Annotated in this window: 54 protein-coding genes and 2 tRNA genes (1 of these 56 only partly in view); 40 read left to right on the top strand and 16 right to left on the bottom strand. The window is 62.4% G+C overall.

Annotated elements, in window-relative coordinates; genetic code table 11:
- The 3 genes from ACVOMC_RS13480 to ACVOMC_RS13470 all read left to right on the top strand — a co-directional run.
- Nucleotides 1-232, top strand: partial view of an ABC transporter permease subunit gene (locus tag ACVOMC_RS13480; protein ID WP_481524351.1) — the final stretch only. The gene continues 695 nt to the left of window position 1, outside the view; only the last 232 of its 927 coding nucleotides appear in the window; its start codon lies beyond the left edge, outside the window; it ends in the stop codon at nt 230-232.
- Nucleotides 229-1,074, top strand: coding sequence for an ABC transporter permease subunit (locus ACVOMC_RS13475; protein ID WP_481524350.1), 846 nt, complete (start codon nt 229-231; stop codon nt 1,072-1,074). Before ACVOMC_RS13480 ends, ACVOMC_RS13475 begins: the two co-directional genes overlap by 4 nt.
- A gap of 116 nt (nt 1,075-1,190) precedes the next feature.
- Nucleotides 1,191-2,558 (top strand): NAD-dependent succinate-semialdehyde dehydrogenase, encoded by a 1,368-nt coding sequence (locus tag ACVOMC_RS13470; protein WP_481524349.1) that lies wholly within the window; start codon nt 1,191-1,193, stop codon nt 2,556-2,558.
- 64 nt (nt 2,559-2,622) lie between these two features.
- Here ACVOMC_RS13470 and ACVOMC_RS13465 read toward each other — a convergent pair whose 3' ends face one another.
- The 6 genes from ACVOMC_RS13465 to ACVOMC_RS13440 all read right to left on the bottom strand — a co-directional run bounded on the left by ACVOMC_RS13465 (nt 2,623) and on the right by ACVOMC_RS13440 (nt 7,865).
- The gene (locus tag ACVOMC_RS13465; protein WP_054657129.1) at nt 2,623-3,639 is read right to left on the bottom strand and encodes a magnesium and cobalt transport protein CorA; all 1,017 of its coding nucleotides are present in this window, start codon (nt 3,637-3,639) and stop codon (nt 2,623-2,625) included.
- A gap of 5 nt (nt 3,640-3,644) precedes the next feature.
- On the bottom strand, nt 3,645-4,877 hold the full coding sequence (locus tag ACVOMC_RS13460; RefSeq protein WP_481524348.1) for a lipoprotein N-acyltransferase Lnb domain-containing protein: 1,233 nt from the start codon (nt 4,875-4,877) through the stop codon (nt 3,645-3,647).
- Nucleotides 4,874-5,752 (bottom strand): HlyC/CorC family transporter, encoded by an 879-nt coding sequence (locus tag ACVOMC_RS13455; RefSeq protein ID WP_054657131.1) that lies wholly within the window; start codon nt 5,750-5,752, stop codon nt 4,874-4,876. The genes ACVOMC_RS13460 and ACVOMC_RS13455 overlap by 4 nt, the downstream gene beginning before the upstream one ends.
- 71 nt (nt 5,753-5,823) lie before the next feature.
- A complete protein-coding gene (locus ACVOMC_RS13450; RefSeq protein ID WP_481524347.1) occupies nt 5,824-6,390 on the bottom strand; it encodes a hypothetical protein in 567 nt (188 codons plus the stop codon).
- Nucleotides 6,391-6,396: 6 nt separating this feature from the next.
- On the bottom strand, nt 6,397-6,882 hold the full coding sequence (ybeY, locus tag ACVOMC_RS13445) for an rRNA maturation RNase YbeY (RefSeq protein WP_481524346.1): 486 nt from the start codon (nt 6,880-6,882) through the stop codon (nt 6,397-6,399).
- Nucleotides 6,879-7,865, bottom strand: a complete 987-nt coding sequence (locus ACVOMC_RS13440) for a PhoH family protein (RefSeq protein WP_057506224.1) — start codon at nt 7,863-7,865, stop codon at nt 6,879-6,881. Before ACVOMC_RS13440 ends, ybeY begins: the two co-directional genes overlap by 4 nt.
- 557 nt (nt 7,866-8,422) lie before the next feature.
- Between ACVOMC_RS13440 and ACVOMC_RS13435 the strand changes: the two genes are divergently transcribed.
- Genes ACVOMC_RS13435 through ACVOMC_RS13425 form a run of 3 tightly spaced genes read left to right on the top strand, consistent with a single transcriptional unit; the run spans nt 8,423 to nt 11,501 of the window.
- The gene (locus tag ACVOMC_RS13435; RefSeq protein ID WP_481524345.1) at nt 8,423-9,397 is read left to right on the top strand and encodes an HlyD family secretion protein; all 975 of its coding nucleotides are present in this window, start codon (nt 8,423-8,425) and stop codon (nt 9,395-9,397) included.
- A 50-nt stretch (nt 9,398-9,447) separates the two neighbouring features.
- Nucleotides 9,448-10,389 carry an ABC transporter ATP-binding protein gene (locus ACVOMC_RS13430; RefSeq protein ID WP_481524416.1) on the top strand — a complete coding sequence of 314 codons (942 nt, stop codon included), beginning with the start codon at nt 9,448-9,450 and terminating at the stop codon, nt 10,387-10,389.
- Entirely contained in the window at nt 10,386-11,501 is a 1,116-nt protein-coding gene (locus ACVOMC_RS13425; RefSeq protein WP_481524344.1) for an ABC transporter permease, read from the top strand. Before ACVOMC_RS13430 ends, ACVOMC_RS13425 begins: the two co-directional genes overlap by 4 nt.
- A gap of 150 nt (nt 11,502-11,651) precedes the next feature.
- On the opposite strand, the gene miaB is transcribed toward ACVOMC_RS13425, so the two are convergent.
- Complete coding sequence (gene miaB / locus ACVOMC_RS13420) at nt 11,652-13,100, bottom strand: tRNA (N6-isopentenyl adenosine(37)-C2)-methylthiotransferase MiaB (RefSeq protein WP_481524343.1); 1,449 nt, start codon at nt 13,098-13,100, stop codon at nt 11,652-11,654.
- 144 nt (nt 13,101-13,244) lie between these two features.
- Between miaB and ACVOMC_RS13415 the strand changes: the two genes are divergently transcribed.
- From ACVOMC_RS13415 to ACVOMC_RS13390, 6 genes are all read left to right on the top strand, one after another.
- Nucleotides 13,245-14,165 carry a lytic transglycosylase domain-containing protein gene (locus ACVOMC_RS13415; protein WP_481524342.1) on the top strand — a complete coding sequence of 307 codons (921 nt, stop codon included), beginning with the start codon at nt 13,245-13,247 and terminating at the stop codon, nt 14,163-14,165.
- Nucleotides 14,166-14,337: 172 nt separating this feature from the next.
- Nucleotides 14,338-14,958 (top strand): ubiquinol-cytochrome c reductase iron-sulfur subunit, encoded by a 621-nt coding sequence (gene petA / locus ACVOMC_RS13410; RefSeq protein ID WP_054656760.1) that lies wholly within the window; start codon nt 14,338-14,340, stop codon nt 14,956-14,958.
- A 2-nt stretch (nt 14,959-14,960) separates the two neighbouring features.
- Complete coding sequence (locus tag ACVOMC_RS13405; RefSeq protein WP_481524341.1) at nt 14,961-16,223, top strand: cytochrome b; 1,263 nt, start codon at nt 14,961-14,963, stop codon at nt 16,221-16,223.
- On the top strand, nt 16,216-16,959 hold the full coding sequence (locus ACVOMC_RS13400; RefSeq protein WP_481524340.1) for a cytochrome c1: 744 nt from the start codon (nt 16,216-16,218) through the stop codon (nt 16,957-16,959). Before ACVOMC_RS13405 ends, ACVOMC_RS13400 begins: the two co-directional genes overlap by 8 nt.
- Before the next feature lie 154 nt (nt 16,960-17,113).
- Nucleotides 17,114-17,749 (top strand): glutathione S-transferase N-terminal domain-containing protein, encoded by a 636-nt coding sequence (locus ACVOMC_RS13395; RefSeq protein WP_054656762.1) that lies wholly within the window; start codon nt 17,114-17,116, stop codon nt 17,747-17,749.
- An 80-nt stretch (nt 17,750-17,829) separates the two neighbouring features.
- Complete coding sequence (locus ACVOMC_RS13390) at nt 17,830-18,258, top strand: ClpXP protease specificity-enhancing factor (protein ID WP_481524339.1); 429 nt, start codon at nt 17,830-17,832, stop codon at nt 18,256-18,258.
- Between the two features lie 186 nt (nt 18,259-18,444).
- Here ACVOMC_RS13390 and ACVOMC_RS13385 read toward each other — a convergent pair whose 3' ends face one another.
- From ACVOMC_RS13385 to ACVOMC_RS13370, 4 genes are all read right to left on the bottom strand, one after another.
- Entirely contained in the window at nt 18,445-18,795 is a 351-nt protein-coding gene (locus ACVOMC_RS13385; protein ID WP_481524338.1) for a DUF3301 domain-containing protein, read from the bottom strand.
- Between the two features lie 52 nt (nt 18,796-18,847).
- A complete protein-coding gene (locus ACVOMC_RS13380) occupies nt 18,848-19,777 on the bottom strand; it encodes a DUF2272 domain-containing protein (protein ID WP_481524337.1) in 930 nt (309 codons plus the stop codon).
- Between the two features lie 101 nt (nt 19,778-19,878).
- Entirely contained in the window at nt 19,879-20,736 is an 858-nt protein-coding gene (gene nadC / locus ACVOMC_RS13375) for a carboxylating nicotinate-nucleotide diphosphorylase (RefSeq protein ID WP_481524336.1), read from the bottom strand.
- Entirely contained in the window at nt 20,736-21,005 is a 270-nt protein-coding gene (locus ACVOMC_RS13370) for a Trm112 family protein (RefSeq protein ID WP_054656766.1), read from the bottom strand. Before ACVOMC_RS13370 ends, nadC begins: the two co-directional genes overlap by 1 nt.
- A 59-nt stretch (nt 21,006-21,064) precedes the next feature.
- On the opposite strand from ACVOMC_RS13370, the gene purE reads away from it, so the two are divergent.
- On the top strand, nt 21,065-21,568 hold the full coding sequence (gene purE, locus ACVOMC_RS13365; RefSeq protein ID WP_481524335.1) for a 5-(carboxyamino)imidazole ribonucleotide mutase: 504 nt from the start codon (nt 21,065-21,067) through the stop codon (nt 21,566-21,568).
- Nucleotides 21,565-22,707, top strand: coding sequence for a 5-(carboxyamino)imidazole ribonucleotide synthase (locus ACVOMC_RS13360; protein WP_481524334.1), 1,143 nt, complete (start codon nt 21,565-21,567; stop codon nt 22,705-22,707). The genes purE and ACVOMC_RS13360 overlap by 4 nt, the downstream gene beginning before the upstream one ends.
- Nucleotides 22,708-22,984: 277 nt before the next feature.
- On the opposite strand, the gene ACVOMC_RS13355 is transcribed toward ACVOMC_RS13360, so the two are convergent.
- Nucleotides 22,985-23,563 (bottom strand): superoxide dismutase, encoded by a 579-nt coding sequence (locus ACVOMC_RS13355; protein ID WP_481524333.1) that lies wholly within the window; start codon nt 23,561-23,563, stop codon nt 22,985-22,987.
- Between the two features lie 122 nt (nt 23,564-23,685).
- Here ACVOMC_RS13355 and grxD point away from each other — a divergent pair, with 122 nt between their 5' ends.
- From grxD to ppnN, 5 genes are all read left to right on the top strand, one after another.
- On the top strand, nt 23,686-24,006 hold the full coding sequence (gene grxD, locus ACVOMC_RS13350) for a Grx4 family monothiol glutaredoxin (RefSeq protein ID WP_481524332.1): 321 nt from the start codon (nt 23,686-23,688) through the stop codon (nt 24,004-24,006).
- Between the two features lie 11 nt (nt 24,007-24,017).
- Nucleotides 24,018-24,746 carry an SDR family NAD(P)-dependent oxidoreductase gene (locus ACVOMC_RS13345; protein ID WP_481524331.1) on the top strand — a complete coding sequence of 243 codons (729 nt, stop codon included), beginning with the start codon at nt 24,018-24,020 and terminating at the stop codon, nt 24,744-24,746.
- Entirely contained in the window at nt 24,743-25,336 is a 594-nt protein-coding gene (locus ACVOMC_RS13340; RefSeq protein WP_054656772.1) for a YhgN family NAAT transporter, read from the top strand. The genes ACVOMC_RS13345 and ACVOMC_RS13340 overlap by 4 nt, the downstream gene beginning before the upstream one ends.
- Nucleotides 25,337-25,558: 222 nt before the next feature.
- Entirely contained in the window at nt 25,559-28,813 is a 3,255-nt protein-coding gene (locus ACVOMC_RS13335; protein ID WP_083468343.1) for a TonB-dependent receptor, read from the top strand.
- A 111-nt stretch (nt 28,814-28,924) separates the two neighbouring features.
- On the top strand, nt 28,925-30,313 hold the full coding sequence (ppnN, locus tag ACVOMC_RS13330) for a nucleotide 5'-monophosphate nucleosidase PpnN (protein ID WP_481524330.1): 1,389 nt from the start codon (nt 28,925-28,927) through the stop codon (nt 30,311-30,313).
- A gap of 3 nt (nt 30,314-30,316) precedes the next feature.
- Here ppnN and ACVOMC_RS13325 read toward each other — a convergent pair whose 3' ends face one another.
- Nucleotides 30,317-31,342, bottom strand: coding sequence for a sensor histidine kinase (locus ACVOMC_RS13325; RefSeq protein ID WP_481524329.1), 1,026 nt, complete (start codon nt 31,340-31,342; stop codon nt 30,317-30,319).
- 109 nt (nt 31,343-31,451) lie between these two features.
- Here ACVOMC_RS13325 and ACVOMC_RS13320 point away from each other — a divergent pair, with 109 nt between their 5' ends.
- From ACVOMC_RS13320 to ACVOMC_RS13295, 6 genes are read left to right on the top strand one after another with little or no spacing between them, the layout of a single operon-like run.
- A complete protein-coding gene (locus ACVOMC_RS13320; RefSeq protein WP_481524415.1) occupies nt 31,452-32,042 on the top strand; it encodes a GspH/FimT family pseudopilin in 591 nt (196 codons plus the stop codon).
- 3 nt (nt 32,043-32,045) lie between these two features.
- A complete protein-coding gene (pilV, locus tag ACVOMC_RS13315; protein WP_481524328.1) occupies nt 32,046-32,498 on the top strand; it encodes a type IV pilus modification protein PilV in 453 nt (150 codons plus the stop codon).
- On the top strand, nt 32,495-33,514 hold the full coding sequence (locus ACVOMC_RS13310) for a PilW family protein (RefSeq protein ID WP_481524327.1): 1,020 nt from the start codon (nt 32,495-32,497) through the stop codon (nt 33,512-33,514). Before pilV ends, ACVOMC_RS13310 begins: the two co-directional genes overlap by 4 nt.
- 20 nt (nt 33,515-33,534) lie before the next feature.
- A complete protein-coding gene (locus ACVOMC_RS13305) occupies nt 33,535-34,062 on the top strand; it encodes a pilus assembly PilX family protein (RefSeq protein ID WP_481524326.1) in 528 nt (175 codons plus the stop codon).
- A 12-nt stretch (nt 34,063-34,074) separates the two neighbouring features.
- Entirely contained in the window at nt 34,075-37,632 is a 3,558-nt protein-coding gene (locus tag ACVOMC_RS13300; protein ID WP_481524325.1) for a pilus assembly protein, read from the top strand.
- A 14-nt stretch (nt 37,633-37,646) separates the two neighbouring features.
- Nucleotides 37,647-38,054, top strand: a complete 408-nt coding sequence (locus ACVOMC_RS13295) for a type IV pilin protein (RefSeq protein WP_481524414.1) — start codon at nt 37,647-37,649, stop codon at nt 38,052-38,054.
- A gap of 94 nt (nt 38,055-38,148) precedes the next feature.
- Here the strand turns inward: ACVOMC_RS13295 and ACVOMC_RS13290 are convergent.
- Both ACVOMC_RS13290 and ACVOMC_RS13285 read right to left on the bottom strand, forming a co-directional pair.
- Nucleotides 38,149-38,225: transfer RNA gene (locus tag ACVOMC_RS13290), tRNA-Asn, on the bottom strand.
- A 66-nt stretch (nt 38,226-38,291) separates the two neighbouring features.
- Entirely contained in the window at nt 38,292-38,849 is a 558-nt protein-coding gene (locus ACVOMC_RS13285; RefSeq protein WP_481524324.1) for a GspH/FimT family pseudopilin, read from the bottom strand.
- 162 nt (nt 38,850-39,011) lie between these two features.
- Here ACVOMC_RS13285 and uvrB point away from each other — a divergent pair, with 162 nt between their 5' ends.
- A complete protein-coding gene (uvrB, locus tag ACVOMC_RS13280; RefSeq protein ID WP_481524323.1) occupies nt 39,012-41,027 on the top strand; it encodes an excinuclease ABC subunit UvrB in 2,016 nt (671 codons plus the stop codon).
- A 97-nt stretch (nt 41,028-41,124) separates the two neighbouring features.
- A tRNA-Val gene (locus ACVOMC_RS13275) sits at nt 41,125-41,199 on the top strand.
- On the opposite strand, the gene ACVOMC_RS13270 is transcribed toward ACVOMC_RS13275, so the two are convergent.
- Nucleotides 41,200-41,562, bottom strand: a complete 363-nt coding sequence (locus ACVOMC_RS13270) for a hypothetical protein (protein ID WP_481524322.1) — start codon at nt 41,560-41,562, stop codon at nt 41,200-41,202.
- A gap of 301 nt (nt 41,563-41,863) precedes the next feature.
- Between ACVOMC_RS13270 and ACVOMC_RS13265 the strand changes: the two genes are divergently transcribed.
- The 13 genes from ACVOMC_RS13265 (at nt 41,864) to ACVOMC_RS13205 (ending at nt 55,532) form a co-directional block, all read left to right on the top strand.
- Nucleotides 41,864-43,537 (top strand): type IV secretory system conjugative DNA transfer family protein, encoded by a 1,674-nt coding sequence (locus ACVOMC_RS13265; RefSeq protein ID WP_481524321.1) that lies wholly within the window; start codon nt 41,864-41,866, stop codon nt 43,535-43,537.
- A 454-nt stretch (nt 43,538-43,991) separates the two neighbouring features.
- The gene (locus ACVOMC_RS13260; RefSeq protein ID WP_481524413.1) at nt 43,992-44,393 is read left to right on the top strand and encodes a TcpQ domain-containing protein; all 402 of its coding nucleotides are present in this window, start codon (nt 43,992-43,994) and stop codon (nt 44,391-44,393) included.
- A gap of 86 nt (nt 44,394-44,479) precedes the next feature.
- The gene (locus tag ACVOMC_RS13255) at nt 44,480-45,499 is read left to right on the top strand and encodes a VirB8 family type IV secretion system protein (RefSeq protein ID WP_054656782.1); all 1,020 of its coding nucleotides are present in this window, start codon (nt 44,480-44,482) and stop codon (nt 45,497-45,499) included.
- Complete coding sequence (locus ACVOMC_RS13250) at nt 45,496-46,272, top strand: TrbG/VirB9 family P-type conjugative transfer protein (protein ID WP_481524320.1); 777 nt, start codon at nt 45,496-45,498, stop codon at nt 46,270-46,272. Before ACVOMC_RS13255 ends, ACVOMC_RS13250 begins: the two co-directional genes overlap by 4 nt.
- On the top strand, nt 46,269-47,519 hold the full coding sequence (locus ACVOMC_RS13245) for a TrbI/VirB10 family protein (protein WP_054656784.1): 1,251 nt from the start codon (nt 46,269-46,271) through the stop codon (nt 47,517-47,519). The genes ACVOMC_RS13250 and ACVOMC_RS13245 overlap by 4 nt, the downstream gene beginning before the upstream one ends.
- Before the next feature lie 15 nt (nt 47,520-47,534).
- Entirely contained in the window at nt 47,535-48,593 is a 1,059-nt protein-coding gene (gene virB11 / locus ACVOMC_RS13240; RefSeq protein WP_054656785.1) for a P-type DNA transfer ATPase VirB11, read from the top strand.
- 88 nt (nt 48,594-48,681) lie between these two features.
- Nucleotides 48,682-49,620 (top strand): lytic transglycosylase domain-containing protein, encoded by a 939-nt coding sequence (locus tag ACVOMC_RS13235; RefSeq protein WP_054656786.1) that lies wholly within the window; start codon nt 48,682-48,684, stop codon nt 49,618-49,620.
- Nucleotides 49,621-49,693: 73 nt separating this feature from the next.
- On the top strand, nt 49,694-50,086 hold the full coding sequence (locus tag ACVOMC_RS13230) for a TrbC/VirB2 family protein (RefSeq protein ID WP_054656787.1): 393 nt from the start codon (nt 49,694-49,696) through the stop codon (nt 50,084-50,086).
- Nucleotides 50,079-50,399 carry a VirB3 family type IV secretion system protein gene (locus ACVOMC_RS13225; protein WP_083468347.1) on the top strand — a complete coding sequence of 107 codons (321 nt, stop codon included), beginning with the start codon at nt 50,079-50,081 and terminating at the stop codon, nt 50,397-50,399. Before ACVOMC_RS13230 ends, ACVOMC_RS13225 begins: the two co-directional genes overlap by 8 nt.
- 81 nt (nt 50,400-50,480) lie before the next feature.
- The gene (locus tag ACVOMC_RS13220; RefSeq protein WP_481524319.1) at nt 50,481-52,928 is read left to right on the top strand and encodes a VirB4 family type IV secretion/conjugal transfer ATPase; all 2,448 of its coding nucleotides are present in this window, start codon (nt 50,481-50,483) and stop codon (nt 52,926-52,928) included.
- Nucleotides 52,929-52,999: 71 nt separating this feature from the next.
- Nucleotides 53,000-53,779, top strand: coding sequence for a hypothetical protein (locus tag ACVOMC_RS13215; RefSeq protein WP_481524318.1), 780 nt, complete (start codon nt 53,000-53,002; stop codon nt 53,777-53,779).
- A 79-nt stretch (nt 53,780-53,858) separates the two neighbouring features.
- The gene (locus ACVOMC_RS13210) at nt 53,859-55,016 is read left to right on the top strand and encodes a TrbL/VirB6 family protein (RefSeq protein WP_481524317.1); all 1,158 of its coding nucleotides are present in this window, start codon (nt 53,859-53,861) and stop codon (nt 55,014-55,016) included.
- A 12-nt stretch (nt 55,017-55,028) separates the two neighbouring features.
- Nucleotides 55,029-55,532: a DUF4189 domain-containing protein gene (locus tag ACVOMC_RS13205; RefSeq protein ID WP_089153116.1), complete on the top strand. Its 504-nt coding sequence runs from the start codon at nt 55,029-55,031 to the stop codon at nt 55,530-55,532.
- Nucleotides 55,533-56,181: the final 649 nt, after the last annotated feature.

Genomic DNA, 56,181 nt, shown 5'->3' with positions numbered 1-56,181 from the left:
CGCCGGCTGCATGCTGGTGATGATCCCGGCGGTGGGCGAGTTCGTGATCCCGGAGATGCTTGGCGGCCCGGATACGCTGATGATCGGCCGTGTGCTGTGGGGCGAGTTCTTCAACAACCGCGACTGGCCGCTGGCTTCGGCGGTGGCGATCGTGATGCTGATCCTGCTGCTGATTCCGATCCTGATCTTCAACCGTGCGCAACAGCGCGAGCTGGAGGGGCGACTGGTATGAGCACGACCCGGCGTAATTCCTGGCTGGGCTGGAGCGTACTGCTGCTCGGCTTTGCGTTCCTGTACCTGCCGATCCTGCTGTTGATGCTGTATTCGTTCAATTCATCCAAGCTGGCGACGGTGTGGGCGGGTTTTTCCACCAAGTGGTACGGCGAACTGTTCCGCGACCGCCAGCTGCTGCAGGCGGCATGGGTGAGTCTGAAGATCGCATTCTGGACGGCTACGGCCTCGATGGTGATCGGCACGATGGCGGCGATGGCGATGACGCGTTTCAAGCGTTTTCCCAGCAAGACGCTGTTCGGGGCGCTGATGACTGCGCCGCTGGTGATGCCGGAAGTGATCATCGGCCTGTCGATCCTGCTGATGCTGGTGTCGATGGGGGGGCTGTTCGGGCTGCCCTCCAAGGGCGTGGTGGCGATCTGGATAGCGCATGTGACCTTCACCATTTCCTTCGTCACGGTGGTGGTCTCCTCGCGTCTGCAGGAGCTGGACCGTTCGCTGGAAGAGGCGGCGATGGACCTGGGCGCCAACCGGCTGAAGGTGTTCTTCCTGATCACCTTGCCGATCATCGCTCCGGCGCTGATGTCGGGCTGGCTGCTCGCGTTCACGTTGTCGCTGGATGACGTGGTGATCGCCAGCTTCGTCGCCGGCCCCAGTTCGACCACGCTGCCGATGAAGATCTTCGCCTCGGTGCGCATGGGCGTGAGCCCGAAGATCAATGCGCTGGCGACGTTGCTGGTGCTGGCGGTATCGGCGGTGGCGGTGATCGGCTGGTGGATTTCCGCACGTGCCGACAAGCTGCGCCAGCGCGACATGCAGCTGGCCCTGCAGGACAACGGCTGATCCGTCGCGCCTGCGGTATGCGCGCCGCGGCGCGGCGGCCTGCCACGCGATGTACTGACGCCGGCTTTCCAGTGCCGGCGTTACCATGACCGCCTCGTTGAATGCAGGTGTGTGCCATGGCGTCGTATCAGACAGTGAATCCTTTCAGCGGGCAGGTCGTAGGCACGATCGCGCTGATGGGCGCGGCCGAGATCGAGCAGCGGCTTGCCGCCGCCGAGTCGGTGTTCCCGGCATGGTCGTCACTGGCGTTGGCGCAACGGGGACAGTTCCTGCACAAGATCGCTGCCGGCTTGCGCGCGCGACGCGATGAGCTTCAGCGCACGATGACCGCCGAGATGGGCAAGTTGCGCCGCGAGGCGCTGGCCGAGATCGAGAAAAGTGCCGCCGCCTGCGAGTATTACGCCGATCACGCCGGCGACTATCTCGCGCCGCAGCCGGTGCCCACCGAAGCCCAGCGCAGCTACGTGGTCTATCAGCCCATCGGCTGTGTGATGGCGGTGATGCCGTGGAATTTTCCCGTCTGGCAGGTGATCCGCTTCCTTGCACCGGGCTTGATGGCCGGCAACGTGGCGCTGCTCAAGCACGCCAGCAATGTGCCCGGATGCGCCGATCTGTTGCGCGAGGTGGTGGCTGCCGCCGGTGTGCCGCAGGGCGTGTTCGACGTGCTGCATATCGACAATGAGCAGGCCGCCGCGGTGTTGCGCGACCGCCGTATCAAGGCGGTCACGCTGACCGGTAGCGAGCGGGCAGGGCGTTCGATCGCGGCCAACGCCGGTGATCAGCTGAAAAAGTGCGTGATGGAGCTAGGCGGAAGTGACGCGTTCGTGGTGCTGGCGGATGCCGATATCGATACGGCGGTCGCGGCCGCGGTGAAGTCGCGCTTCGACAATGCCGGCCAGACCTGCATCGCGGCAAAACGCTTCATCGTGGTGGAGCCCATCGCCGACACCTTCGTGAAGCGCTTTGTCGAAGCCGCCAAGGCGCGCATCCACGGTGATCCGCAGGACGAGGCGACCACGTTGGCGCCGCTGGCGCGTGGGGACCTGCGCGACGAGTTGCACCGGCAGGTGCGTGAGAGCATCGACAAGGGGGCAACGCTGCTGCTGGGCGGTGAGCCGGTGGCCGGCAGCCATGCCGGCTACCAGGCCTCCATCCTCGACCAAGTCGGCCCCGGCATGCCGGCCTACGAGCAGGAGCTGTTCGGGCCGGTGGCGGCGATCCTGCGGGTGAAGGACGATGCAGAGGCGGTGCGTGTGGCCAACGATACGACGTTTGGTCTGGGCGGCAGCGTGTGGACCGCCGATGCAGCAAGGGGCGAAACGCTGGCGCTGCAGCTGCAGTGCGGCGCGGCGTTCGTGAACTCGGTGGTCAAAAGCGATGCGCGTCTGCCATTTGGCGGGACCAAGCGTTCCGGCTTCGGTCGCGAACTGGCCGGGCATGGCATCCACGAGTTCATGAACATCAAGACCGTCTACGTGGCTTGAGCGGGAGTCGTGAGCCGGTATCGCCAAGTGGTGCGCGCCGGCGGTAGGAGCCGCGCCGCGGCGGTTACAGCCAGCGCGCCCGTTTGAACAGGCGGTACAGCACGACGCAGGTGACCGCCACACTGGTGATCAACAGCGGATAGGCGAAGCGTCCCTCCAGCTCCGGCATGAACTTGAAGTTCATGCCGTACCAGCTGGTGATCAGGGTGGGCGCGGCCAGCAGTGCGGCCCAGGCGCCGAGGCGCTTGACCGTCTCGCCCTGGGTCAGCGTCACCAGTGACAGGTTCACGCTCAACGCGGTGCCCAGCATTTCGCGCAGGGTATCGATGGCATCGTTGACCCGCGCGGCATGGTCCTGCACATCGCGCAGGTACAGGCGGACTTCTTCGTTGATCAGCTGCGCCTGGTTGCGTTGCAGCTGCGCCAGCGCATCCTGCAGCGGGGCGACGGCCAGGCGCATCTTGTTGAGCTCGCGCCGCAGTTCGTACAGGCGGATCACCGTGCGGCGCTTGTAGCTCTCGGCGAAGATGTCTTTTTCCAGCAGATCCAGCGTTTCGCTGAAGCTGTCGGTGATCGGCAGGTAGTTGTCGACCACCGCATCGAGTACCGAGTACAGGCAGAACGAGGGACCCATCGCCAGCTGCTCGGCCTCGCGCTCCAGTCGCGCCCGCACCGGCGCATAGGACAGCGAAGCGCCATGGCGCACCGTCACCAGATAGCGTGGGCCCAGGAAGGCATGGGTTTCGCCGTAACGGATACGCTCGTCAACCACCTGCGCGGTATGCACCACCACGAACAGCGAGTTGCCATAGGTCTCGATCTTGGGCCGCTGGTGCGCCTTGCGGGTGTCTTCGACGGCCAGGTCATGCAGATCGAACTCCTCCTGCACCTTGTCCAGCACCGCGTCGTCGGGCTCATACAGGCCGACCCAGACAAAACCCTTGGCATCGTCGGCCAGTACGTCGCTGATGCTGTCCAGGTCCAGTGCGCGCAGCGTGCCGTCCTCGCCGTACCAGGTGCAGTTGATCACGCACGCCGGGTTCACTGGCGGCGAAACGGATGCGGGCAGGGTCGGTTCCATGCGGCCTATTCTGCCTTGGAAACGGTCGCTGCCGGGTTGCCGAGCAGGGTCGCCAGAGTCAGGTGGATCGGCAGCAGCAGCACGATCCACTGCACATTGAACTGCGGCTGCAGCGACAGCCAGTGCAGCGGCAGCGCGACCAGTGCGATCACGGCCAGCAGCCCCACTGCGATACGGAAACCGCGGCTGGGGCGACGGCCACGCAGCAGGCTGACCGCGCCGGGAATCAGCAGCAGGGCCAGTGGATTGAGCAGCAACAGATTGCGATTGGCCCAGGCGGCTTGATGCTCGCTGAAGCCCCACAGATAGGTCAGCAGCGCACCGGCGATACCGCAGAACAGCCAGAACGGCAGTGCGAACGCGGCCATCGCCCGGGATTTGCGACGTGCCGCAAACAGGGACGCGGACACTGCCAGCCCCACCAGCAGCCATGGCCACCAGTGACGGCGCTGCTCCTGGGGTTCGGCGGCCAGGCGCTGCGGCAACAGCTGCTGCTCGGCCTGCACCAGGGGGCGCCCCTCACTGTTGCGGGCTTCGCGCAGGCTGTCGGCCAGGCGCATCGGCACGAAGGCTTCCTGCCAGCGCGACAGTGGCCGGTCGGCGAACGGCCCCAGTCCCAGGTCGAATCCCAGCCACATCCACAGTGAGGGCGAGGCAAGGCGAACCGATTCGCTGCGATAGGTATTGCCGCGCGAGCGCCCGGCCAGCTGCGATTGCAGGCCGCCGCCCATGGCCTGATCCAGACTGTCACGCACCATCGTGGCGCAGTTGGCGGTGAAGTAGTCGTAGCGGTAGCGTGCATTTTCCGGTTTGGCACGCTCGGCCAGGGCGTCGGCCAGATTCCGCGCCTGCTGTGGCGGAAGATCCAGCCACTGCAGGTTGGCCCCGCGGCCGGCGTCGCGGTACTGGGCCAGGTCTTCTTCCAGGGGCAGCGCCACCAGGTAATACATCATCCGGCCGCGCACGAAGTTGCCGATGAAATCCGGTTCGGACGGATCGAAGAAGCCGAAGTTGTAGGACGTGGCCTGGTCGCGGGCCGGGTCGAGCACCACCAGCGCATCGTGGCCGAAGCGCTCGAAGAAGACCTCGCCCGGCAGCATGGTCACCACGCCGATACGTGGCGTGGTGGCGTCAGTGGGCTGGACCGCGGCCGGCTGGGCGCTGCCGGTCGTGCAGACCAGCAGCAGGCACAGCAGCAGGAACGCGGACAGCAGCCGCGGCAGATGCCGGCGGATCAATCGTCGTCCCGGGTTTCGGGGGGCAGCACCGTGACGTGGAATGCCTGCACGCGACGGGCATCGGCACGGGCCACGCGGAACACGAAACGGTCCAGGGTCAGCTCGTCCCCGGTCTCCGGCAGGTGGCCGATGGCCTCGGTGACCAGACCGCCAATGGTGTCGTAGTCATCGTCGGGGAAATCGGCGCCGAAACGCTCGTTGAAATCCTCGATGGCGGTCAGTGCGTCCACCACATAGCGGCCGTCGGCCTGGATGGCGATCTGCGCGGTGTGGTCCTCGGTCTCGTCATGCTCGTCGTCGATCTGGCCGACGATCTGCTCCAGCACGTCCTCGATGGTGACCAGCCCGGCGACACCGCCGTATTCGTCCACCACGATCGCCATGTGGTTGCGCGAGAGCCGGAACTCCTTGAGCAGCACATTGAGCTTTTTCGATTCGGGGATCAGCACCGCCGGACGCAGCAACTCGCGCACGCTGGCGTGGGTGTTGTCGGCGACCACGCCGCGCAGCAGGTCCTTGGCCAGCAGGATGCCGAGAATGTCATCCTTGTTCTCGCCGTGGACCGGGAAGCGCGAGTGGCCCGATTCCACCACCTGCTTCATCAGTTCCAGGAACGGCGAGTCGACCGGCAGCGACACCATGTGCGAGCGCGAGATCATCACGTCGCCGACAGTCAGTTCGGCCACCGAGATGGCGCCTTCCATCATGCGCAGGGTGTCCGCGGCGATCAGCCCGTCCTGTTGTGCCGTGTGCAGCACGGCAAGCAGTTCGTCGCGGGTGTGGGGTTCGCCGGAGAAGGCCGCAGTCAGGCGCTCAAGCCAGCTGCGCTTCTTCTCGCCTTGCTCCGGGGAGGTACTACTGTCGTCTTCAGACATCTCTTCAATTGACTGCACCCGCTAAACCGGGCGTTGGGCGCAAGTCTAACAGGATGTCCGCTCCGGTCAGCTCATGCCGGTGACGGTGCCGCCGGGGCCTTTTCCGGGGCCTCCGGCGCTTCATCCTCGGCGGGGATGTCCAGGCTGTAGGTGCAGCCGGCCAGGGTCTTGCCGGGGTGGGATTTGACGTTGGACACGCTCAGGATCACCGATTCGATCAGGGCTTCGCCAGTCCTGGCATCGATCACGTCGCGGCTGACCAGTTCGCGGCCGAACATGGCTTTGTCCGGGGTATCCACTGCCGATTCCAGGTCCAGTTCGCGGGCCAGTTCACGGGGATCGGGCAGGTCGAGGATCGCCACGATGGTGGCGCCGGCCATGGCGATATGGTCGGCACGGCGGCCGAACACGGTGATCGGGGTGTTGAGCCGGTATTCGGCCATGAACAGGTTGCCCTGCGGCAGCGGCCGCCAGCCCAGCGCCACGGCTTTGAGCGGGTCGTTGGCGATCGGCGCCAGCGCGGTGAAATCACTCACGCTCTGGCGACATTCGATCAACGCCGGCAGGTCGATGGCGGTGGCGGCGGCGCTGTTGCCGCTGACCAGGCACAGCAGAATGCACAGGGAAAGACGCTTCATCGGAATTCAGCGTTCGCCGGCGTAGGGATCGGTGATGCCGAGGTCGGCCAGGATTTCGCGTTCCAGCTGCTCCATCGCCTCGGCTTCCTTGTCGTCCTCGTGGTCCCAGCCCAGCAGATGCAGCACGCCGTGCACTGTCAGGTGGGCGTAGTGGGCATTGAGGGCCTTGCCCTGTTCGGCGGCCTCGCGGGCCACCACCGGCGCGCAGATCACCAGGTCGCCCAGCAGCGGGAACTTCACGCCCTTGGGCAGGCCCTCGGGCAGCTCGGCCGGGAAGCTGAGCACATTGGTGGCGTAATCCTTGCCACGGTAGTGGTGGTTCAGCGACTGGCCTTCCTTGGTATCGACCAGACGGATGGCCAGGTCGGCTTCGCGGATACGCCCCTTCAACGCGGCAGCGGCCCATTTGCGGAAGCTCACCGCCGCCGGCAGGCCGGCACGGGGCAGGGCGTAGCTGACGGCTACATCAAGGCGGGTGGGGCCCCTGGTCATAGGTCTGCTCCGGGTTTGACCTGCTGCAGGTCGCGGCGGTCATAGGCGTTGACGATGCGCGCCACCAGCGGGTGACGCACCACGTCGCGCGATTCGAAGAACGTGAAGCTCACGCCTTCCACGCCACGCAACACCTCGATGGCGTCGCGCAGGCCGGATTTGACGTGTTTGGGCAGGTCGTTCTGTGTCAGGTCGCCGGTGACCACCGCGGTGGAGCCGAAGCCCAGCCGGGTCAGGAACATCTTCATCTGTTCGATGGTGGTGTTCTGCGCCTCGTCCAGGATCACGAACGCGTCGTTGAGGGTGCGTCCGCGCATGTAGGCCAGCGGCGCGATCTCGATGACGTTCTTCTCCAGCAGCTTGGCCACTTTCTCCACGCCCAGCATCTCGTACAGCGCGTCGTACAGCGGACGCAGGTACGGGTCGACCTTCTGCGACAGGTCGCCGGGCAGGAAGCCCAGTTTTTCGCCGGCCTCCACCGCCGGACGCACCAGGATCAGGCGCTGCACGCGCGCTTCGTTCAGTGCATCCACCGCCATCGCCACGGCCAGGAAGGTCTTGCCGGTACCGGCCGGGCCGATGCCGAAGTTGATGTCGTGGGTGGCGATCTGGTGCAGGTATTTGGACTGGTTGGCGCCGCGGCCACGCACGGTGCCGCGCTTGACCTTGATCGCCACTTCCTGCGCCTCGTAGGCCTGCCCGGCGACGTGCTCGACGTTGGCCCGGTTCAGTCGCAGGTGGATGGCGTGGCTGTCGAACACCGTCTCGGCGGCCTCGGCATATAGCGCCTTGATCAGTTTTTCGGCCTCGGCCGGGGTTTTGCCCGGGCCGCTGATGCGGAAGATCGGGCCGCGGTTGGCGATTTCCACGCCGAGTTTGAGCTCGATCTGGCGCAGGTGTTCGTCGAATGGGCCGGCAAGGTTGGCCAGCCGTTCGTTGTCTGCCGGTTCCAGGGTGAAATCGCGTTGGGAATGGGTCGTCATTTCAGAAAAACGCTCGCGCCGGGGCGGCGCGGAGGAAAGAGGGACAAGGAAGGGTAGCGCGCGCGGCAGGGGACCACCAGCAACCCGGACCTAGGAGCGGTGGCCGGCTGCGGCTTACGCGCGGTCGTGGAGCGGGATACCGTTTGTCGGCACCGTTGACCTGCGTGCCGGAGGCGTATGGGGCCGGCCGTCGCGTGCCTGCTGGAGCGACCGGTGCCGGGGCAGGTCCCGCCTGCCGCGAGAGCCGCCGGGTTCTCCACAGGCGCTGTGCAGTGCTGCTGCAGCAACCTGTGGACAAGGCCTGCCAGCCGTTGCCGCACAAGGCGTTATGCGGGGTGGTGAAAATTCCGCCAGTCCAGCTGGCGTCATCCACAGCGATTGTGGGCGGTTGTCGGAGAAAGATGTGGATAAGCCTGCAAGACGCCACGCTGGCAAGGGTTTTCGGGTGCTGGTCAAATAATCGCCAATGGCTGCTGATGCGGATTTAACGCCGGCGTGGCCAAGGTGAGGGTGTTGTCCGCTGCCGCCTGCTGCACGCCACTGCGAGGGTTCTGCCGATGCCAGCGTTTTTGCCTGCACCGCGATTGCCGCTGCTGCCGGTGGTACTGGCATTGCTGCTGGCGGCCTGTGGCAAGACGCCACCGCAGGTGCTGGGCACGCTGGAATGGGACCGGATCGTGGTGCCGGCGCCGGCGGCCGAGACCATCGTCGGCATTGAAGTCACGGAGGGGCAGCGGGTCGAGGCCGGTGCGGCGCTGCTGCAGCTGGAAACCACCCGTGCCGCGGCGCAGCTGGCCGCCCTGCAGGCGCAATCCCTGCGCGCGCAGGCCGCCTGGGCCGAGTTGCGCAATGGCCCCCAGCAGGAGGAAATCGCCCAGGCGCGGGCAAACCTGGAGGCGGCGCGGGCACGCGCGGCCGACGCATCGGCCTATCTGGCGCGCTTGCAGCCGTTGGGACGGCAGCAGCTGGTGGCCGCCGCAGAGGTTGACCGTGCGCGTGCGGCAGCCGGCAATGCCCGCGGCGCGGTGGAGGCCGCCGAGCAGGCACTGCTGGCCCTGGCCGGTGGCACACGCCCGGAGCAAGTCGCCCAGGGCAGGGCGCAGCTGCAGGCCGCGCAGGCGCAGCTGGCCGAGCAGGCGGTCACGCTCGAGAAGCTGGCACTGGTCGCGCCGCGTGCCGGGCTGGTCGATGCCCTGCCGTATCGCCAGGGTGACGTCGCGCCGGTAGGGGCACCGCTGGTGGTGCTGCTGGTGGGCGCACGCCCCTACGCGCGGATCTATCTGCCGGCGCCGTTGCGGGCCTCGGTGGTGGTCGGACAGCGCGCGCAGGTCGAGCTGCAGGGACGGGCGGGGCGCTTGGCCGGGCGGGTGCGGGCGATCCGCAGTGAGCCGGTATTCACTCCTTATTACGCGCTCAGTGGTGATGACGCCGGACGCTTGAGTTATCTGGCCGAAGTGGAGCTGACGGCCGACAACGATGCCGGGGAGCTGGCGCGGTTACCGGCCGGCGTGCCGGTGCAGGTGACCTTCTGAGCGGCCCGGCGGAGCACGCTGCAGGGGCTGCCAGGGACGCGGGTCCGGCGATCCGGGCGCGCGGGCTGACCCGGCGTTTTGGGCAGCTTGTTGCGGTCGACCAGGTCGACCTGTGCGTGCCGCGGGCCAGTGTGTACGGGTTCCTGGGCCCGAACGGTTCGGGCAAGTCGACCACCATCCGCATGCTGTGCGGCCTGCTCATGCCCAGCGCGGGCGAGATCGAGGTGCTGGGTCTCACGATTCCGGCACAGGCCGAGCAGCTGCGCCGGCGCATCGGCTACATGACCCAGCGCTTTTCGCTGTTCGAGGACCTGAGCGTGCGCGAGAACCTGGAATTCCTCGCCGCGGTGCAGGGCATTGCCCGCGCCGTGGCGGCGCGCCGGATTGCCGAGCTGATCGAGCAATACGATTTCCAGGACCGGCAGAAGCAGCTGGCAGGCACCCTCAGTGGCGGGCAGAAGCAGCGGCTGGCCCTGGCCGGCGCGGTGATCCAGCGGCCGGAGCTGCTGTTCCTGGACGAGCCGACCAGCGCGGTGGATCCGGAATCGCGGCGCGACTTCTGGGAAAAGCTGTTCGATCTGGCCGATGCCGGCACCACGTTGCTGGTATCCACGCATTACATGGACGAAGCCGAGCGCTGCCATCGTCTGGCGATCCTGGACCGCGGCCGGCTGGTGGCCGATGGCTCTCCGGCCGAACTGGCCGGCGCGCTGCATGGCTGCACGCTGGGGGTGTCGGTGGCGCAGCCGCGGCAGGCGCAGCGCGTGCTGTCGCAGCTGCCGGGAGTGCTCAGTGTGGCGCAGATCGGCAATCTGCTGCGGGTGCTGGTCCAGCCAGGCGATGACCTCCCGGCGCGCCTGCAGCGGCAGTTGCAGGCCGCAGGGCTGCGGGCACAGGTCACACCGGTGCCGCCCAATCTGGAGGATGTGTTCGTCTCGGCCACCCGCGGCCGTGGCGGTGCCGATGCCGAGAAGGGCGGGAGGGACGCATGAGCCTGCGCCGGCTCTGGGCCATCGTGCTGAAGGAGCTGCGCCAGCTGCGCCGCGATCGCATCACCCTGGCCATGATCGTCGGCATCCCGGTGATGCAGCTGGTGCTGTTCGGCTATGCGATCAATCTCAACCTGCGCCACCTGCAGGCCGGCATCGCCGACCAGGCCGGTACCAGCGCCTCGCGGGCGCTGGTGATGGACATGGTCGCCACCGGGGTGATCGCCCCGGCGCTGTGGGTGCAGACGCCGGAGGAGCTGATGCGCGCGTTGCGGCGCGGCCAGATCAGTGTCGGGGTGGTGATTCCTGCGGATTTCGAGCGTCGCCGCTTCGAGGGGCGCGAGGCGGTGCAGGTGCTGGTCGACGGCAGCGACACGGTGGTGCAGAGCACGGCGCTGCAGCTGGCGCAGGTGCCGCTGGAGACACGGCCGTTGCGCAATGATCGGCCGCTGCGCACCGGCGCGAACGGCGGCAGCGGCCAGGTCAGCGTGGTCGCCTTCTACAACCCGCAGCGGCGTTCTGCGGTCAATATCGTGCCGGGTCTGATCGGCATCATCCTGACCATGACCATGGTGATGTTCACCGCGGTGGCGATCGTGCGCGAACGCGAGCGCGGCAACATGGAACTGCTGATCGCCACCCCGCTCAGTCGCAGCGAGCTGATGATCGGCAAGGTGCTGCCGTATGTGGCGATCGGCCTGGTCCAGACCTCGCTGGTCCTGCTGCTGGGAGTCTGGCTGTTCCAGGTGCCGGTGCGTGGCAGCGTGCTGGAGGTCTATCTGGCGACGATGCTGTTGATCGTGGCCAACCTGGCCCTGGGGCTGTTGATCTCGACCAAGGCGCGCTCGCAGTTCCAGGCGATGCAGATGACGATGTTCGTGTTCCTGCCTTCGATCCTGCTGTCGGGTTTCATGTTTCCGTTCGCGGGGATGCCACGGCCGGTGCAATGGCTAGCCGAGCTGCTGCCATTGACCCACTTCCTGCGCCTGATCCGCGGCATCATGCTGCGCGGGGCGCGGCTGTGGGAGCTGTGGCCGGAAGTGCTGGCGCTGCTGGCTCTCATCGTGGTGATGATGGCGCTGGCGATACTGCGCTTCCGCAAGCGGCTGGATTGAACGCTGCAGTATCCACAGCGGTTGTGGACCGGGGCTTGGCAAAGATGTGGATAAGCCCCGGCCGTGCAGGCAGGCCAGGGCTTTTGCGCGGGTGGTCAAAAAATCGCCAAGGCCTGCCGCCCGGCCGGAACGGGTCCGGCCAGAGCGGAATCAGGCCGCGACGATGCGCCCGCGCAGCGAGTTGCTCAGCGCCTCGGTGATGACCACATCGACGAACTGGCCGACCAGGCGCGGGTGGCCGGGGAAGTTCACCGAACGCATGTTCTCGGTCTTGCCGGTCAGCTCGTTGGGGTCCTTGCGCGAGGGGCCTTCGACCAGCACCGACTGCACGCTGCCCACCATCGACCGCGAAATGCCGGCGGCATGGTCGTTGATGTGCGCCTGCAGGCGCGACAGGCGCGCATGCTTCTCGGCGTCGCTGATGGTGTCCTCCAGGTCGGCGGCCGGGGTGCCCGGGCGGCGCGAGTAGATGAAGGAGAAGCTCTGGTCGAAGCCGACGTCCTCGATCAGCTTCATGGTCTTTTCGAAATCGGCCTCGGTTTCGCCGGGGAAGCCGACGATGAAGTCCGAGGAAATCGAGATGTCCGGGCGAACCGCGCGCAGCTTGCGGATCTTGGACTTGAATTCCAGCGCGGTGTAGCCGCGCTTCATCGCGCTGAGGATGCGGTCACTGCCGGCCTGCACCGGCAGGTGCAGATAGTTGGCCAGCTGCGGTACGTCGCGATAGGCGTCGATCAGCGAGTCGCTGAACTCCAGCGGGTGCGAGGTGGTGAAACGGATGCGGCCGATGCCGTCGATTTCGGCCAGGGTGCGGATCAGCAGGCCCAGGTCGGCGATCTCGCCGTCCCCATAGGGACCCCGGTAGGCGTTGACATTCTGGCCGAGCAGGTTGATCTCGCGCACCCCCTGCGCCGCCAGCTGCGCGCATTCCACCAGCACATCCTCGAACGGCCGGCTGACCTCGGTGCCGCGGGTGTAGGGCACCACGCAGAACGAGCAGTACTTGGAGCAGCCTTCCATGATCGACACGAACGCCGACGGGCCTTCGGCGCGGGGCTCGGGCAGGCGATCGAACTTCTCGATCTCCGGGAAGCTGATGTCCACCTGCGGCTTGTTCTGCTCGCGGCGGGCGCGGATCAGCTCCGGCAGGCGGTGCAGGGTCTGCGGGCCGAAGACCAGGTCCACGTAGGGCGCGCGTTTGACGATGGCTTCGCCTTCCTGCGAGGCCACGCAGCCGCCGACACCGATGATGACATCGCGGCCACCGGCCTTGAGTGCCTTCCAGCGGCCGAGCTGGCTGAACACCTTCTCCTGCGCCTTCTCGCGGATGGAGCAGGTGTTGACCAGCACCACATCGGCTTCTTCGGGGTTGTCGGTCAGCTCCAGGCCTTCGGATTCGGCCAGCACGTCGGCCATCTTGGCCGAGTCGTACTCGTTCATCTGGCAACCGTGGGTCTTGATATAGAGCTTGCCGCGCGCGCCGCCGGCAGGCTTCGGCTTGGCGCCGGGCAGGGGAATGAGTTCAGGAGTGGTCATTTCAACAGACGGCACGGCGGAGCCGGCCGGATTCGGCGAGGGAGAAGCGGGCGTCCCGGGCATGGTGCGTATTCCAGACGGGTGGGCGGGCAACGACCCGAAGGCCGCATTCGAAGCCGGCTATTGTATCGGGCCATGCCCGGGTGCAGGGCCGGCGGGCCGTCAAATACTTGGCAAGCCCCGGTGAAGCTGGGAGACTCCCCGCCCATGAAGGGGATTTTGGGGATCGCCGCAGTTCTTGCCGCGACACTGACCGCCGCGCCGGCCAGTGCAGGCACGCTTTACAAGTGTGTCGGTGGCGATGGCGTGGCGAACTATGTCAGCAAGCGCATCGGCGGGGCGCAGTGCAGCGTGGTCAGCAGCTACCGGCCCGCGCGCGAGGCGCCCCGGCGCATGCCGGTGGTGGCCCCTCCGGCTTCTTCGCCGGCGACTCTTGCGGACACCGCTTCCGGATCCAGCCCCACCCCAGTGGCCGCCCAGGTCGCACCGGCTGCGGTGGCGCCCCTTCCGGCACCCGCGCCTGCGACCGCTGGGAAAGCCCAGCGCGTGGTCAGCGGGCAGGTCTATTCCTATATGAAAGATGGCGTCCGCCATTACACCAGCGCCCGGCCCGCACAGCTGGCCAGCGTCGGCCAGGTGCGCACCATCCAGTACAGCTATATCGAGCGCTGCTTTGCCTGTGGCGTGCAGTCGCGGGTCAACTTCGGCTCGGTGCGTCTGAACACCCACGCCTACAGTGCCGAGATTGCGTCGGCTGCCCGCGAGTTTGGAGTCGAGGAAGCGGTGGTGCGCGCCATCATCCATGCCGAGTCGGCGTTCAATCCGACCGCGCTCAGCCGTGCCGGAGCCCAGGGCCTGATGCAGTTGATGCCGCCGACCGCACGTCGCTTCGGGGTTTCCGATTCCTACGACGCCGGACAGAACATCCGTGGCGGCGTGCAGTACCTGGCCTGGCTGCTACGCCGCTTCAACGGCAACCTGACGCTGGCGGCGGCCGGTTACAACGCTGGCGAAGGCGCCGTCGACCGTCATGGCGGCGTACCGCCGTATCGGGAAACCCAGTACTACGTGCAGCGCGTGGCGCAATTGGCTGACCGCTATCGGGGCGAATTGGCGACGCGGCAGTAAGTGCTGACGTTTCTGTTGCAACAGGCCGTGACAAATTTTACGGACTGGTGTTTGATCGCGTTGTGTCACCGTTAAGCGTTCCGCTACACTCGGGCGCGATTTGTTCAGAGCGGGCTGGCCCCCACCAGACCGCTGGCAGCCTCAAGCTACCTAATCAATATCGGAGTGCCGGATGGCCAACGATGGGGTAAACGATCCAGTCAACACCGGACGTCGGCGGTTTTTGACAGCGACCACAGCGGTGGTCGGAGCAGTCGGCGTCGGCTTCGCAGCGGTACCGTTCATCAAGTCGTGGAATCCCAGCGCCCGCGCCAAACTGGCCGGGGCCCCGGTGACGGCCGATATCAGCGCCTTGCAGGAAGGCCAGCGCCTGATCCTGGAATGGCGTGGCCAGCCGATCTGGATTGTCAAGCGCTCCAAGGCCATCCTCCAGGCGTTACCGGGACTGGATGGCAGGCTCAAGGATCCGGAGTCCGACAACAAGGACCAGCAGCCGGACTATGTGCTCAAGGGCAATCCCGAATTCCGCTCGATCAAGCCGGACATCTCCGTGCTGGTCGGGCTGTGCACCCATCTGGGGTGTGCGCCGGAGATGGTCGCCGAGATCCGTCCCGAACCGTATGACGCGCAGTGGAAGGGCGGCTACTTCTGCCCCTGCCACAAGTCGCGTTTCGACATGTCCGGGCGCGTGTTCCAGGACGTGCCGGCACCAATCAACCTGCTGGTGCCGCCACACCATTATGTGGATGACAACACCATCGTCATCGGCGTCGATCCGCAGGGGGCTGCCTGATCATGGCCGACAACATTCTCACCCGCACCGCCACCGGCGTGGCCAACTGGGTCAATGAGCGTGCTCCCGGCCTGATGCCGGTTTATCGCAAGCATGTCAGCGAGTACTACGCGCCGAAGAATTTCAACTTCTGGTACTACTTCGGCTCGCTGGCGATGGTGTTGCTGGTCAACCAGATCCTGACCGGCATCTTCCTGACGATGCACTACAAGACCAGTGCAGCCGAGGCGTTCGCATCGATCGAATACATCATGCGCGACGTGGAGTGGGGCTGGCTGATCCGCTACATGCACTCCACCGGTGCCTCGTTGTTCTTCATCGTGGTCTATCTGCACATGTTCCGCGGTCTGATGTACGGCAGCTACAAGAAGCCGCGCGAGCTGGTGTGGATCCTGGGCATGCTGATCTACCTGGTGCTGATGGCCGAAGCCTTCATGGGCTATGTACTGCCGTGGGGGCAGATGTCGTTCTGGGGCGCGAAGGTGATCATCTCGCTGTTCGGTGCCATTCCGGTGATTGGCAACGGCCTGACGGAGTGGATCATGGGCGACTACCTGCCCGGTGATGCCACCCTCAACCGCTTCTTCGCCCTGCATGTGATCGCGTTGCCGCTGGTGCTGCTGCTGCTGGTGGTGCTGCATCTGGGGGCGCTGCACGAAGTGGGCTCCAACAATCCCGATGGCGTGGAGATCAAGAAAGGGCCCAAGGGCAACCGCTGGTCGGCGGGCGCGCCGGCCGATGGCATCCCGTTCCACCCGTACTACACGGTCAAGGACATGGTGGGCGTCGGCTTCCTGCTGGTGATTGCGGCCTTCATCATTTTCTTCGCCCCGGGTTTTGGCGGACTGTTCCTGGAGCATGACAACTTCACCGAGGCCAACCGGCTGGTGACGCCGGCGCACATCAAGCCGGTCTGGTACTACACCCCTTACTACGCCATGTTGCGCGTGGTGCCGGACAAGCTTGGTGGTGTGATGGTGATGTTCTCGGCCATCGCCATCCTGTTCCTGGTGCCCTGGCTGGACCGGGCCAAGGTGAAGTCGATCCGTTACCGCGGCCCGCTTTCGCGGTTGATGCTGGGCCTGCTGGTGGTGTGCTTCGTGTGGCTTGGGGTAATCGGCTCCGGCCCGGGAACGGCGATCTGGGAAACCTGGGTCGGGCGTGTACTGACTTTCCTGTACTTCGCCTTCTTCATCACCATGCCGCTGTGGACCAAGCTCGACAGCACCAAGCAGGTACCGGACCGGGTGACGACGCATGACTGACAAATGGATAGTGCGGCTGCTCTTTGCAGCAGCGATGCTGTTCTGTACCTCGGCGTCCGCCGCCGATGGCGGGGCCTTGCAGCAAGCGGGAAATGACCTGGGGGATCGCGCTTCGCTGCAACGCGGCGCCCAGGCCTACATGAGTTATTGCTCGGGCTGCCACTCGCTGAAATATCTGCGTTATTCGCGTATGGCCGAGGACCTGGGGCTGACCGAACAACAGGTGATGGACAACCTCAACTTCACCGGTGCCGCGTTCGGCGAGCAGATCCAGGTGGCGCTGCCGCATGAGGCGGCCACCCAGTGGTTCGGCAAGATGCCACCGGATCTGAGCCTGATTGCCCGGGTTCGAGGAAGCGACTGGATCTACAGCTATCTCAAGTCGTTCTACGTGGACGAGTCGCGGCCGCTGGGCTGGAACAACGCCGTATTCCCCAATGCCTCCATGCCCAATCCGCTCTGGGAGCTGCAGGGCATGCAGCATGCGGTGTATGGCAAGGCCGAGCAGCCCGGGCTGGATCCCCCGGTCACCGGGCTGAAGATCGACACGCCTGGCAAGGTGGATGCCCGCGCATACGACCAGACGGTACGGGACATCACCAATTTCCTGGAATATGCCGGTGAGCCGGCAGCCCTGAAACGGCAGAGTATCGGCGTGTGGGTGGTGTTGTTCCTGGCGCTGCTGACGTTCCTGGCGTATCTGCTCAAGACCGAGTACTGGAAAGACGTGCATTGATTCCACGTGGCCCGGTGCGGGTGCAGGCACGGGGTGATGGCAGGGCCTTGGAAATTGTCTCGCCCGATTGCACACTCGGGAGACCGTGGCGACCGTCGGCAATGGGTTGGCGGAGCTGTAAGGCTGGCGGATTCCGGCCGTTGGAGAGCCTTTGATGGCGGCGAGTGTGCGTATGCGTAATACCCTGACTTTGTTCTCTGCCAATGACGATGTGCTGTGCCATCGGGTGCGGTTGGTATTGGCGGCCAAGGGCGTGACCTACGATCTGGTCCCGGTCGATGCGCAGAATCCGCCGGAAGATCTGATCGACCTCAACCCCTACCATTCCGTGCCGACCCTGGTCGAGCGGGAGCTGGTGCTCTATGCCGCCTCGGTAGTGAGCGAGTATCTGGATGAGCGCTATCCGCATCCGCCGCTGATGCCGGTCGATCCCCTGTCGCGGGCCCGGCTTCGCCTGGCGATGCTGCGCATCGAGCACGACTGGGTACCGCAGGTGCAGGCCATCCAGCTGGGCAACAAGACCCAGGCCGAAGCCGGACGCAAGCGCCTGAAGGAGCTTGTGGCGCAGTCGGTGCCGCTGTTCAAGGCGAGCAAGTTTTTCCTGAATCCGGAAATGAGCCTGGCCGATTGTGCGATTGCACCGATCGTGTGGCGGCTGGAGTCGCTGGGCATTCCGCTGCCCAAGGACGGCAAGGCGATCGAGGATTACGGCAACCGCATCTTCCGTAACCCGGGGTTTATCCGCAGCCTGACCGACCAGGAAAAGAAGCTGCGCGACCTGCCGGCCTGAGCGGGGAACAGCTGTACTTGCTCCCATCGAACACCGCCTCCGTGCGGTGTTCGCGCTTCAATGCGGCGTACACTTGGCATATGAGTGAAGAATCTTTTCGCATGAGCAGCCACCGTCCGTACCTGTTGCGGGCGCTGGTGGAATGGATCAACGACAACGGTATGACGCCGCATATCATGGTGGATGCGGGAGTCCCGGGCGTGCAGGTGCCAGCCAGCGCGATCAAGGAGGAGCGGGTCGTGCTCAATGTCGCCGAACGCGCGGTAATGCGTCTGCATATCGACAATGAGACGGTCAGCTTCACGGCACGCTTCTCCGGTGTCAGTTTCCCGGTTAGCGTGCCGATCTCGGCGGTACTTGCGGTGTACGCGCGGGAGACCGGGCAGGGCATGGCACTGCCGGACGATATTCCCGGTGCGGACCTGCCCCCGGACGATGACGATACGCCGCCGTCGGCACCCGAGCCGCCACCGGCGGGCAAGCGCCCGTTCCTTCGGGTGGTCAAGTAACCCGACACATCGCCGCCGCAAGGTGGCGATTCTTTTTGGGCGATGGCACGGTCCGGGTTGCCCGGACTCGGCGGCTGCAATCTCCCCCGCCGTCCGGCAGGGGCGCGATCAGCTCACGGGTTGCAGGAGGACGAGGCCTGGGTGTTGCCGCTGCCTGGGAGGCTGAGAGGGCGCTTGCCTGCTGATTCAGATGTCTTCAGCTTCTTCGCTGGATTGGCGGATCTTGCCGATCTGCGCCGCGGCCGGGCCGGAGAAGGACACCAGCTCACGACCGAGCAGCACCAGGCGGCCGGTGTGGCGTTCTATGCCGTCGTAGGAGTAGTCGAAGCGGAAGCTGCGCTCGAAGCCCAGCCAGCCGCTGGGCAGGCGGCGCAGGCGCATGCCGGTGGCATGCACGCTGTGGTCCAGCCATTGCACATCGGCAGCACGACAGGCGTTGCGGCCCAGTTCGCTGGCACGCTCGGCTGCGGCGCGGCCGGTGTCCCACAGCGCGAAGCCGATGGCGCCGATGATCATCAGGATGAGAAGAGTAGGCATGGCCACACTCTAGGGGCTGTCAGTGGAAAGCGGAACCGGGTGGGCGCTGCCGTCAGCGGGATGTGGCGTTGCCGGTTTCTGTGGCCGCGGGCTGTGCTGGTATGGCTGGCGCAACCGCGGGCCCCGGTGACACGGTCGTGGGCAGCAGTTTCAGCAACGCGGCCCAGTCCTGCCGGTTGAGGTTGCAGTCTTCCTCATTGCCGGGGGTGCAGTCTTGCACGCCGATCTGCCCGGTGTTGCCGCCATCCGGGCGCGGCAGCTCGACCAGGCCGGTGCGGCCCAATGCCAGTTTGCGCATCACCACCGAGTTGGCGACATTGCCGCCGACCAGGTGCAGGGTGCGATCACCGCCGGCGTTGGCGGTCACCACGATCTCGCAATGGGATTGCCAATTGCCGGCGCTGCCGTTGCCCAATGCCTGGATCAACCCGCTGTAATTGAGCGTCGTGCTGCGGTTGCGAAGAAAGCACAGCATGTCGCCGGGGGCGGGTTTCTCGGTGGCCGGATCGGCGAGCCTGTACGGGCCGTTGCCGCCGCTCTGGTAAGCGGCACGGATGTAGTCGATATGGCGCGGTGAGCGGTTGAAACCGGTCACGCCGGCGCGGGTCATGACCCAGGAAATGAATGCCGCCGACCACGGGTTGTCGATCAGGAAGGCGCGGCAGTCGCTGTCGGTGTAGCGGTTGCCGGTGGCAACAAAGCAGCTCTGGGCACCGGGAACACTGCCCATTGCGCCCAGCGTTCCACTTTCGCGCCAATAGCCGGCCACGCGCTGCCATGCGATGACGCCATTGTCGGCCAGGCTGCCGCTGTCGGCCTCGGAAGCGCCGAGGCTGGCGATGCGTCCGTCGCGGTCGATGAACGGGCGATACCAGAGCCGGTGTTCGTTGCAGGTGGTGCGCACGATGGCCTGGGCGGTGGTACTCAGGCCGTAGCGCGGCGGGATATCGCAGACTTCGATCGCCAGCGCGCCGGTTGACATGAGTGCGAGCACAGAGCCGAAAAACAGGTGCCGGTAGACCACGGTGAACTCCTCATCCTTGAACGGAGCGTTGCAGAACCGGCAGTGCTCGTGCCGTGAAATCAGCCCGGTGGCGGGCCGAGCTTGAGGGACAGGTCGATCGCCTGGATGTGCTTGGTCAGGCCGCCGATGGAGATGAAGTCCACCCCGTCCTCGGCAATGGCACGGACCACGGTCAGGTCCACGCTGCCGGAGACTTCCAGCGGAATGCGCCCGGCCGCGATGCGCACCGCGTCGCGCCGCATCCCGGCGCTGAAATCGTCGATCAGGATGCGTTCGCAGCCGGCGGCCAGGGTTTCCTGCAGCTGTTGCAGGTCCTCCACTTCCACTACCAGCGGCAGTTGCGGCTGCTGCGCGCGGGCCGCCTGCACGGCAGCGCTCAGCGAACCGGCGGCGCGGATATGGTTTTCTTTCAGCATCACGGTATCGAACAGGCCCATGCGGTGGTTGTCGCCGCCGCCGCAGCGGACCGCGTATTTCTGGGCCAGGCGCAGGCCGGGCAGCGTCTTGCGGGTGTCCAGGATGCGCGTACCAGTGCCGGCCACGGCCGCCACGTAACGGGCGGTGACAGTGGCGGTGGCGGACAGCGTCTGCAGGAAGTTGAGCGAGGTGCGCTCGGCGCTCACCAGACAGCGGCTGCGGCCTTCCAGCGTTGCCAGTACGGTGCCGGCGCTGACGTGATCACCCTCCAGTACGCGCCAGTGGATCTTCACCGCCGGGTCGAGCGCGCGGTGTGCGGCATCAAACCAGGGCCGGCCGGCAATCACCGCGTCCTGCTTGCACAGCAGGTAGGCGATATCCGCCGTGTCCGGCAACAGGGCGGCGGTGACATCACCGCTGCCGATGTCCTCGACCAGGGCGCGGGCGACGTCGGCCTCGATCTGCGCCTGCGGCGGCGCGGCTGGCGGGTGCGGCAGCATCAGGCGCCCGGGAAGTCGGCGATCTGCGCGGTGGCAATGGCTTCTTCGGCCAGCAGTACCGGAATGCCGTCCTCGACCCGGAACAGCTGTTTGCGGTCACGGGTGACGAGCACTTCGCGCAGTGGCTGGGTCTGGGCGCTGCCATCGGCACGGTTGACCGTACCTGCGGCGATGGCGCGGTTCAGTGCGTCCAGGCCGGCGCTTTCCAGCAGGAGCAGCGGCTGGCGGGTGTCGGGGGAGACGAGCAGGTCGAGCAGTTTGCGGTCCATCAGGTCTTGGTCTTGCGTGGAAGATGGCTAGAATACGTCTTTGCAGCAGGTGACGGCCAATGACCCCCAACCCCTCCGTGCCGCTTGTCGGCATTGTCATGGGTTCCCGTTCCGATTGGGAAACCATGCAGCACGCCGCCCAGAAGCTCGATGCGCTGGGTGTTCCCTACGAAGTGAAGGTGGTTTCGGCGCATCGCACGCCGGACGTGCTGTTCACCTATGCCGAAGAGGCGGGCGCCCGTGGTTTGCGCGCGATCATCGCCGGTGCCGGCGGTGCCGCCCATCTGCCGGGCATGATCGCGGCCAAGACCGCGGTGCCGGTGCTGGGTGTGCCGGTGCAGTCCAAGGCCTTGAATGGCATGGATTCGCTGCTGTCGATCGTACAGATGCCGGCCGGTATTCCGGTGGCGACGTTCGCCATCGGTAACGCTGGTGCGTCCAATGCCGCGCTGTTTGCCGCAGCGATGCTGGCGCCCGAGCAAGTGGCGATCGGCCAGGCGCTGACTGCATTCCGCGCACGGCAGACCGCTGATGTGATGGCCAACGACGATCCGCGGCAATGATCACCGTCGGCATCTTGGGAGGCGGGCAGCTGGCCCGCATGATGGTGTTGGCCGGTGCTCCGCTGGGGGTGCGCTTTGTGGTGCTGGATCCGGCCGCCGATGCATGCGCCGGACAGGTGGCGCCGCTGCAGGTCGGGGCATTCGATGATCCGGCCGCGCTGGCCGAGTTCGCCGCCAAGGTGGATGTGGTCACCTTCGATTTCGAGAACGTGCCGGCCGCCAGTGCGCACTGGCTGGCCGAGCGCAAGCCGGTGTTCCCGAACCCGGCCGCGCTGGCCGTGGCGCAGGACCGCCTGAGCGAGAAGACCCTGTTCCAGGAATTGGGGATTCCACTGCCGCCGTTTGCAGATATCCGCAGCCGCGACGAACTGGCTGCCAGGGTCGGCGAGTTCGGGCTGCCGTGCATCCTCAAGACCCGCCGTCTCGGTTACGACGGAAAAGGCCAGTTCCGCCTCCGCAATGAGGCCGATATCGACGCGGCCTGGCAGGCGTTGGGCGCGCAGGTCGAAAAGACCGGGCTGATTCTGGAAGGTTTCGTCGCGTTTGACCGCGAGGTCAGCGTGGTGGCGGTGCGGGGGCGTGATGGCGAATTCCGGGCGTGGCCGCTGACCGGCAACTGGCACGTCGATGGCGTGCTGTCGGCCAGTCTGGCGCCTGCACAGGCCAGCGCCGCGCAGCACGAAATGGCCATGAGCTACGCCCGGCGTGTGGCCGAGCGGCTGGATTACGTGGGCGTGTTTGCGCTGGAGCTGTTCTGCCGGGGCGAGGAGCTGCTGGTCAACGAGATGGCCCCGCGCGTGCACAACTCCGGCCACTGGACCAGTGATGGCGCCGAGACGTCGCAATTCGAGAACCACATCCGTGCGGTGCTCGGTCTGCCGCTGGGCGATACCCGCGTGCTGGGCCATGTATGCATGTTGAACTGGCTGGGGCGGATGCCGGATGTGGCGGCGGTACTGGTTGAGCCATCGGGCCACTGGCACGACTACGGCAAGTCGCCGCGCGAAGGGCGCAAGGTCGGTCATGCCAACCTGCGCGAGGACTCGGCCGAGGCATTGGCCGCGGCGCTGGAGCGGGTGGGTGCCGCGTTGGGCCGTCCGGCACAGGTGGCACCGGTGGTGGAGACGCTGCGTCGCTGAGGCGCAGCCGTTGCATCGTTCGGGACCTGTGGGCCTGGTGTCTCCGGCACCTCCAGTTGAAGACACTCGATGCCGGGCTGGAGTCGGTATTGCGGTGAGCTCAACGGTCGGATCGGCGAGTGGGTCGCGCCGGCTGCGGTAGTGGTATCACCGTTGGCTCCGGTCTCGGCTGGCGCGCAAACAAGCGTGCTGCAATCGCCACAGGCCATGGGCGCCCATCCTCACTGCCGGCACGGCATCACAACCTTTCGCTGAACCAGTACGGCCGCGGTGCGGCTCAGCGCAACTGGCTGGCGACGAAGTCCCAATTGACCAGTCGCCAGAATGCCCGCAGGTAAGCCGCGCGGTCACTCTGGTGGTCGGTGTAATAAGCGTGCTCCCACACATCGCAGGCCAGCAGCGGGGTGCTGGTGCCGGTCAGCGGCGTGTTGGCATTGCGCGTGGAGACGATGGCCAGGCTGCCATCGGCGTGCTGCACCAGCCAGACCCAGCCCGAGCCGAACACGGCCAGCGCGGCCCGATTGAATTCCTCGCGAAGCTTCTGCACGTCACCGAAATGCCGGGCAATACGGTCGGCCAGCGGGCCATGTGGCTCGTCGCCGGCCCGTGGGTGCAGGCATTGCCAGAAGAACGCGTGGTTCCACGCCTGCGCGGCGGCCTCGAACAGACTGCCCTGGCTGCCCAGCACGATATCTTCCAGCGAGGCCTCGGCCAGCTCGGTGCCGGCGATGCCCGCATTGATCCTGTCGACGTAGGCGCGGTGATGGTGGCCGTGATGCAGGTCCAGGGTCTGGGCGGAAATGTGCGGTTGCAGCGCGGTGCGGGAGTAGGGCAGTTCGGGCAGTTCGACGGGCATGGTCCGTATCTTTTTGAGGGCAAAGGCGCCGGGAGTTGGCCGGCTCGGCTTACAATTGGCCACCACGTGAAAGTCTATCCGACAGGACAGGCCGTTCTTTCGCAGCAGCAGGGAGAATTCGAATGCCGGTGATGGAGCAAATCCAGGCCGAAGTGGAACAGCACCCACTGGTCTTGTTCATGAAGGGCACACCGCAGTACCCGATGTGCGGTTTTTCCAGTCGCGCGGTGCAGGCGCTGATGGCGGCCGGGGCGGCAGGATTACGCACCGTCAACGTGCTCGAGCTTCCCGAGGTGCGCGCCAATCTGCCACGTTATTCCAACTGGCCGACCTTTCCGCAGTTTTTCATGCATGGCGAGCTGATCGGTGGCTGCGACATCATCCTTGAACTGCTCGAGTCGGGCGAGCTGAAGCGCATGGTCGCCGAGGCGGGCCAGGCGTGAGTGCGCAGCCGATGGCGGAGAGCCGGAGCGATCTGGCCGGACGTGTCGTGCTTGTCTCCGGCGCGGCCGGCGGGCTCGGAGCAGCCGCAGTGCGGGCCTGTACCAGTGCCGGGGCCACGGTGGTGCTGCTCGGGCGAAAAGTCGCCAAGCTCAATCGCGTCTATGACAGCGCCGCATCGCTTGGGCCCGAGCCGCTGCTGTATCCGCTGGATCTGGAGGGCGCCACGCCCGATGACTATGCCGCGCTGGCCGAGCGCCTGGCGTCCGAAGTGGGGCAACTAGATGGCCTGTTGCATTGCGCGGCCGACTTCGCAGGACTGACGCCCTTTGCACTGGGGGACCCGGCGGCGTTCGCACGCGCCATCCATGTGAACCTGACCGCGCGCGCCTGGCTGACCCAGGCCTGCCTGCCGCTGCTGCAGAAACGGGAGGATGCCGCGGTGGTATTCGCGCTGGATGACCCGCAGCGGGTGGGGCAGGCCTATTGGGGCGGTTACGGGGTAGCCCAGTTCGGACTGCGCGGGCTGCTGCAGAGTCTGCATCACGAGTTGCGCAACGGGCCGGTGCGGGTCAGCGGCCTGCAGCCGGGGCCGATGCGCACCGCGCTGCGCGCGCGTGCATTCACCCATGAGCAAGACCTGGTCCCAGTCGATCCGGCCGCCTATGCCGCCGCCTGTGTGCAGTTACTGGCGGCCGACGGTAGCCGGTGGCGCGGCAAGGTGATGGATCTGTCCGTGTGACGATCCTGTCGGCGGCATTGCTGCTGTTCCTGATTCTCGACCCACTGGGCAACATCCCGGTGTTTCTGAGTCTGCTCAAGCCGTTGGCGCCGCGCCGCCAGCGCCTCGTGCTGGTGCGCGAGCTGTTGATCGCGCTGGCGGTACTGATGGCGTTTCTGTGGGGCGGCAAGTATGCGCTGGAGCTGATGCACCTGCGACAGGAGTCTGTCGCCATCGCTGGCGGCATCGTCCTGTTCCTGATCGGTATCCGCATGATTTTCCCGCGGCCGGAGGGGCTGATGGGCGCGGTGCCTGATGGCGAGCCGTTCATTGTGCCGATGGCCATCCCGCTGGTAGCCGGCCCTTCCGGAATGGCCGCGGTGATGTTGATGGGCAGCAACGAGCCCGATCGCCTGCTGGACTGGAGTCTTGCATTGCTCCTGGCGTGGGGAGGGACCGCCGCGATTCTGTTGTCCGCCACCTTGCTCTACAAGCTGCTGGGGGCCCGCGCGCTGACCGCGCTGGAGCGCCTGATGGGCATGCTGCTTGTCGCGATTTCCGTGCAGATGCTGCTGGACGGGATCGCCACGTATCTGGCCTCGCTTTCGTAACTTGTTGATTCGTTTGAGTCGGGATTGTTGCGTCGCATCACGACTGTCTTATGCCGGTCATATTCACAATCTAACGTGTTAACCTGATGTTAACCGTTGCGGCTGCAACCGCTCCGGAAGGTATCCCAGATTCAAGCCGATCAGGCGCCCGGTTGATCCCGGGGCTGATGGATCGCGTTTTTTCTTTCTCAATCGCTAACTCGTGTCGAGGCTACCCCAAAAATGAACCACCCACGCATCCGGATGTCCAAGCTTGCTCTTGGCCTCGTCGCCGCTCTTGCGGCCGCGCCCGCGTTCGCACAAAGCACGTCCGCCGGTGTCGGCGGCCAGGTCACCTCCGCTGCTGGCCAGCCGGTGACCGGTGCTGAAGTCACCATCACGCACGTCGAGTCGGGCACGGTCAGCCGTGCGACCACCGACGCTGCTGGTCGTTACAACGCCCGCGGTCTGCGTGTGGGTGGTCCGTACACCATCACCATCACCAAGCCGGGTGAAGGCACCAAGACCGAAGATGGCGTGTATCTGAACCTGAACCAGGTCAACACCGTCAACGCGGCCCTCACCGGCGATCTGGCTGCCACCACGCTGGAAGCGGTGCAGGTCATGGCTGTCGGTGCTGGTTCGGAAGTGTTCAGTGCCAACAAGATGGGCACCGGCACCAACGTGACCCGTGAAACCCTCGAGGCGCTGCCGTCGGCCAACCGCAACATCCAGGACTACATCCGTCTGGATCCGCGCATCTCGCAGGTAAGCAAAGCTGACGGCGCGATCTCGGCCGGTGGCCAGAACACCCGTTTCAACGCCATCCGCATCGACGGCATCGGCGCCGGTGACCCGTTCGGTCTGGAATCCAACAACCTGCCGACCGAGCGTCAGCCGGTGTCGATGGATGCCATCCAGGAAATCAACATCGATCTGGCCAACTACGACACCACCATCTACGGTGGCACCGGTGCGGTGATCAACGCCGTGACCAAGTCGGGCACCAACGAATTCCACGGAACCGTGTACGGCGCATACCGTGACAAGGACATGGTGCGTGAAACGCTCGATGGCGTGAAGGGCAAGTTCAACGGCTTCGACGACGAAACCACCTACGGCATGACCTTCGGTGGCCCGATCGTCAAGGACAAGCTGTTCTTCTTCGCCAACTACGAGAAGTATGAGCGCTCCGCGCCGGGCGTCAGCCTGAGCGAAGGTCCGTATGGCAAGGGCAGCGTTACCGATGCCGACATCACCAAGGTGCAGGACTACATGTCGGGCCTGGGTTACGACATCGGCAGCCTGAATGCGCCGGCCAACAAGACCGAGATCGAAGAGTACGCGGTCAAGCTGGACTGGAACATCAACGAGAACCACCGCGCTGCGCTGCGTTACAACAAGATGCAGCAGGACGTGATGCGCTTCCCGGGCCTGACCAACAGCACCGTTTCGCTGAGCAGCCACTGGTATTCGCAGCCGAAGATCTATGAAACCTGGATGGGCGAACTGTTCTCCGACTGGTCGGAAAACTTCTCCACCGAATTCAAGGTCTCGCACAAGGACTACTCGGCCAACCGCGTGCCGACCAGCAACCTGCCGCAGATCCGCATCAACGGTTTCGCTGCCAATGGCCGCGATGCTCTGCTGTTCGGTACCGAGCAGAACACCCACGTCAATATCGTGGAGTCCAAGGAACTGAGCGCCTTCGGTGCTGGTACCTGGTACGTCGGTGACCACACCGTCAAGTTCGGCTTCGACTACTCCGACAACGACCTGATGAACTTCTACGGCCGTAATCTCAACGGCGTTTACGAGTTCAACAGCCTTCAGGATTTCCTGGCGGGCAAGGTGAACCGTTACCAGCTGCGCGCGCCGCGTGCCGATGGCAGCATCGACGACATCCCGGCCTCGTTCACCCTGAAGAACACCGGTGTGTTCGTGCAGGACACCTGGGCGATCAACTACAACCTGAACCTGATGTTCGGCGTGCGCGTCGACATGCCGGATTTCAGCGACCAGCGCCTGTACAACCCGGAGATCGAGAAGGTCTACGGCTACAACAACACCAACCTGGTTGACAGCAAGCTGGTGCAGCCGCGCTTCGGCTTCAACTACACCTTCGACAGCGAGCGTCCGACCCAGCTGCGTGGCGGCGTCGGCCTGTTCGGTGGTGCGGCTCCGAACGTGTGGCTGGCAGGTGCCTACCAGAACACCGGTCTGAACTATGTCGAGTACGATCTGCGCGGCGCCAACGCTCCGGCGTTCGATCCGACCGTACCGCCGTCCACCGCGGGCATGACCCCGGGCAACGCCCGCCAGAACGTGGACCTGATCGAGCCGGGCACCAAGCTGCCGTCGGTGTGGAAGGCGAACCTGGCGTTCGATCACGAACTGCCGTGGTACGGCATGGTCGCCTCGGCCGAGCTGCTGGTCACCAAGGTCAAGGACGCGCTGTATTTCGAGCGTCTGGACCTGTACAACGCCGCGGGCGCAGGCCCGACCGCGATTGGCCAGGATGGTCGTGAGATCTTCTGGAATGCTGCCGGTCTGAATCCGAACAATGCTGGCAACTTCGGCATGGAAAACGGCACCAACGGTGCCGGTAACAAGGCCAACCGTCCCGGCAACATCGGTGACGTGATGTTGCTGCGCAACACCGACAAGGGCCGCAGCTCGCAGGCGACGTTCTCGGTGAGCAAGCCGATGACCGAGAACTGGGGCTGGTCGCTGGGTTACACCTACACCCAGGCCAAGGAAGTCAGCCCGTTGACCAGCTCGCAGAACACGTCGAACTGGAACAACACCATGATCTTCAACGCCAACGAGAACGTGGCCTACAACTCGCGTTATGCGATGAAGGACCGTGTGACCGGCACCCTGGAGTGGAAGCACAACTTCTTCGGCGACAACGCCACCCGCGTTGGCCTGTTCTATGAAGGCCGTAGCGGTCGTCCGTACAGCTACATCTTCTACAACGACGTGAATGGCGACGGTGCCGGCACCAACGACCTGTTCTACGTGCCGTCGGGCTACGGTGATGTGCTGTTCGGCAAGGTTGTCGGCGGAAAGTTCCAGCAGGATGCCGGCATGGAGAAGGCCTTCTTCGATTGGCTGGAGAAGACCCCGGAACTGGCGGGCTACAAGGGCCAGGTTGTTCCGGCCAATTCGCATCGCGCGAAGTGGGTCAACAGCTTCGACATGCGTATCAGCCAGGAGCTGCCGGGCTTCTTCAAGGGCCACAAGACCGAAGTTGCGCTGGACATCATGAATGTCGGCAACCTGCTCAATAAGAAGTGGGGCCTGATCGACGACTACGGCTTCTTCTCGACCCGTCGCATCGCCAACTATGGCGGTATCGATCCGGCAACCGGCAAGTACATCTACCAGTTCACCGGCTCGACCGATAACCCGACGATCCAGGAAAACAACAACGACAAGGGCAACACCGGTGTGTCGCGCTGGTCGATGATGTTGAGCCTGAAGTACAAGTTCTGATCGTTTGATTGATCGGATGTGAATGAAAACGGCCGGGGCGACCCGGCCGTTTTCTTTTTTGTGGGGGCGGGGCTAAAGTCGATCGCCAATAAGGATGGAATGACGATGGAAATGAAGAACAGTGACGGTATGGCGCGTGCATTGCCGGTGCAGGATGCGCGCATCTACCCACGTGGCGGGCTGGACGTGCTGTCGCGGGCGGAAGTGGCCCGCCTGCGCGACGCCTCCGGCGGTGGCATGCACGAACTGCTGCGCCGCTGTGCGCTGGCGGTGCTGACCAGTGGCAGCGCCTCGGATGATCCGCGCGCCGCGCGCGATCTCTATCCGGATTTCGACATCCAAGTGGCGCAACAGGACCGCGGTGTCCGCATCGATCTGAGCAATGCGCCGGCAATGGCGTTCGTGGATGGTGAGATCATCCGCGGTATCGCCGAGCTGCTGTTCTCGGTGGTGCGCGATCTGGCCTACATGGCAATCGAGCTGGGGCCGGAATACGCCTCGGACCTGGAGACTTCCGAAGGCATCACCAACGCCGTGTTTGGCCTGCTGCGCAACGCGCGCATCCTGCAGCCGAGCGAGCCGAATCTTGTGGTGTGCTGGGGCGGGCACTCGATCTCGCGCGACGAGTATCTGTACACCAAGCAGGTCGGCTACGAGCTCGGGCTGCGCAACCTGGATATCTGCACCGGCTGCGGCCCCGGAGCGATGAAGGGGCCGATGAAGGGGGCCACCATCGCCCATGCCAAACAGCGCAAGACCAACACCCGTTACATCGGCATCACCGAGCCGGGCATCATCGCGGCCGAGTCGCCGAACCCGATCGTCAACCACCTGGTGATCATGCCCGACATCGAGAAGCGCCTTGAGGCGTTTGTGCGTTTGGGTCACGGCATCATCGTGTTCCCGGGCGGCGTGGGCACGGCCGAGGAGATCCTCTATCTGCTGGGGATCCTGTTGCGCGAAGAGAATAGGGAACTGCCGTTCCCGTTGATTCTCAGTGGTCCGGCGATCGCTGCGCCTTACTTCGAGCAGATCGACCGCTTCATCCGTATGACGCTCGGCGACCAGGCCGCCAGCCGCTACGAGATCATCATCGGTGATCCGGTGGCGGTGGCGCGCAAGATGTCACAGGGCATCAAGCGCGTGCGCGAGTACCGCCTGGCGCACAAGGACTCGTTCTTCTTCAACTGGTCGGTGGAAATTCCTGCCGAGTACCAGAGCCCGTTTGTCCCCACGCACGAGGCAATGGCGGGATTGGACCTGCACCATGGCCGACCGGCACCCGAGCTGGCGGCGGACCTGCGTCGCGCGTTCTCCGGCATCGTCGCAGGCAACGTGAAGGAAGATGGTATGCGCCGGATCGAGGAGTTCGGTCCGTTCAAGATCCACGGCGACCCGGAGATGATGCAGGCGCTGGACGCGCTGCTGCGCGCCTTTGTCGAACAGCGTCGCATGAAGATCGCCGGGGATTACAAGCCCTGCTACCAGGTGGTGACCTGAGTCTCAGGGCGGTATCGGGAGTGTGACGATGGTGATGTAGCGACCGTTCTCCGAGCGTGTCGCTACACCGCCTGCGCCGCCGGTCATTGCATGTATCCGGGCACGTGCCGACTCCAGGCCCACGTTGTGTCCATTCCTTAAAGGGCGTGTGCCGCTAGGGGCCAGATCGTTTTCGATTGTGATACTGATGCCGCGCTCGCTTTGTGTAAGCCGCAGGCAGATTTCGCCGCCCTCGGGCGAGGGTTCGATGCCGTGATGGATTGCGTTTTCCACCAGCGGCTGGATCGAGAGTGAGGGGACGCGTAGCGGAGGGATTGCTGCCGGTAACTGCCATGAGATGCGCATGCGATCCCCGAATCTGAGTGCCTCGATTTCAAGGTAACGCCGCGACAACGCCAGTTCCTCCTCCAGGGGGATTTCCTGGGGGCCGGCCAGTGCGGCGCGGAAGAGATCGGCAAGGTCCAGCAGCAGGTGTTCCGCGCCACTTGGATTGTTGTGCACCATCGCAGCGCCGGTGTTGAGCGTGTTGAACAGGAAGTGGGGACGTATGCGGGCCTGGAGGGCCTCCAGTTCGGCCTGTTTTACGCGCAGGGCGAGCTGGCGTAAGCGCCAGTGGTTCTGGAAAGCAACAACCGCTAGCAGTCCGAAAGTGAGGATGATCCCGGTAAAGCGAAGCAGTGCGGGCTGCCAAGGACTGGCCGACTCTGGCCAGAGATCACGGAGCAGCCACCAGCTCGCAGTGCATACCAATAAGGTGGATAGCACCAGCAGGAGCAGGGTGACGTTTGCGATCCATGAGGGGGAGAGTCGGGACAGCGGGCGCCGCAGGAGGTACAGGGCGCCAAGTGCCGACAGCGATATCCACTGGATCATGAAGGACAACGCGCCGAACAATACCCAGCGGCTGCCGCTGTGTTCCGGTGCCAATGCCAGGATGATCGCCAGCCCCTCGCCGGCCAGGACCGTCCAGGTCACGGCGGGAGCTTTCCAGAGAGTGTCCAGCGGGGTGATGGGCAATTTTTCGGGCATCGGGAGGGGCCAGGGGGAGTTGGGGGCCTTTGGTCGTTCCGGAAGACCGCTCATCCCCCGAAGCGCTGATTTCTGTTGTTGTTTGGCCTAGTGTCCGAGCTTAGTGAATATGGGGAGCGTATGCATGGCCGATTCCAGGCTGCGGAAGTGTGGCGGCGCGATCGGGAGGTGCCGGGTCGAGGGGTTCACCCTGGTCGAATTGATGGTAACGGTTGCTGTCTTGGCCATCGTGGCCGCGATCGCCACTCCCAGTTTCGGGCGGATGATCAGCCACAATCGTCTGGTGGCGGGCGGCAATGAAATGGTGGCCACGATACAGGCGGCACGTTCAGAGGCGATTGCCCGCCGGGCGACCACGACGTTCTGTGCCACTTCTGATGGGCAGACCTGCTCCGGTGCCAGCGGGAACCGCTGGCTGGTGCTGGCAACAAAAAATGGCGTGTCCACGGTTGTGCGATCTGCCGAAGTCAACCCGGCATTGACGGTGACAGTGAGCCCGAATGTGACTGCGGGAAATGCGCGAATCTCCTTCACGCCGGCCGGGTTCGTGCAGGTGGGGGGGCGGACCAGTGGGACGGTCGCTGTATGTGCACCGAGCCTTCCAAATGAGAATTCATTTGATGTGTCTGCCAGCATGGTGCGTGTTGCTTCAGCTAAGCGCGCCGCGGGGGCTGGGTGCCGGGCACCAGGAGATATATGAGTCATGACTAGCAGAAGGAAAATTTCATCGTCGCTCAATGCGCAACTGGGCATTGGCATGATTGAGGTGATGGTGGCGGTACTGGTGCTGGCGATCGGCGTGCTGGGAGTGGCCGCGCTGCAGGCGATCACGCTCAAGAACACCGGCAGTTCGGCAAGCAGGACCCAGGCGGCAGTCCAGATCTACTCGATGATGGACATCATTCGCGCGGATCGTACGAACCTGTCCATCTACAACACGAATATCTACGTCGCGGGCGACGGCAGCGGGCAGGCTGGCACGCTGGATGGCTGGCTGGATGGCCTGCAGTCAACTGTCGCTCCTGATGCACAGGGGCGGGTGATCTGCGACGCGGGACGCATGGTCTGCTCGGTAGGCATCCAGTGGAACGACGAGCGCGGCACCGGTGGTAGTACAGACGATCCTGAGCGAATCGAGGTCACCAGCCAGCTATGAAACGTATCAATTACTCGAGAGCCCGCGGCTTCACGCTGATTGAGCTGATGGTGGCCTTGCTGCTGGGTTTGCTGGTGGTTGCGGCAGCGGGAAGTATTTTCCTGTCAAACCGGCGGGTGTATGGCTCGACCGAGGCGGTAAATCGCATCCAGGAAAACCAGCGAGCCGCTTTTGAAATGATCGCGCGCGATTTGCGCGAGGCGGGAATGAATCCATGTGCGCGCTTCAATGCGACAAAGCCGTTGACGATGCAGATTGCCGCGCCTGATCTGAATTTCTGGAACGGCGTGGTCAACGGAATCTCCGGGGGAACCGCAGGTGGCCAGGATTTCGTTGCCGTGTATCTTGCAAATGGGCAGCAGTACCGTGTGCAGGAGCACGCCCGGCCGGTCAATGCGCTGTCTGTCCATTCCGTTGCGGGGCTGTCCGCTGGGCAGGCATTGATGGTGTGTAACGCGGATGAGGCGATCGCCTTCTCTGCAACAGCAATCTCCGGTTCCAATATCGAGCACGCCGCGGGTGCCAATTGCGGTGCAGGCCTGACACCAGCGCCGGATGCAAGCCGCTGCACCTTGGCTGAGTCCGGCCCGGGTTATTGCTTCCGCATCGCGAGTACGCCGACCGCCGCGGATGTGACCAATTGTCCGCGTGGCATCGGGCGTTCGCCGGCCTTTGTGGTCGCGCCCTATGAGGCGCGATGGACGGTCGAGAACAACGGAAGAGGTGGGCGTTCACTGTATCGAACGGCTCAAGGGGCGAGAAGCGAAATCGCCGAAGGAGTCACTAATATGACGATCGGATACAAAATTGGTGCGGCAGCGGGATATTCGGACGCCGCCGCAGTCACGGCGGCAAATGCTTGGGCACGAGTGACGTCTGTACATCTAACGCTCGCCTTCCAGGCAGAGCAGGGAGCGATGGCTGCGCGGGACGTTCAAGGCGTGGATGGAAATGTTATCACCCGCACAATGGAGGATTTCATCGTCCTGCGTAATCACCAGGAGGATATCCAGTGAGTCCGAGCCGGAATATGGGTGTGAGTGCGTCTGCCCAGTCGGGCGCCGCCCTGATGGTGGTGTTGATGCTGCTGGTGATTATCACCCTGCTAGGTCTGGCTTCGATGCGCGGTGCGATCATGCAGGAACGCATGGCCGCCAATACTGTCGCCCGGAGTCGAGCCTTCCAGGTGGCGGAAGCGGGGCTGAGGCAGGCGGAGATCGTTGTGCGTGATGGCAATGTCACTTTCCCGTCTTCCGGGTGCGCGGCCGGGCGTTGTGCCATGCCCATGCCTGATGCGGAACCGGCTTGGGCAGAAGCGGGTTTTTGGGAAGACGGCGGCCAGTTCCAGGAGGGAACGCCAGTGGGCAGTGGAAGTGCCGGACTCACTCCACGCTTTGTGATCGAAGATTTCGGAACGTCGGTGAACGGGGGCGGTGCGTCAGACTGCATTGATGTTTCCAAGCCCTGTATCACCACTGCGGAACAGAGCGTCTACCGAATTACAGCTTACGCAGCCACGCCCAATGGCGGCGAGGTCGTTGTCCAATCGATGTATCGTCGCTGATCGGGGCGTGCTATGAAATCCAATAATTGCCAAGAAAATATTCTCGCCGCCCGCGTCCGGACGGCTATCGCCGCAATGGCTATGTCGATGGTTGCCGCAGCATCCGCGCAGGCGGCGCCGACGTCCTTTCCCCAGTATCCGCTGCTGACCGGCGGTGAAGCCATACCGCCGAATATCATGCTGATCCTTGACGATTCTGGGTCGATGGAGGCGGTTCATATGCCCACCGATCGCTACTCTTTGAGTGATCTCGTGCGAGACAGGTCCTATATAAACAACACGCTTTACTACAATCCTGATCGGGATTACAAGCCGTGGCGGAAGGCGAGTGTTGATTTGGATGATCGGTTTGGTAATGCAAACTTCCGTTCCGTTTCAAGTTCAACAACGTCCGTAAGCAACGGCGGTTTTGATCTTCGCGATCAGGCGGAATCGTATTTCTACATACCCAAGGCGGGGGTTTCCAATCCAGGGACTAATTCGTCGAATTACGATAAATATCGGATCGCGAGTTCTTCTTCTGCCAACAGCTACAACGGCGGTGTGGTTCAGAAGCAGGTCTCGCGGACGGACGTGATCTTGAGTGGTACGGTTTCGCTCGCAAATAGAGGGAGTTCCGCCTGTTTCGCGATTCCTGTCGATGGTGTGGATACTGTGACTCTTCAGGTGTCGGGAAGTAGGAATGCGGATCTTTATGTTTTTTCAAATAGTAGTTGCGCTAACAACTCGCAGCTGAATAGCGATACTAGCAACAACAATACTAAGAGCTTGTCTGTCAACGTCTCTTCGAGATCGTGGATTTATCTGCAGATCCGAAACGCTTCGAATAGTAATATTTCAAACATAAGCTACTCGGCCTCTGTCTATAGGGAGTGGGAGGACGCCACCCCCGCACGTACCGTGAAAGATAAAGATGGCAATGTGCTTCCGCCTCGGGCACAGGCTGATGAGCTGCAGAATTTTGCCAACTGGTACCACTATCATCGGTCGCGGAACAAGATGGCCAAGGCGGGGGCCTCTGAGGCATTCGGGCGTCTTGGGAAAAATTATCGTGTCGGGTTCGACACCATCTGGAACAGGCGTAATGGGAATACTGTTTCTGTAAGGGGCAGTGTGCCCGCGTTTCCAATTCCCACAGCCACCAACGATGGGCTGTTCGAGAGCGCTAATCGCAGTAATTTCTACGACAGCCTGCAAGCGGCTACCGCGAGTGGCAATACGCCACTTCATGGTGCTTTGCAGCGTGCCGGACGCTACTTCCAGACAGATGCGCCGTGGAAGGACAGTAGTGGAAACATGTTGAGTTGCCGCCAGAATTACGCCCTGCTGACCACCGATGGCTATTGGAACCAGGCGGATTCTGCCGGCGGTTATAGTCCCGCGGTTGGGAATTCGGATCTGGGAAGCAAGCATGGCGATGCGGTCGCCGATACATTGGCCGACGTCGCCTATGAATTCTGGAAAAAGGATCTGCGGGCGGATCTTGGAGATAATGTAAGGCCGACGGGTGCTGATCCGGCGACTTGGCAGCATATGGTCACCTTTGGCATTTCGATCGGCTTGCAGGGTACGTTGGATCCCAATCAGGAACCGCCGGCGGCGGGTAGGTGGCCAAATCCGATTACCAATTCCGGTGCAGCCCGTATCGACGATCTTTGGCATGCCAGTCTGAACGGTCACGGCAGTTTTGTTGTTGCTACAGATACAGATAAGTTCGCGGCAGCGTTGACTGCCGCGCTCAGTGCGATCGACTCGCGTAGTGCATCTGGATCGAACATCGCATCTAGCTCGACCAAAACGGAGTCATCCACCTTGACGTTCGTCGCGGGATTTACTTCGGTAAGCTGGATTGGTGACTTGATTGCAAGCCCATTCAATGCCGCTCTCACCGGGGTGTCAGATACGCCGCTTTGGGCGTTGTCCAAGACGTTCGGCGCAGGGGGGGTGAATAGCGGCTTCGCAGACCGGACGGTCTTGACCAGCTTTGGCGGTACTGCCCAGCAGTTCACGAGCAGTATGCCCTCTGCTGGCGTTTTCGCCCGTAGCGGCACTGCGGATGCGGTTTCCGCAGCTGACAATATCGATTATCTGCGCGGCGACCAGAGCAGGGAGGAGGGGCGCGTGGGTGGAGTATTGCGCAAGCGCGCATATCCGCTTGGCGATATCGTCGACTCCTCGCCCAGCTATGTTGAGGATACCAATACCGTTTACGTAGGGGCCAATGACGGCATGCTGCACGGTATCCGGGCCACGGATGGGAAGGTGCTGTTCTCCTATGTTCCGAAAGGATTGGATTTTGAGGCCATGGCTGGCCTGAGTGCTCCTTCCTACGAACACCGCTATTTCGTTGACGGCCAGATGGATGTGATCAGTCGCGTCAACCAGGGAAGTGGGCGGAACATCCTCGTTGGTGCTTTGGGGCGTGGTGGGCGAGGTGTATTCGCGCTGAATGTCACCAATCCCGCCTCCATGGGTGCCTCGAATGTTCTGTGGGATGACACGTTCCAGACTCCCGCGTCCGGAGCCGATCCGGACAGGGATATGGGCTATGTGTTTGGTGCGGTGCGCATCCGTAAAGGAAATGGGGGAAAGACATACGCGCTGGTGCCGAATGGTATCGATAGCCCGAATGGCTCCGCTACGTTGTATGCCTACGAGTTGGCTGCCAACGGCGCGGTTACCCGGAAGCACACACTTATTGCCGACGCTGGTACCGGAAACGGGCTGATGTCCACGGGCATGGCGGATTTCAACGGCGACGGCTTGATCGATGTCGTATACGGCGGGGATCTGAAGGGCAATGTCTGGCGCTGGGATTTCGAGGGCACCAACCCGGGTGCGGCTGTGAAGCTGTTCCAAGCCAAGGACGCAGGGGGCAACCCGCAGCCGATCACCGGAGGTCTTGCCGTTGGTCGCGATACGTCCGGGCAGGTGTTCGTGGGATTTGGCACCGGCAAATTCATTTCCAACGGCGATGTACCCGCTCCCGGTATTACTTCCCAGACCCAGAGCATTTACGGGATCATCGACACCGGTGCGACTATTGCTGCGCGCAGCCAGCTTGAGGCACGCACGATTCCGTTTTCTGGAAAAACAGCCAAGGGCGAGGATGCCCGCGGGTTCGAGAACTACTCTGTGCTTCCGTCCAGCAAGCAGGGCTGGTATATCGACCTGCCAGTACCTGAGCGCGTGACCTCAGCGCCCACGGTATACGGATCGGCGATGTATCTGGCGTCTGTGATTCCGGCAACGGGAGCCGATTGCTCGGGCGCAGCGGGTAGTGGGTTTGTAAATGCGCTGAATCTTTTCACCGGCACCAGTCCCAAGTCGGGAGGCTATTTCACCGATCAGACGGGTCTGAAGGACAAGGATGGCAACCCTGGCGTGATTGGTTCGGTAGGTATCAGTGGCGGCATGCCGACCGAGGTCAATGTGACCAGCTCGTTGGCAACGGTGGGTACCGGCCAAGGACCCAGTGACCTGAGCAGCGGTACGTCGAGCTCGGGTATCAATCCTCCGACTGGTGGGCGGCCGAGCCGCATCAGTTGGCGTGAGATCGTGGCGCAATGAGGGAGAGTGTGAAGATGCGCAGGGAAAAAGGGTTTACGTTGATCGAGCTGATGGTCGTGGTGGCGGTGCTGGGCATTCTTGCCGCCATCGCCCTTCCCAGTTATACGCAACATATGGTGAAAGCCCGGCGTGTAGCAGGGGCGACATGCCTGATGGAAATGGCGCAGTTCATGGAGCGCCATTACACGACCAACATGTCTTACACCGGGGCGGTGTTGCCCAACACCGCTTGTATACAGGAAGTGTCGGACCATTATGTGATCCAGGCGCCGGCTATCGCGGCTACCAGCTATACGCTTACTGCTACGCCAACGGGCACGCAAGCTTCAAAAGACACCTTGTGCGAGACGCTCAGCATCAATCAGGCCGGAGTGCGAAGCGTCACTGGAAGTGCAGGCAGCAACGTGAGCAAGTGTTTCTGATCAACAGGCCGGCCCGCAGGTGTGGGCCGGCCTTCTTGATTTCTCTGGGAACGGGCATAAAAAAAACCTGCCGTGAGGCAGGTTTTTTTTTATCTGGCGCCCGAAGTTGGACTCGAACCAACGACCCCCTGATTAACAGTCAAGTGCTCTAACCGGCTGAGCTATTCGGGCGAGGCGCACATTGTATTGATGTGCGCACTTGGGCGCAAGGGTGAATTTCACGCGCGATGATCGTGGTCAGGTGCAAGGTGCAGGCGAACTGGATCTGGCGAGCCGTATGCGGCCCGTATTGTTGATGATGATCTGGATCGACTGGCGGTTGTCGATGCAGGTTGTGATGGTGAGATTGCTGCCGGCGCTCCTCCCGTCGGGAAGATAGCGGGCCTGGTTGCGGCCGGCCGACGAGGTGATACGGATGTCGTTGTCCGGGCTTCTTGTCTCGGTAGCAACTATGTGACTTGGGTGGTCCGGTCTTCTGTTGCCATCGGAGTCCATGAACACCAGCCAGCCCGCTGTCCAGTCAGGCGTGGTGTGGCAGGTGCTTCCATTGGTGGAAGGGCAGGTCGCAACGATCGAGCGATGGGTGACTGCCCGACTCCTTGCCAGGTTCAGGTGCGCAACCAACAGGTTGTTGGCGGCGATGCCGCGCTGTCGTTTCAGCAGCTCGCTGAACGAAGGTGCAGCCAGCGCCAGGGTGGTGGCGATGATGGAGGTGGTGACCAGAAGTTCGATCAGGGTGACGCCGTTGGAGCAGATGTACTGGGGCTGATGCCTGGGGCGCGGTGCTCTGGCCATGCTTCCTCCTGTGCCCGGTCCGGATGAAGAGAAGTGGCTATCGTTGTTCGAGACAAGGGCGCGCGTTATCAGACAGATGCAGTACGAGTGGTAGGGAAGCTGCCCGGCCAGTTGTCATCCGGTGGCTCGCTATAATCGGCAAGTCCCGTTGTTGAAGCTGCCATGACCGACCGTTTCCAGCTTGTCTCCCCTTACTCGCCCGCAGGTGATCAGCCGGCCGCGATTGAAAAGCTCGTCGCCAACTTCGAGGCGGGGATCGCCAAGCAGACGCTGCTGGGGGTCACCGGTTCGGGCAAGACCTACACCATCGCCAATGTCGTGCAGCAGGTGCAGCGGCCGACCCTGGTGATGGCACCCAACAAGACCCTGGCAGCGCAGCTGTACGGCGAGTTCAAGGCGTTCTTCCCGCATAACGCGGTGGAGTACTTCGTCAGCTACTACGACTACTATCAGCCCGAAGCCTATGTGCCGTCGTCGGACACCTTCATCGAGAAGGACAGCTCGATCAACGAGCACATCGAGCAGATGCGGCTGGCGGCGACCAAGACTCTGCTGTCGCGGCCGGACGCGATTGTGGTCGCCACCGTGTCGGCGATCTATGGCCTCGGCGCGCCGGAAGACTATCTGTCGTTGCGGCTGATCCTGTCCACGGGCGAGCGTATCGATCAGCGTGATCTGATCAAGCATCTCACCCAGCTGCAGTACACCCGCAACGAATACGAGCTGCAGCGCGGCACCTTCCGTGTGCGCGGTGAGGTGATCGATGTGTTTCCCGCGGAGCTGGACAGCGAGGCGTTGCGCATCGAGCTGTTCGATGGCGAGATCGAGCGGCTCGGCATGTTCGATCCACTCACCGGCGAAAGTCTGCGCAAGCTGCAGCGCTACACGATCTATCCGAAGACGCATTACGCGACCACGCGTGAGCGGGTGCTGGCGGCGGTCGAGACCATCAAGGTCGAGTTGAAGGAGCGTCTGGAGCAGCTGTATGCGCAGAACAAGCTGGTGGAGGCGCAGCGGTTGGCGCAGCGCACCCAGTTCGATCTGGAAATGATGGCCGAGGTCGGCTACTGCAACGGCATCGAGAACTACTCGCGGCACCTCACCGGCAAGGCGCCGGGCGAGCCGCCGCCGACTTTGTTCGATTACCTGCCGGCCGATGCGCTACTGGTGATCGACGAATCGCATGTGACCATTCCGCAGATCGGAGCGATGTACAAGGGTGATCGCTCGCGCAAGGAGACGCTGGTGGAGTTCGGCTTCCGTCTGCCGTCTGCGCTGGACAACCGCCCCCTGCGTTTCGAGGAATGGGAGGCGCGCTCGCCGCGCAGCATCTATGTGTCGGCCACGCCCGGGCCGTACGAGCTGCGCGAATCCGGCGAGGAAATCACCGAGCTGGTGGTTCGGCCGACGGGGCTGGTGGATCCACCGGTCGAGATCCGGCCGGTGGGCACGCAGGTTGATGATCTGATGTCCGAGTGCAATGCGCGGATCAAGATGGGCGATCGCGTGCTGGTCACCACGCTGACCAAGCGCATGGCGGAGAACCTGACCGAGTACCTGGGCGAGCACGGCATCCGCGTGCGCTACCTGCACTCGGATGTGGACACGGTGGAGCGTGTGGAGATCATCCGTGACCTGCGTCTGGGCAAGTTCGACGTGCTGGTCGGCATCAACCTGTTGCGCGAGGGCCTGGATATGCCAGAGGTATCGCTGGTGGCGATTCTGGATGCGGACAAGGAGGGCTTCCTGCGTTCAACCGGCTCGTTGATCCAGACCATTGGCCGCGCGGCGCGCAACGTACGTGGCAAGGCCATCCTGTATGCGGACAAGATCACCCGTTCGATGCAGGCGGCCATTGATGAGACCGACCGGCGTCGGCAGAAACAGGTCGAGTACAACGAGGCCCATGGCATCGTGCCCAAATCGGTGGCGCGTGCCATCGTGGATATCCTCGAGGGGGCGCATGAGGAGTCCTCGCCCAAGTCCAGTGCCAAGGGCAAGGGACGGCGTGTGGCCGAGCCGGAGGCCGACTATCTGCCGATGGAGCCGGCCACGCTGGCCGCGCGGATCAAGGAGCTGGAGCAGCAGATGTACCAGCATGCGCGTGACCTGGAGTTCGAGGATGCGGCCCGTGTGCGCGACAAGATCCATCGTCTGAAAGAAGCCAATCTGGGCTGATCGCAGGCAATGTGAAAATTTTTTGGAAAAACTATTGTCCTTCCCGGATTGCAGGGTTAAGATACGCGCCCTCGCAACGACAAATTGTTGCTGAGAAGGGCGGTTAGCTCAGCGGTAGAGCACTACCTTGACATGGTAGGGGTCACAGGTTCGAACCCTGTACCGCCCACCACTAAGTACCTTGGATTGCAGGGAACAGTGGATAAGAAAAAAGCCGGCCCAGTGCCGGTTTTTTTGTTGTCGCGGGCCGGGCTGCAGATTGCTCCTCGGCATCGCCAGCATACGGCTCTTTGCCGCGGTGCCCATGTTCCTTCGTCGAGCGGCTGTCAGGATCGGGGGTGGGGGGGCTCTGACCTTGGGGGTCAGGATGCTCGGTACCCGTGCGGATGGGGTGTTCTACTTTCGTATCGTCCCCATGCGGTTCCCGGACGTCTGTTTTCTTCTTTTGGGCAGCCATCATGTATGCCGGCGTTTCCTGCCAAGCATCCATTACCTGTTGCGCTTGAAAGCCGGTTCGTCGGCCTTTCACCTTCATTGCGTCGCCCCGTCCCGGCACGCGGGTAGGTGCTTTACGTCTTCTGCTTGACCTGCATATCCGGGTTCCGGAGTTGTGGACTGCATCTCGTCTGCCGGGCGGTCAGGCCTTCCATACTGGAGCACGCCTTGACCGGCGTGCGAGGCGTCCTGCGGTCTAGGCGGTGGTATTGGTGAACGTGATGGCCTCCGTGTCACCGCACGGTATCCCCGAACATACGGTAACCGTGTGTTGCGCATGACCTGTGCGTTGCCGGGATCGTAAAAAATCTAGACAGGTCTTATGGAATGGAGATCGGGATTTGACCAGGAACAAATGGATTGCTCTGGCCTTCACTATCGTCCTGTTCGGCGTAGCCGGCTACATGGTGTCCGGGTATGTCGTGCTGTTGTTGCTCAAGGCCGATACCGCGAATTTCGGTGTGCTGACCTACAAGCAATATCTCAACGCCTTGAGCGTGCCGCAATGGGCGCCGTACGCCGCCAGGATAAGGCTTGCCGGCTACATCGGATTTGGTGTCTGTGGTGCCTTGTGGGTCGCAACGGTCCTGATGCTGCTCCGTCCGCGCAAGCGCTCCCTGCATGGAGATGCACGGTTTGCCAGTGCATCGGACCTGGCCGCGCAGGGCATGTTCAAATCCGGCGGCACCGGACTGATCGTCGGTAAATTCGGGGGCAGGATTGTGCGTCTGCCGGGGCAGCAGTTTGCGATCCTGGCGGCGCCAACGCGTTCGGGAAAAGGCGTTGGCATCGTGGTTCCCAATCTGCTGGACTACGAGCAGTCCGTGGTGGTGCTGGACATCAAGCAGGAGAATTTCGATCTGACCAGTGGCTGGCGGGCAAGCCAAGGGCAGGAGGTATATCTGTTCAATCCGTTTGCCGAGGATCGCCGCACCCATCGCTGGAACCCGCTGACCTATGTTTCAGCCGATCCTGTGTTCCGGGTATCGGATCTGATGAGCATCGCGGCGATGTTGTATCCAGATGGCTCCGATGATCAGAAATTCTGGATCAGCCAGGCCCGCAATGCGTTCATGGCGTTCGCCTTGTACCTGTTCGAGAACCGCGATGACGAGCGGCGTTCCGGCTTTCCAGGCGCCAGCGGGGTTCCGACACTCGGCGCTATCTATCGGCTGTCTTCCGGTGACGGTACCGATCTCAAGCCCTACTTGAAAGGACTGGCGGCACGGCCGTTCCTCAGTGCTAATACGCGCTCGGCGTTCTCGAACCTGCTGTCCCAGGCGGACGAGACATTCGCCTCGATCATGGGAACGTTCAAGGAGCCGCTCAATGTCTGGATCAATCCGGTTCTTGATGCGGCCACCAGTGCGGATGACTTCCTGCTGACGGATCTGCGCAAGAAGAAGATGACGATCTACATAGGCATCCAGCCCAACAAGCTGGCTGAGAGCCGATTGATCGTGAATCTGCTTTTCAGCCAGATCATCAACCTCAACACCAAGGAACTGCCCCGGAGCAATCCGGAGCTCAAGTATCAGTGCCTGCTGTTGATGGATGAGTTCACTGCCATCGGGCGTGTGGACATCATTGCTTCCGCGGTGGCGTACATGGCGGGCTACAACCTCCGTCTGCTGCCGATCATCCAGTCCATGGCACAGCTGGATGCAACGTATGGCAAGGACGTATCGCGCACCATCATCACCAACCACGCGCTGCAGATTCTGTACGCCCCGCGTGAACAGCAGGATGCCAATGACTACTCCGAGATGCTTGGCTACACCACGGTGCGCCGTAAAAACGTCACCAAAGGCCGCGAGACCAGTCATAGCATCAGTGAAGAACGCCGGGCGCTGATGCTGCCACAGGAGCTGAAAGCCATGGGGTCGGAGGCGCAGGTATTTCTGTATGAGGGCATTGCCAACCCGGTGAAGTGCGAAAAAATCCGCTATTACCAGGATCGCTACTTCACATCCCGTCTATTGCCCCGGGTGATTGCGCCGGTACTGACGCTCTGAAGCGGAGTTTTCCTACGCTCGCGTACAGCGTCGGCGGCTTGTCTGGGGTGATCATCTTGAAACTGTGCGCCAGTCGATTGACGTTCATCTTCCCGGAAGGCAGATTCTGTTCAACCGCAAGACGGCGGGTGACATAAAACCGTCGTGCGGTTCTGCTGGATGCTCTGGGGGAGTGATGAGGCAGGGAAGTCCGGGGCCATGCCGCCTGTTGAATATTTTTCCCGTGATACGGAGATCACCTTTTCGTATGCACACCCGTCTTGGCCTGCCGGAATCATCCCTGGTCCGCTGTCCGTAGATGACTTGAAGTTGATTGCCCTGCGATTCCCTGGGAAGGATCCGTCGCGCCTTTTCCCTTGTAGTTCGATCTTTCCATCCGCGCTGGCGAATGGGTAACGAGGTGAATGTGAAGCGTCTTCTTCAGAATATTTTTGTGCTGACAGCGACAGGTCTGATGCTGGCGGGCTGTGGCACGACCCCTGCCCGGGATTTTGGCGGGCGCTGGCAACCGGTGAACCGTTTCGCCAGTACGACGCAGGAGATCCCGCTTTACAGCAGCTATGTGTACCAGGCGACGCCAATGGACGGCACGCTCAAGGCCATGCTTGAGCGTTGGGCCAAGGATGCGGGAATGACCTTGGATTATCGGCTCAGCTCCGATTACACCTTGCATGGCGCGGTCTCGAGGATCGGTACTACCAATCCACACGAGGCCATGACTGACGTCACTGCGGCCTATGCGATGCATGGGGTGTCTGTTTCGATCGTGGGTAACAGCATCGTGGTGCAAACCGCGACCCAAGGGGCTGCACCGGTCGCGTCGACGGCGGGTGGGCCGCTTCATAACGGAAGCTGACGCGGCACTGCAAGCAGCGAACCCGGTGTGCCCACGCGTCGCGTACAGCGTATACCTCTTGATGGCCATGCAACACGGATGAATCCATGTTCGGTAGAAAGGATGCAGGCAGCAGTCAGAAGGTCGATCACGCAGTGGCCAAGGCCGTCAGCTACGAGTTGACTGTTGCCGATATGGCACGACGCAGCGAGCGTCGCGCCTGGCGGGTGGCGAGCGTCTCGTTGCTGATGTCATTGGCACTGGTCGGCGGCTATTACTACATGCTGCCGTTGAAGGAAAAAGTGCCCTTCCTGGTGATGGCCGATGCCTACACCGGCACTGCCACCGTAGCCCGGCTGAGCGGCACCTTCCAGGGTGAAACCATTACCGCCCATGAAGCGATCAATCGCAGCAATGTGGCCCAGTATGTATTGGCGCGCGAGTCGTTCGATTCGGCGGTCATGGGACTGCGGGACTGGGACCTAGTGTTCACCATGTCGTCCGAACCGGTGGCTGCCACGCAGCGGCAACGCTATGCGAACAATAATCCGCAGAACCCGGTTTACGTATACGGCGTCAACAAGGCGATACGGATCAAGATCCTGAGCATCACCCCGTTGGGTGCCGAACCCGATGGTGGCTTCCGAGGCGCTTCGGTACGCATCCAGCGTAGCCTGCTGGACAAGAACACGGGTGTTGCGCAATTTCTCGACAACCAGCTGGTCACGATGCGGTTTGAGTATCGCACTGATCTGGCGCTGTCCGAACACGACCGCGTACTGAATCCGCTCGCTTTTCAGGTGACCGAATACCGGGTTGACAACGACTACGCGCGCGGTGTGCCGGTACCGGATGACGCGGCGATGGCTCCTTCATCCCTGCAGGCGTCGATGCACGCCAATTACGATCCGACCTCTTCCGAGGCAGCCACCCTGATCGATCCGGCTGCGGGTCAGCCGGGTTCCCTGCCGGCTCAACCCGCGCCGGGCCACTCCATGCCCCAGGGAGCCGCCGGGCAAGTCATGCCAGGGATGGTGCTGCCAGGCCACGTCGCACCACCGCAATCGGAGCGGCCGCGTGGCCAAGGAATTTCCACCGGAACTGCTGAGGGAGTTGGCAACCGATGAGTAGTGCAAGAGTTTGGTGGACCATCCTGGTCCTGTTGCCGATGTTGGCCGGGTTCAGTGCTCCGGTTGCAGCGCAGGCGGTGCACCAGTACGAATACGAGAAGGACCGCATCTATCCGGTCCGTACCGGATTGGGGCTGACGACACAGATCGAACTCAGTCCCCACGAGAAGATCCTCGACTACAGCACCGGTTTCAGCAATGGCTGGGAGCTGACGCGTCGTGAGAGCGTGTTCTATCTGAAGCCTAAAAATATCGATGTCGACACCAACATGATGGTGCGCACCGAAACCCATTCCTACATCTTCGAATTGAAGGTGGTCGCGACCGACTGGCGCCAGCTTGAACAGGCGCGGCGGGCCGGCGTGCAGTACAAGATCACCTTCAACTATCCCGGCGGCACCGAGTTCAGTGCGGCCCGGCAAGCTGTTGAGGAAGAGCTCCAGCCGCTGGTGAGTGCGGAGCTGGCCAAGGACCGTCACTACAATTTCGATTACGCGTATTCCACACGTGGCGCGAAGAAAATGGGTTGGCTGATTCCAGTCAATGCCTATGACGATGGACGCTTCACCTACCTGAGGCTGCCTGTGTCGCCGCAGTATAAAACCGGTATTTTCCCCGCGGTGTTTGGTCGCGAGACCGAACATGGCGAGGATTTTGTCGTCAACACCACGGTCGAGGGCAATGCGCTGATCGTGCACGGAACCTATCCCTACCTGGTGATCCGTCATGGTGACAGCGTGGTGGGCTTGCGAAGGAACGTGAAGAAATGAGCCAGCACACTATCCCCGGCAATGCGGCGGACAATGCGCGCGATCAGGGCGGCGAGAGCGCACCGGAAGTCATCGATTCAACCTCGAGCAATCCCTATTACGGTAGGGCATACGCCGAGTCAGCCCCGGATCTTGACGCCGCCGCACCGAAGTTGCGCTCGGCCGAAGAGCAGCGCTTGAATCGCAAGGCGCTGTTTTTTCTGGGCAGCATTGTGGTGCTGCTCATTTCCATGGGCTTCCTGCTGCTGCGCAAATCCAGGGATGATCAGCAGTTGCCGGCCAAGGTCAATGAGACGGCGCGCGTATCCACGCCGGAACTGCCGACCGCGCCGCCGTTGGAACAGCAGGTGCAGGCCGCTCCCATTCCAATGTTGCCGCCGTTGCCACCGCAGGAGTTGCCGCGCGCGCCGGCAATGTTCGCTGCCCCGTCTGCGATACACGACTCCAGCAGTGGCCCGAGCCTGATGGACCGGCGTATGGGATCGGTCGGGGGCATGGGCAGTGGCGATGGGCAGGGTGCTAACGGCGGTGCGTCCGCGGGGATGGACGACTACACGCGCGCGATGCTGGCGCAACTACCCGGCAACCAGCCGCCACAAGAGGCCAAAGTGCGTCGCGGCCCGGACGTGGAAGATGTTTCCAGTGCCAGTTTCCTCCGTAGTCCGGATGCGCTGCTCGTACGTGGTACGTACCTGCGCTGCGTACTTGAAACCCGCATCATCACCGATGTGCCAGGTTTCACCTCCTGCCTCCTGACCGAGCCGGTGTATTCCATCAATGGCCGCAGCCTGCTGTTGCCAAAGGGCTCGAAAATCTACGGCGCCTATGGCGGTGGTCCCAGCGGAGAGCGTGTCGCGGTGGTATGGGACCGCATCACCACTCCCAATGGTATCGACGTGGCCATGTCCAGTCCGGGGGTTGACCAGCTCGGTGGAGCCGGTCACCCGGGCCAGTACAGCGCACACTGGGGCAGCCGCATCACCTCCGCGCTGATGATCAGTCTGCTTGCCGATGCCTTCAAATATGCCGCTGCCGAACATGGCCCGGAATCGACAACGATCACCAACAGCGGCCTGGCCATCCAGTCACCTTATGAAAGTGCCACGGCACGCACCATGGAGCGACTGGCCAATGAGGCGCTGAGTCAGCGTCGGCCACCCACTGTCACCATCAACCAGGGTGTTGTGGTCAGTGTCTACGTGGCCAAGGACGTCGATTTCAGCGACGTGCTGCCCATGCGCCGCTGACGTCAGGGATCGATCATGGATGTCGAAGTGACGCCGATTGCTGATGTTTCCAGTGAATTCCTCAGATACCAGTACGAGGTCTTGGGCATCGACCAGTACATGGCTTCGTCCGAGGTGACGGAAATCTGCATAAACCGTCCGGGCGAGGTGTATCTGGAGACGCGTGAGGGATGGCAACGTGTGGAGGTTCCCACGCTGAGCTTTGAGCGTGCGCGCCAGTTCTGCACCGCCGTGGTCAACGAAAGCAATACCGGACAGCGCATCACCGACACCGATCCGGTGGTGTCATTGACGTTCCCCACCGGCCAGCGCGCCCAGTTCGTGATCCCGCCGGCCTGCGACGCCGGCAAGGTTTCCATCACCATCCGGTTGCCGTCCCGGCACACCAAGACGTTGCAGCAATACCAGCAGGAAGGATTTTTCGACCAGATCCTGGACCAGGGTTCGACATTGAACGAGCAGGATCGTGAGTTGCTCGAACTGCGCCACGCGCGCAATTACGCCGAGTTCTTCCGGCGTGCCGTGCTGTATCGCAAGAACATCGTGGTCTCAGGGGCGACCGGCAGCGGCAAGACCACGTTCATGAAATCGCTGGTCAACCATATTCCCGCCACTGAGCGCCTGGTGACGATCGAGGATGCGCGCGAACTGTTCATCAGCCAGCCCAATGTCGTCCATCTGCTGTACTCCAAGGGCGGGCAGAGTGCCAGCAATGTCACTGCCAAGAGCTGTATGGAGGCCTGCCTGCGCATGAAGCCCGAACGCATCATCCTGGCCGAATTGCGCGGCGATGAAGCGTTCTACTTCATCCGCAACTGTGCATCGGGCCATCCCGGCTCGATCACCAGCTGCCACGCGGGCAGTCCGGAGCAGACCTGGGACCAGCTCGCATTGATGGTCAAGGCGTCGGTGGAAGGCTCTGGACTGGAGTTTTCGGTGATCAAGCGCTTGTTGATGATGACCATCGACGTCGTCGTGCATATCAAAGCCCACGCCGGCAGCCGCTACATCACCGGCATCGACTTCAACCCTGAACGTGCATTTTCCCAGGCCGAAGTGAGCGCTCCGATATGACTTGCCAGAAGATGTGCTGCGTTGTCGCAACGGGTCGTGCCGCACGCTACTGCCAGGCGCAGTTCGTAGTCAGCGGGAGGGGGCGCTGATGCTGCCGGGTATGGAAATGCTGGCGTGTCCGGAAATGGCCGTGCCGATGGATGTGATGAGGCACGTGGTCGAGGTTGAATCCTCGCGTAACCCGTATGCCATCGGCGTGGTTGGCGGGGTGTTGGCGCGCCAGCCGCGGCAGTTGGACGAGGCCCTCGCGACCGTAAGGATGCTCGAACAACAGGGCTACAACTTCTCGGTCGGCCTGGCCCAGGTGAATCGCTACAACCTGGCCAAATACGGGCTGGATTCCTATGAAAAGGCCTTCCAGCGCTGTCCCAATCTGCAGGCCGGCTCACGCATCCTGGCCGAGTGCCACAGGCGCTCAGGCAACGACTGGGGCAAGTCCTTCAGCTGCTACTACTCGGGAAATTTCACCACCGGCTTTCGGCACGGCTATGTGCAGAAGGTGTTTGCGTCCATTGCCGGTGAACGCGTAGGTGGCGGAGCCACGGCAGTGGGAGTCACCCCGATCAATGTGGTCAGTCGGCAGTCGCAGCGGCGGCGGGGCGATATTTCCCGTCATCCGCGAGGTACCGGAGAAGCGAGCGACGTGGTCAGTGCACGGGTTGCGTCTCCATCAGCGGCAGCGGCAGCGGCGCTGGCAGATGGTCAGGCCGCCGGCACAGATCCTGACCGCGCCTACGAGAGGTATCCGTCTACCGGCGCAATGGTGCGTGGCGGGCTGGCTCGCGCCGGCGATGTCGCGTTGTCGCGGGGAGTGCTGGAGGCGATGGACCCTGTGGTGCAGCAGCCGGTATCTATCGCACAGCCTTCTTCCGCTCCGCCGGCAGCAGCGCAGCTGCCGGGTGCTCCGGTGCTGTTGCGACCGTGGAGCGCGCGGAATCCATCGCAGGCGGAACCGGCGCAGACCGATCCGGCCACGGCGATGCCTGCCGCCAATATTCCCGTGGGGGATTCAGCCTTCGTGTTCTGACGAAGTTGTGGCACGGCCAGCCACACGGTATGGCCGATTCAGTTGTTTTGGACCATCGACAAGGAAATCATCAATGAAGCGTACTTCTCTCGATTCCGCCAACGTCCAGCGCACGCTGAAGACCCTGCTGATGGCAATGGTCTTCGCTGGTGTGGTCTTTGTGCCGGACGTATTTGCCCAGGCAACCAATTTTGGAGGCGCTGACAAGAAGGTCTGCGGCTTCTTCAACAACATCAACGGCCTGCTCAACCTGGCCTCCATCGCCGTGGTGACTATCGCGGTGATCTTCGCCGGCTATCAGATTGCCTTCGCCCATAAGCGCATTGCCGATGTGGCGCCGATCCTGATCGGGGGCCTACTGATCGGCGCGGCCGGCCAGATCGCCAAGATGCTGCTGGGCGACAGCAGTGGCACCTGTGCCGCCACCACCATGCTGATCGACGTGGTCCAGCATTACCGTGCATAAGAATGTGCTGTTCCGGGGGTGTACGCGCCCGCCCATGTTTCTGGGCGTGCCGTACGTCCCCTTCTTTCTGGTGGCCGGTGGCCTGCTGCTGTTGGGCATGTATTTCAACATGTGGCTGCTGCTGTTGATTCCGCTCGCCATTTTTGTGATGCGGCATATGGCCAAGCGTGACGAAATGATTTTCCGGCTGATTGGTCTACGCCTGCATTTCAAATTCAAGGCGCGCAATCTGCAGCAGCACGATGGCATGTGGGTGTTTTCGCCCAACCACTATCGCAACAGACCACCGCCGTCATCCTCCGGTGACAGGTAACAAACCGTGCAGGCGACCCCTTCGTCGCCTGCACGGTGCGGCAGGTAGACCCCTTTCGCGGTACCTCAACGGAAGCCGTTCATGTTCAGCCCCGACACCTCCATCAGTGAATTCATCCCCCTCTCGTCGCACGTGGCGCCGACGGTCGTAAAGACCACAGGCGGGGATTTTCTGCTGACGTGGCATCTGCAGGGGCTGCCCTTCGTAGGCCGTGAGGATTGGGAACTGGAGCACCGCCACAACACCTTCAACCGGTTGTTGCAGACCCTGCGTGCCCCCGATTTCGTCAACGTGGCGTTCTGGGTGCACGACATCCGCCGTCGGCGCCAGCTCACCTCGCGAAGCCGGTTCGGCCAGCGTTTTAACCAGGAAGTGTGCGACCAGTACATGGACATGCTTTCGGCGCAGCGGATCATGCAGAACGAGTTGTACCTGACGATGCTGTACCGCCCGGTGGTGGCGGGCAAGCGGCTGATGGACAAGTCCTCGGACGTCGTCAAGCTGCAGGCCGAACAGGATCAGGCGGTTGCCACACTGCTGGAAATGGCGGGCAACGTCGAGGCGGTCATCCGTGATTACGCGCCGTACCGCATGGGTATGTATGAAGCGAAAAACGGCCAGGTATTCTCCGAAACCCTGGAGTTCTTCGGCTACCTGCTCAATCGCATCGACGAGCCGGTGCCGGTGCTGTCGGCCCCGGTCAAAGACTACCTGCCGGTCAGCCGCCACATGTTCTCGGCCAAGACAGGTGATTTTGTGGTCAGTACGCCCCACGGCATCAACCACTTCGGCGCCATTCTCAACATCAAGGAATATGCCGATGGGACGTATCCCGGAGTACTCAATGGACTGAAGTATCTCGATTTCGAGTATGTCATCACCCATTCGTTCAGTCCGATGGGGCGGCAGGATGCGCTCAAGGTGCTGGACCGCACCAAGGGCATGATGATTTCCTCCGGTGACAAGGCGGTAAGTCAGATCATCGAGTTGGACCAGGCGATGGATCAGCTGTCATCGGGCAACTTCGTGCTGGGCGAATACCATTTCATCATCGCGGTCTATGCCGACAGCCAGGAAAAGCTTTCCCACAACATTGCCGCGACCCGCGCCGAACTGTCCAATGCCGGTTTCGTGTCAACCAAAGAGGACCTCGCGGTCACCTCGGCGTTCTATTCACAGTTACCCGCCAACTGGCGCTATCGCACCCGCTTGGCCAACGTCAGCTCGCTGAATTTCCTCGGGCTGTCGCCGCTGCACAACTTCGCCACCGGCAAGCCGCACAACAACCCCTGGGGCGATTGCGTGACCACGCTGCAGACCACCAACGGGCAGCCGTACTACTTCAATTTCCATGCCACGCATCCTTCGGAGAATTCGCTCGGCGAGAAGGCCATTGCCAACACCATGGTCATTGGCAAGTCCGGCACCGGCAAGACGGCGCTGATCAACTTCCTGCTCAGCCAGGTGCAGAAGTACGAACCGTCGCCGACCATCTTCTTCTTCGACAAGGACCGCGGCGCCGAGATCTTTGTGCGCGCCTGTGGCGGCAACTATCTGGCGCTTGAGAACGGGGCATCGACCGGATTCAACCCTTTCCAGTGCGAGAACACCGAAAGCAACGTGCAGTTCCTGGCCGACCTGATCAAAGTGCTGGCCGGCAAGCGCGAATACAGCGCCCGCGAGGAAGATGACATCTACCGCGCGGTGGCGAGCATGCTCGACACGCCGATGCACCTGCGCAGCATGACCAACTTCCAGAAAAGCCTGCCCAACATGGGCGATGACGGCCTGTACGCACGCCTGCGCCGCTGGACATCGGGCAACTCACTGGGCTGGGTGTTCGACAACCCGGTCGATACCGTGGACCTGGGCAAGGCCAGCATCATCGGTTTCGACTACACCGACATCATCGACAATCCTGAAGTGCGTGTACCGGTCATCAATTACCTGTTGCATCGCTTGGAATCGCTGATCGATGGGCGCCCGCTGATCTACGTTATGGACGAGTTCTGGAAGATCCTCGATGGCGAGGGAGGGCTGAAGGAATTCGCCAAGAACAAGCAGAAGACCATCCGTAAACAGAATGGGCTGGGCATCTTCGCCACCCAGAGTCCGGAAGATGCGCTCAAAAGCGACATCGCCGCCGCGCTGATCGAGCAGACCGCTACGCTGATCCTGCTGCCCAATCCCAATGCCAGTCGCTCGGACTATATCGACGGACTGAAACTGACCGAAGCCGAATTCAAAGTGGTCACCGCTTTGGATGAGCGCTCACGCTGCTTTCTGGTCAAACAGGGCCATGCCGCCAGTGTGTGTCAGCTCAATCTGCGCGGTATGGATGACATCCTCTCGGTTATTTCCGCCTCCACCGACAACATCGAGGTGATGCATCGCGTCCTGCTGGATGCCGCGGAACGGGAGAACGTGGCAAAAGCTGACCTCAGTCCCGAGCAGTGGCTGGACGAGTTCTACAAGAGGCGAAAAGGCTCAGGGAAAGCACCGTCGCTCCGGAGCGAGGCCGTAATTTGATTCATTGCGGAATTTCAGAAACCCATGATCAGAAGATCGCTGTTTTGGAGAGCGCCATGAAACGATCGGGAATGAGTAATTCGAATCTTCAATCGCATCGCAGCGGAGCGGCAATGATTTTTGGGGTCGCGCTGGCACTTGGGGCTGTCACCGCCCATTCGCAACAGGCCGTTGTGGAAGTGGGTCCTAGTTTTGGGCAGCAAATTTTAAATCAGATCAATACCTACCGTGCCCAGATCCAGCAAGCGGCCCAGTACATCAAAGACAACACTCAATGGGCTACCGATTGGGCACAGACATTACGGGAATACCAAGAGGCGTTGGTGACGGTACAGGGCATCATCAATTCGTTCGGATTGCCTGATGCGGCGCCGCTGACGCCGGTGGCTCCCAACTACCTGGTCGCTGAGACCTGTGGCAAGGATGCGGATCTGAAGGGCTGGTTGAGCTCAGTCGTGTTCGGCTCCGGCGGTGACTGGAAAAGCCAGCAGACCCAGATTTGCGTGAACATTCGCATGATGCAGAACCGAAAATATAATGAATCGGTGGATTTCATGCTTACTACCGCCCCGTCGTTCCTCAACAGTCTTGACCGGATTGCCAGCCTGCGCCTTCTGAGCAACAGGCGTGGCGACATGGACGCGGTCGTAAACGATTCGCTGCGTACCGCCAACGAAATCAATGCGGCGGCCAAAAATTTCGAGGCGCGCATGAAGTCCTATGACGCCTACATCGAGGTCATGGAGGCCAACCAGAAGCTGATTGCGCATAGGGCGATGAAAGGCCCGTCGTCGTTGGCCGGTGATCTGGTCAAGACGGCCGCACTGAAGACGGCGCTGAGCATCGACTGAGAGCTCAGCGGATGAGCCGGGACATCGTCAGCAGTGGCGACGAAAAGCGGTCTGATGGAACTAATCAGGAATGACAGGAATGAATGTCCGATCGATTGAGAGCTTTGATTTAACCGGCGGGTTGCAGGACCTGCTGGGCCATGCCATACGCATGCAGTCGATCGGGGATTTTGCGTTTTTCCGATTCATCCTGACTTACCTGCGTAAGCGCATCGATGCGTTCAGCATCGAGCTGCTCGGCAATATGATGGCCTGGGTAGGCGGCATCGCACTGACCTTGATGACGCTCTGGGTGTTGCTTCAAGGCTTCCGGATCGTCACCGGGCAAAGCCGCGACTCGATGATGGTTCTTGTCACCAATATGGCGCGGGCTGCATTTATCGTGAGTGTGGCTACCAGCATGGCCATGTTCGGCGGCAGTCTGAAGCAGTTTATAACCAAGGACGTAAGAGACGAGATCACCTGGGTTGTAACCGGCAAGAACGAGTCGCCGGAAGAACAGATCGACAAGAGCCTGGCTTGGATGCAGGTGGCGCTCTCAAGCGTCGATGCGATCAAGGTGCTGGACGATGACAATCTGCGCGACGACAAGAACCGGGCATTGTTGGCCATCGGTCTGGGCACCGGTGGGCCTGCGGTGACTGCCGGGTCGATGTTGTTGCTATATGAGGTGGCGATCGCGCTCTTCATCGGCTTGGGGCCGCTTTTCATCCTGTGTTTGCTGTTCGATCAGACCAAGCAGCTGTTCCAGCGCTGGCTCTTCTATGGACTGGGGACGATGTTCTCGATGGCGGTCTTGGCCGCGATGGTGTCGATCGCACTCGACATGGTCATTCGCGTGTCCGCCGCGTTCTGGACCAGTGCACTGGTCGACAAGTACCTGTTGGATGTGGCGACTGGTGGTGGTTTGAGCAGCCAAGCGATGCAGCAGGGCGGCATGGGGCTGATCCTCACCACATTGATCCTGACCGCCCCCCCGATGGCCGCCATGTTTTTCCAAGGAACGTTGGGAAGTTTCATGGCGTATTCGCAGATAGGTGGTGGTGCGGCTGGTACGCCGAGTGCCGATGGTCGTCCGCCGGGTAGCTATACGCCATCTTCGCCGAATAAGGCACACGCAGATGATGGAGGGCGCCGTGAAGCTGACGGCGGAAGCAGGATGATTCTACCCCAGAATAATGCAGCGGTAGCTCCGGAAACGGGGCTCCGGGCCGCACCTCGCAATACTGGAAACTGAAGGAGATTTAGCATGTTTTCTATATCGCGTGCGTTTTTCTTTATCCTTCTGCTGTTGGTATCAGTCGCGACATATGCGGAAGGACCATGTCCGCCTGGGCAGTATCCGGTCGGAGGGCAGGGGGTGCTTGGTTGTGCTCCAATTCCGAGTGGAGCATCAGGCGCAGTCGGGCCAAGGGCCACAGGGCGCTGGATCAAAACGTGGGGAGTGATTTCAGTCTCCCGTAGCGGCGATATGGGGGCTTCAGTGGGTCAAAGGTCTAAGAGAACAGCTATATCTGAAGCTCAGCAGCGTTGCGCGACCTATGGTGCGAAGGATTGCAGTGTGTTCGCTAGTTATAAGAACCAGTGCATTGCGTACGGAATAGCCCAAGGAGGGCGAAAAATTAGATCGAATACGGCGGCTACAAAAGAGGTGGCCGTCCAGCGTGTTCAGGAAATGTGCGCGAAGGATGGATTGGTGGAATGCGAAATAAAGTACACAGATTGCTCTGAACCTATTTTCGAAAAATTTTAAACAGTTGGCAGCGTGATTTTTGATTATTGCTGAGTAGTGGGCTGTATTTTATTTGGTCTTATTTTAGTGAGTTTGTTTTCTATCGTTAGCTGTCTATTGGTGTTCCTTTCTCCGATCTGCTGAGGTTATTGCTCAAATTGTAGCAGTTCCACGGTGCCAGTGGCGATACCTTTGATATTTCAGTGGTGTGGTGGTTGTTGTCCGTTGCATTCTGGATCGGCGAAATTTTCGGAGATTTCCGATTGGATGTGGCGACTGGTGGTGGTTTGAGCAGCCAAGCGATGCAGCAGGGCGGTATGGGGCTGATCCTCATCACATTGATCCTGACCGCACCCCCGATGGCCGCCATGTTTTTCCAAGGAACTTTGGGAGGTTTCATGGCGTATTCGCAGATTGGCGGTGCGGCAGGAGCGCAGCCCGGCCCGCAGGGGCAGCCACCGGGCTCTTACTTGCATCAAGCTCCTGAAAATAACCGTGGCAGTAGTGGAGGAGGCGGCAGTGGTGCCGCTGACATTTCGCGGGCATCAATGCCCATTTCCTCTCCCGCCTCTACTGGGGGGGGGGGGGGGGGGGGGGGGGGGGGGGGGGGGGGGGGGGGGGGGGGGAGTATTGGGGGGGGTGTGGGGGGGGGGGGGGTTTTGTGTTTTTT

Source organism: Stenotrophomonas sp. STEN014 (assembly GCF_056760315.1).
Note: the sequence above shows the minus strand (reverse complement) of the source record. Positions and strands in the feature narration are given on the sequence as shown.

Excerpts from the sequence above, each read along its gene's own strand:
- ACVOMC_RS13475 (WP_481524350.1), top strand. The coding sequence starts at position 229 with ATGAGCACGACCCGGCGTAATTCCTGGCTGGGCTGGAGCGTACTGCTG.
- ACVOMC_RS13470 (WP_481524349.1), top strand. The coding sequence starts at position 1,191 with ATGGCGTCGTATCAGACAGTGAATCCTTTCAGCGGGCAGGTCGTAGGC.
- ACVOMC_RS13465 (WP_054657129.1), bottom strand. The coding sequence starts at position 3,639 with ATGGAACCGACCCTGCCCGCATCCGTTTCGCCGCCAGTGAACCCGGCG.
- ACVOMC_RS13455 (WP_054657131.1), bottom strand. The coding sequence starts at position 5,752 with ATGTCTGAAGACGACAGTAGTACCTCCCCGGAGCAAGGCGAGAAGAAG.
- ACVOMC_RS13450 (WP_481524347.1), bottom strand. The coding sequence starts at position 6,390 with ATGAAGCGTCTTTCCCTGTGCATTCTGCTGTGCCTGGTCAGCGGCAAC.
- ybeY (WP_481524346.1), bottom strand. The coding sequence starts at position 6,882 with ATGACCAGGGGCCCCACCCGCCTTGATGTAGCCGTCAGCTACGCCCTG.
- ACVOMC_RS13440 (WP_057506224.1), bottom strand. The coding sequence starts at position 7,865 with ATGACGACCCATTCCCAACGCGATTTCACCCTGGAACCGGCAGACAAC.
- ACVOMC_RS13435 (WP_481524345.1), top strand. The coding sequence starts at position 8,423 with ATGCCAGCGTTTTTGCCTGCACCGCGATTGCCGCTGCTGCCGGTGGTA.
- ACVOMC_RS13425 (WP_481524344.1), top strand. The coding sequence starts at position 10,386 with ATGAGCCTGCGCCGGCTCTGGGCCATCGTGCTGAAGGAGCTGCGCCAG.
- miaB (WP_481524343.1), bottom strand. The coding sequence starts at position 13,100 with ATGCCCGGGACGCCCGCTTCTCCCTCGCCGAATCCGGCCGGCTCCGCC.
- ACVOMC_RS13415 (WP_481524342.1), top strand. The coding sequence starts at position 13,245 with ATGAAGGGGATTTTGGGGATCGCCGCAGTTCTTGCCGCGACACTGACC.
- petA (WP_054656760.1), top strand. The coding sequence starts at position 14,338 with ATGGCCAACGATGGGGTAAACGATCCAGTCAACACCGGACGTCGGCGG.
- ACVOMC_RS13405 (WP_481524341.1), top strand. The coding sequence starts at position 14,961 with ATGGCCGACAACATTCTCACCCGCACCGCCACCGGCGTGGCCAACTGG.
- ACVOMC_RS13400 (WP_481524340.1), top strand. The coding sequence starts at position 16,216 with ATGACTGACAAATGGATAGTGCGGCTGCTCTTTGCAGCAGCGATGCTG.
- ACVOMC_RS13395 (WP_054656762.1), top strand. The coding sequence starts at position 17,114 with ATGGCGGCGAGTGTGCGTATGCGTAATACCCTGACTTTGTTCTCTGCC.
- ACVOMC_RS13390 (WP_481524339.1), top strand. The coding sequence starts at position 17,830 with ATGAGTGAAGAATCTTTTCGCATGAGCAGCCACCGTCCGTACCTGTTG.
- ACVOMC_RS13385 (WP_481524338.1), bottom strand. The coding sequence starts at position 18,795 with ATGCCTACTCTTCTCATCCTGATGATCATCGGCGCCATCGGCTTCGCG.
- ACVOMC_RS13380 (WP_481524337.1), bottom strand. The coding sequence starts at position 19,777 with ATGTCAACCGGCGCGCTGGCGATCGAAGTCTGCGATATCCCGCCGCGC.
- nadC (WP_481524336.1), bottom strand. The coding sequence starts at position 20,736 with ATGCTGCCGCACCCGCCAGCCGCGCCGCCGCAGGCGCAGATCGAGGCC.
- ACVOMC_RS13370 (WP_054656766.1), bottom strand. The coding sequence starts at position 21,005 with ATGGACCGCAAACTGCTCGACCTGCTCGTCTCCCCCGACACCCGCCAG.
- purE (WP_481524335.1), top strand. The coding sequence starts at position 21,065 with ATGACCCCCAACCCCTCCGTGCCGCTTGTCGGCATTGTCATGGGTTCC.
- ACVOMC_RS13360 (WP_481524334.1), top strand. The coding sequence starts at position 21,565 with ATGATCACCGTCGGCATCTTGGGAGGCGGGCAGCTGGCCCGCATGATG.
- ACVOMC_RS13355 (WP_481524333.1), bottom strand. The coding sequence starts at position 23,563 with ATGCCCGTCGAACTGCCCGAACTGCCCTACTCCCGCACCGCGCTGCAA.
- grxD (WP_481524332.1), top strand. The coding sequence starts at position 23,686 with ATGCCGGTGATGGAGCAAATCCAGGCCGAAGTGGAACAGCACCCACTG.
- ACVOMC_RS13345 (WP_481524331.1), top strand. The coding sequence starts at position 24,018 with ATGGCGGAGAGCCGGAGCGATCTGGCCGGACGTGTCGTGCTTGTCTCC.
- ACVOMC_RS13335 (WP_083468343.1), top strand. The coding sequence starts at position 25,559 with ATGAACCACCCACGCATCCGGATGTCCAAGCTTGCTCTTGGCCTCGTC.
- ppnN (WP_481524330.1), top strand. The coding sequence starts at position 28,925 with ATGAAGAACAGTGACGGTATGGCGCGTGCATTGCCGGTGCAGGATGCG.
- ACVOMC_RS13325 (WP_481524329.1), bottom strand. The coding sequence starts at position 31,342 with ATGCCCGAAAAATTGCCCATCACCCCGCTGGACACTCTCTGGAAAGCT.
- ACVOMC_RS13320 (WP_481524415.1), top strand. The coding sequence starts at position 31,452 with ATGGGGAGCGTATGCATGGCCGATTCCAGGCTGCGGAAGTGTGGCGGC.
- pilV (WP_481524328.1), top strand. The coding sequence starts at position 32,046 with ATGACTAGCAGAAGGAAAATTTCATCGTCGCTCAATGCGCAACTGGGC.
- ACVOMC_RS13310 (WP_481524327.1), top strand. The coding sequence starts at position 32,495 with ATGAAACGTATCAATTACTCGAGAGCCCGCGGCTTCACGCTGATTGAG.
- ACVOMC_RS13300 (WP_481524325.1), top strand. The coding sequence starts at position 34,075 with ATGAAATCCAATAATTGCCAAGAAAATATTCTCGCCGCCCGCGTCCGG.
- ACVOMC_RS13295 (WP_481524414.1), top strand. The coding sequence starts at position 37,647 with ATGCGCAGGGAAAAAGGGTTTACGTTGATCGAGCTGATGGTCGTGGTG.
- ACVOMC_RS13285 (WP_481524324.1), bottom strand. The coding sequence starts at position 38,849 with ATGGCCAGAGCACCGCGCCCCAGGCATCAGCCCCAGTACATCTGCTCC.
- uvrB (WP_481524323.1), top strand. The coding sequence starts at position 39,012 with ATGACCGACCGTTTCCAGCTTGTCTCCCCTTACTCGCCCGCAGGTGAT.
- ACVOMC_RS13270 (WP_481524322.1), bottom strand. The coding sequence starts at position 41,562 with ATGAAGGTGAAAGGCCGACGAACCGGCTTTCAAGCGCAACAGGTAATG.
- ACVOMC_RS13260 (WP_481524413.1), top strand. The coding sequence starts at position 43,992 with ATGCTGGCGGGCTGTGGCACGACCCCTGCCCGGGATTTTGGCGGGCGC.
- ACVOMC_RS13255 (WP_054656782.1), top strand. The coding sequence starts at position 44,480 with ATGTTCGGTAGAAAGGATGCAGGCAGCAGTCAGAAGGTCGATCACGCA.
- ACVOMC_RS13250 (WP_481524320.1), top strand. The coding sequence starts at position 45,496 with ATGAGTAGTGCAAGAGTTTGGTGGACCATCCTGGTCCTGTTGCCGATG.
- ACVOMC_RS13245 (WP_054656784.1), top strand. The coding sequence starts at position 46,269 with ATGAGCCAGCACACTATCCCCGGCAATGCGGCGGACAATGCGCGCGAT.
- virB11 (WP_054656785.1), top strand. The coding sequence starts at position 47,535 with ATGGATGTCGAAGTGACGCCGATTGCTGATGTTTCCAGTGAATTCCTC.
- ACVOMC_RS13235 (WP_054656786.1), top strand. The coding sequence starts at position 48,682 with ATGCTGCCGGGTATGGAAATGCTGGCGTGTCCGGAAATGGCCGTGCCG.
- ACVOMC_RS13230 (WP_054656787.1), top strand. The coding sequence starts at position 49,694 with ATGAAGCGTACTTCTCTCGATTCCGCCAACGTCCAGCGCACGCTGAAG.
- ACVOMC_RS13220 (WP_481524319.1), top strand. The coding sequence starts at position 50,481 with ATGTTCAGCCCCGACACCTCCATCAGTGAATTCATCCCCCTCTCGTCG.
- ACVOMC_RS13215 (WP_481524318.1), top strand. The coding sequence starts at position 53,000 with ATGAGTAATTCGAATCTTCAATCGCATCGCAGCGGAGCGGCAATGATT.
- ACVOMC_RS13210 (WP_481524317.1), top strand. The coding sequence starts at position 53,859 with ATGAATGTCCGATCGATTGAGAGCTTTGATTTAACCGGCGGGTTGCAG.
- ACVOMC_RS13205 (WP_089153116.1), top strand. The coding sequence starts at position 55,029 with ATGTTTTCTATATCGCGTGCGTTTTTCTTTATCCTTCTGCTGTTGGTA.